The sequence below is a fragment of the Phyllobacterium sp. 22552 genome (genome assembly GCF_052044585.1).
Lineage (GTDB): Bacteria > Pseudomonadota > Alphaproteobacteria > Rhizobiales > Rhizobiaceae > Phyllobacterium > Phyllobacterium ifriqiyense.
Genome location: NZ_JBQENG010000002.1, coordinates 568,243 through 625,319 on the forward strand (window position 1 = coordinate 568,243; position 57,077 = coordinate 625,319).

General features: G+C 53.2%; 60 protein-coding genes (2 of these 60 only partly in view). 16 read left to right on the plus strand and 44 right to left on the minus strand.

The features are described 5' to 3' along the window. The 8 genes from ACTJI9_RS06925 to coxB form a co-directional block, all read right to left on the minus strand. Positions 1-347 carry the 5' portion of a DUF983 domain-containing protein gene (locus ACTJI9_RS06925; protein ID WP_115052104.1) on the minus strand. 52 nt of this gene lie to the left of the window's left edge, so 347 of the gene's 399 nt are visible here — the first part of the coding sequence; the start codon lies at positions 345-347; the stop codon falls past the left edge of the window. A 10-nt stretch (positions 348-357) separates the two neighbouring features. Further along, positions 358-861 carry a L,D-transpeptidase family protein gene (locus ACTJI9_RS06930; protein WP_115052211.1) on the minus strand — a complete coding sequence of 168 codons (504 nt, stop codon included), beginning with the start codon at positions 859-861 and terminating at the stop codon, positions 358-360. Between the two features lie 87 nt (positions 862-948). Beyond that, positions 949-1,830: a cytochrome c oxidase subunit 3 gene (locus tag ACTJI9_RS06935; protein WP_337353693.1), complete on the minus strand. Its 882-nt coding sequence runs from the start codon at positions 1,828-1,830 to the stop codon at positions 949-951. Positions 1,831-1,877: 47 nt separating this feature from the next. Beyond that, positions 1,878-2,498, minus strand: a complete 621-nt coding sequence (locus tag ACTJI9_RS06940) for a cytochrome c oxidase assembly protein (RefSeq protein ID WP_370878859.1) — start codon at positions 2,496-2,498, stop codon at positions 1,878-1,880. A 5-nt stretch (positions 2,499-2,503) separates the two neighbouring features. After that, positions 2,504-2,659: a hypothetical protein gene (locus ACTJI9_RS06945; RefSeq protein WP_307283337.1), complete on the minus strand. Its 156-nt coding sequence runs from the start codon at positions 2,657-2,659 to the stop codon at positions 2,504-2,506. Beyond that, on the minus strand, positions 2,660-3,604 hold the full coding sequence (locus tag ACTJI9_RS06950; protein WP_307283335.1) for a heme o synthase: 945 nt from the start codon (positions 3,602-3,604) through the stop codon (positions 2,660-2,662). A gap of 77 nt (positions 3,605-3,681) precedes the next feature. Continuing rightward, entirely contained in the window at positions 3,682-5,343 is a 1,662-nt protein-coding gene (gene ctaD, locus ACTJI9_RS06955) for a cytochrome c oxidase subunit I (RefSeq protein ID WP_115052112.1), read from the minus strand. Positions 5,344-5,382: 39 nt separating this feature from the next. Further along, the gene (gene coxB, locus ACTJI9_RS06960) at positions 5,383-6,252 is read right to left on the minus strand and encodes a cytochrome c oxidase subunit II (RefSeq protein ID WP_307283329.1); all 870 of its coding nucleotides are present in this window, start codon (positions 6,250-6,252) and stop codon (positions 5,383-5,385) included. 353 nt (positions 6,253-6,605) lie between these two features. On the opposite strand from coxB, the gene ACTJI9_RS06965 reads away from it, so the two are divergent. Together ACTJI9_RS06965 and tldD are read left to right on the plus strand one after the other, a co-directional pair. Then, positions 6,606-7,124, plus strand: coding sequence for an invasion associated locus B family protein (locus tag ACTJI9_RS06965; RefSeq protein ID WP_115052212.1), 519 nt, complete (start codon positions 6,606-6,608; stop codon positions 7,122-7,124). Positions 7,125-7,204: 80 nt separating this feature from the next. Continuing rightward, on the plus strand, positions 7,205-8,617 hold the full coding sequence (gene tldD, locus ACTJI9_RS06970) for a metalloprotease TldD (protein WP_440806835.1): 1,413 nt from the start codon (positions 7,205-7,207) through the stop codon (positions 8,615-8,617). 729 nt (positions 8,618-9,346) lie between these two features. Here tldD and ACTJI9_RS06975 read toward each other — a convergent pair. The 9 genes from ACTJI9_RS06975 to aroC form a co-directional block, all read right to left on the minus strand. Further along, entirely contained in the window at positions 9,347-10,576 is a 1,230-nt protein-coding gene (locus ACTJI9_RS06975) for a class I SAM-dependent RNA methyltransferase (RefSeq protein ID WP_440806836.1), read from the minus strand. 13 nt (positions 10,577-10,589) lie between these two features. After that, positions 10,590-11,324, minus strand: a complete 735-nt coding sequence (locus ACTJI9_RS06980; protein ID WP_440806839.1) for a TlyA family RNA methyltransferase — start codon at positions 11,322-11,324, stop codon at positions 10,590-10,592. Positions 11,325-11,333: 9 nt separating this feature from the next. Beyond that, entirely contained in the window at positions 11,334-13,253 is a 1,920-nt protein-coding gene (gene dxs, locus ACTJI9_RS06985; RefSeq protein WP_115052121.1) for a 1-deoxy-D-xylulose-5-phosphate synthase, read from the minus strand. 104 nt (positions 13,254-13,357) lie between these two features. Further along, a complete protein-coding gene (locus ACTJI9_RS06990) occupies positions 13,358-14,281 on the minus strand; it encodes a pirin family protein (protein ID WP_115052123.1) in 924 nt (307 codons plus the stop codon). 72 nt (positions 14,282-14,353) lie between these two features. Next, positions 14,354-14,608: an exodeoxyribonuclease VII small subunit gene (locus ACTJI9_RS06995; RefSeq protein WP_440806843.1), complete on the minus strand. Its 255-nt coding sequence runs from the start codon at positions 14,606-14,608 to the stop codon at positions 14,354-14,356. A gap of 3 nt (positions 14,609-14,611) precedes the next feature. Then, on the minus strand, positions 14,612-15,538 hold the full coding sequence (locus ACTJI9_RS07000; RefSeq protein WP_440806846.1) for a histone deacetylase family protein: 927 nt from the start codon (positions 15,536-15,538) through the stop codon (positions 14,612-14,614). An 84-nt stretch (positions 15,539-15,622) separates the two neighbouring features. Next, positions 15,623-16,906, minus strand: a complete 1,284-nt coding sequence (locus tag ACTJI9_RS07005; protein WP_115052126.1) for a cystathionine gamma-synthase family protein — start codon at positions 16,904-16,906, stop codon at positions 15,623-15,625. Positions 16,907-17,009: 103 nt separating this feature from the next. Beyond that, complete coding sequence (ribB, locus tag ACTJI9_RS07010; RefSeq protein WP_115052128.1) at positions 17,010-18,113, minus strand: 3,4-dihydroxy-2-butanone-4-phosphate synthase; 1,104 nt, start codon at positions 18,111-18,113, stop codon at positions 17,010-17,012. Positions 18,114-18,128: 15 nt separating this feature from the next. Further along, positions 18,129-19,223, minus strand: a complete 1,095-nt coding sequence (gene aroC / locus ACTJI9_RS07015; RefSeq protein WP_115052130.1) for a chorismate synthase — start codon at positions 19,221-19,223, stop codon at positions 18,129-18,131. 168 nt (positions 19,224-19,391) lie between these two features. On the opposite strand from aroC, the gene ACTJI9_RS07020 reads away from it, so the two are divergent. Next, positions 19,392-19,646, plus strand: a complete 255-nt coding sequence (locus ACTJI9_RS07020) for a DUF1344 domain-containing protein (protein WP_115052131.1) — start codon at positions 19,392-19,394, stop codon at positions 19,644-19,646. A gap of 11 nt (positions 19,647-19,657) precedes the next feature. On the opposite strand, the gene ACTJI9_RS07025 is transcribed toward ACTJI9_RS07020, so the two are convergent. The 4 genes from ACTJI9_RS07025 to ACTJI9_RS07040 form a co-directional block, all read right to left on the minus strand. Then, entirely contained in the window at positions 19,658-20,248 is a 591-nt protein-coding gene (locus ACTJI9_RS07025; RefSeq protein WP_307286424.1) for a histidine phosphatase family protein, read from the minus strand. 13 nt (positions 20,249-20,261) lie between these two features. Then, a complete protein-coding gene (fabI, locus tag ACTJI9_RS07030; protein ID WP_008125268.1) occupies positions 20,262-21,080 on the minus strand; it encodes an enoyl-ACP reductase FabI in 819 nt (272 codons plus the stop codon). A gap of 90 nt (positions 21,081-21,170) precedes the next feature. Further along, positions 21,171-22,079, minus strand: a complete 909-nt coding sequence (locus ACTJI9_RS07035; RefSeq protein ID WP_307283291.1) for a J domain-containing protein — start codon at positions 22,077-22,079, stop codon at positions 21,171-21,173. A gap of 126 nt (positions 22,080-22,205) precedes the next feature. Continuing rightward, positions 22,206-22,676 carry an RT0821/Lpp0805 family surface protein gene (locus ACTJI9_RS07040; protein WP_307283289.1) on the minus strand — a complete coding sequence of 157 codons (471 nt, stop codon included), beginning with the start codon at positions 22,674-22,676 and terminating at the stop codon, positions 22,206-22,208. A 50-nt stretch (positions 22,677-22,726) separates the two neighbouring features. Here ACTJI9_RS07040 and pdxH point away from each other — a divergent pair, with 50 nt between their 5' ends. Continuing rightward, on the plus strand, positions 22,727-23,338 hold the full coding sequence (pdxH, locus tag ACTJI9_RS07045) for a pyridoxamine 5'-phosphate oxidase (RefSeq protein WP_440806850.1): 612 nt from the start codon (positions 22,727-22,729) through the stop codon (positions 23,336-23,338). A gap of 5 nt (positions 23,339-23,343) precedes the next feature. On the opposite strand, the gene ACTJI9_RS07050 is transcribed toward pdxH, so the two are convergent. Both ACTJI9_RS07050 and ACTJI9_RS07055 read right to left on the minus strand, forming a co-directional pair. Continuing rightward, the gene (locus tag ACTJI9_RS07050; protein ID WP_307283287.1) at positions 23,344-24,096 is read right to left on the minus strand and encodes a crotonase/enoyl-CoA hydratase family protein; all 753 of its coding nucleotides are present in this window, start codon (positions 24,094-24,096) and stop codon (positions 23,344-23,346) included. Between the two features lie 10 nt (positions 24,097-24,106). Next, positions 24,107-25,882, minus strand: a complete 1,776-nt coding sequence (locus ACTJI9_RS07055; protein WP_440806852.1) for an acyl-CoA dehydrogenase family protein — start codon at positions 25,880-25,882, stop codon at positions 24,107-24,109. Between the two features lie 122 nt (positions 25,883-26,004). Between ACTJI9_RS07055 and ACTJI9_RS07060 the strand changes: the two genes are divergently transcribed. Further along, positions 26,005-27,258 carry a glycoside hydrolase family 25 protein gene (locus tag ACTJI9_RS07060; protein ID WP_440806855.1) on the plus strand — a complete coding sequence of 418 codons (1,254 nt, stop codon included), beginning with the start codon at positions 26,005-26,007 and terminating at the stop codon, positions 27,256-27,258. A 5-nt stretch (positions 27,259-27,263) separates the two neighbouring features. Here ACTJI9_RS07060 and purD read toward each other — a convergent pair whose 3' ends face one another. Beyond that, the gene (purD, locus tag ACTJI9_RS07065; protein ID WP_440806858.1) at positions 27,264-28,541 is read right to left on the minus strand and encodes a phosphoribosylamine--glycine ligase; all 1,278 of its coding nucleotides are present in this window, start codon (positions 28,539-28,541) and stop codon (positions 27,264-27,266) included. Between the two features lie 138 nt (positions 28,542-28,679). Here purD and ubiA point away from each other — a divergent pair, with 138 nt between their 5' ends. Further along, the gene (gene ubiA, locus ACTJI9_RS07070) at positions 28,680-29,675 is read left to right on the plus strand and encodes a 4-hydroxybenzoate octaprenyltransferase (protein WP_440806860.1); all 996 of its coding nucleotides are present in this window, start codon (positions 28,680-28,682) and stop codon (positions 29,673-29,675) included. Between the two features lie 11 nt (positions 29,676-29,686). On the opposite strand, the gene ACTJI9_RS07075 is transcribed toward ubiA, so the two are convergent. The 3 genes from ACTJI9_RS07075 to ACTJI9_RS07085 all read right to left on the minus strand — a co-directional run bounded on the left by ACTJI9_RS07075 (position 29,687) and on the right by ACTJI9_RS07085 (position 32,888). Further along, positions 29,687-30,259 carry a DUF6101 family protein gene (locus ACTJI9_RS07075; protein ID WP_115052139.1) on the minus strand — a complete coding sequence of 191 codons (573 nt, stop codon included), beginning with the start codon at positions 30,257-30,259 and terminating at the stop codon, positions 29,687-29,689. 224 nt (positions 30,260-30,483) lie between these two features. Continuing rightward, positions 30,484-31,899 carry an FAD-binding oxidoreductase gene (locus ACTJI9_RS07080; RefSeq protein ID WP_307283268.1) on the minus strand — a complete coding sequence of 472 codons (1,416 nt, stop codon included), beginning with the start codon at positions 31,897-31,899 and terminating at the stop codon, positions 30,484-30,486. Continuing rightward, positions 31,896-32,888: an L-threonylcarbamoyladenylate synthase gene (locus ACTJI9_RS07085; RefSeq protein ID WP_440806864.1), complete on the minus strand. Its 993-nt coding sequence runs from the start codon at positions 32,886-32,888 to the stop codon at positions 31,896-31,898. The genes ACTJI9_RS07080 and ACTJI9_RS07085 overlap by 4 nt, the downstream gene beginning before the upstream one ends. 183 nt (positions 32,889-33,071) lie before the next feature. On the opposite strand from ACTJI9_RS07085, the gene ACTJI9_RS07090 reads away from it, so the two are divergent. Continuing rightward, positions 33,072-33,443 (plus strand): hypothetical protein, encoded by a 372-nt coding sequence (locus ACTJI9_RS07090; RefSeq protein WP_440806867.1) that lies wholly within the window; start codon positions 33,072-33,074, stop codon positions 33,441-33,443. Between the two features lie 41 nt (positions 33,444-33,484). On the opposite strand, the gene glyS is transcribed toward ACTJI9_RS07090, so the two are convergent. The 4 genes from glyS to ACTJI9_RS07110 all read right to left on the minus strand — a co-directional run bounded on the left by glyS (position 33,485) and on the right by ACTJI9_RS07110 (position 39,830). After that, positions 33,485-35,779: a glycine--tRNA ligase subunit beta gene (gene glyS, locus ACTJI9_RS07095; RefSeq protein WP_440806870.1), complete on the minus strand. Its 2,295-nt coding sequence runs from the start codon at positions 35,777-35,779 to the stop codon at positions 33,485-33,487. Then, positions 35,779-36,714, minus strand: a complete 936-nt coding sequence (locus ACTJI9_RS07100; protein WP_370878858.1) for a glycine--tRNA ligase subunit alpha — start codon at positions 36,712-36,714, stop codon at positions 35,779-35,781. The genes glyS and ACTJI9_RS07100 overlap by 1 nt, the downstream gene beginning before the upstream one ends. Positions 36,715-36,875: 161 nt before the next feature. After that, positions 36,876-38,678 carry a tetratricopeptide repeat protein gene (locus ACTJI9_RS07105; RefSeq protein WP_440806873.1) on the minus strand — a complete coding sequence of 601 codons (1,803 nt, stop codon included), beginning with the start codon at positions 38,676-38,678 and terminating at the stop codon, positions 36,876-36,878. Positions 38,679-38,813: 135 nt separating this feature from the next. Continuing rightward, positions 38,814-39,830 carry a polyprenyl synthetase family protein gene (locus ACTJI9_RS07110; RefSeq protein WP_307283260.1) on the minus strand — a complete coding sequence of 339 codons (1,017 nt, stop codon included), beginning with the start codon at positions 39,828-39,830 and terminating at the stop codon, positions 38,814-38,816. A gap of 259 nt (positions 39,831-40,089) precedes the next feature. Here ACTJI9_RS07110 and ACTJI9_RS07115 point away from each other — a divergent pair, with 259 nt between their 5' ends. The 6 genes from ACTJI9_RS07115 (at position 40,090) to moaB (ending at position 43,727) form a co-directional block, all read left to right on the plus strand. After that, positions 40,090-40,311 carry a putative signal transducing protein gene (locus ACTJI9_RS07115; RefSeq protein ID WP_115052215.1) on the plus strand — a complete coding sequence of 74 codons (222 nt, stop codon included), beginning with the start codon at positions 40,090-40,092 and terminating at the stop codon, positions 40,309-40,311. 3 nt (positions 40,312-40,314) lie between these two features. Beyond that, the gene (locus tag ACTJI9_RS07120; RefSeq protein WP_115052147.1) at positions 40,315-41,088 is read left to right on the plus strand and encodes a methyltransferase; all 774 of its coding nucleotides are present in this window, start codon (positions 40,315-40,317) and stop codon (positions 41,086-41,088) included. A 71-nt stretch (positions 41,089-41,159) separates the two neighbouring features. Further along, positions 41,160-42,017, plus strand: coding sequence for a S49 family peptidase (locus tag ACTJI9_RS07125; RefSeq protein WP_440806878.1), 858 nt, complete (start codon positions 41,160-41,162; stop codon positions 42,015-42,017). Positions 42,018-42,100: 83 nt separating this feature from the next. Then, positions 42,101-42,286 carry a hypothetical protein gene (locus ACTJI9_RS07130; protein WP_115052149.1) on the plus strand — a complete coding sequence of 62 codons (186 nt, stop codon included), beginning with the start codon at positions 42,101-42,103 and terminating at the stop codon, positions 42,284-42,286. A 5-nt stretch (positions 42,287-42,291) separates the two neighbouring features. Next, complete coding sequence (locus tag ACTJI9_RS07135) at positions 42,292-43,176, plus strand: 4-(cytidine 5'-diphospho)-2-C-methyl-D-erythritol kinase (RefSeq protein WP_440806881.1); 885 nt, start codon at positions 42,292-42,294, stop codon at positions 43,174-43,176. Positions 43,177-43,178: 2 nt separating this feature from the next. Beyond that, a complete protein-coding gene (moaB, locus tag ACTJI9_RS07140; RefSeq protein WP_440806883.1) occupies positions 43,179-43,727 on the plus strand; it encodes a molybdenum cofactor biosynthesis protein B in 549 nt (182 codons plus the stop codon). Here the strand turns inward: moaB and ACTJI9_RS07145 are convergent. Continuing rightward, positions 43,724-44,260, minus strand: a complete 537-nt coding sequence (locus ACTJI9_RS07145; RefSeq protein ID WP_115052152.1) for a glycosyltransferase family 2 protein — start codon at positions 44,258-44,260, stop codon at positions 43,724-43,726. The genes moaB and ACTJI9_RS07145 overlap by 4 nt on opposite strands. Before the next feature lie 108 nt (positions 44,261-44,368). On the opposite strand from ACTJI9_RS07145, the gene ACTJI9_RS07150 reads away from it, so the two are divergent. Together ACTJI9_RS07150 and ACTJI9_RS07155 are read left to right on the plus strand one after the other, a co-directional pair. Beyond that, positions 44,369-45,520: a PA0069 family radical SAM protein gene (locus tag ACTJI9_RS07150; protein ID WP_162802436.1), complete on the plus strand. Its 1,152-nt coding sequence runs from the start codon at positions 44,369-44,371 to the stop codon at positions 45,518-45,520. A gap of 120 nt (positions 45,521-45,640) precedes the next feature. After that, positions 45,641-46,300 carry a ribonuclease HII gene (locus ACTJI9_RS07155; protein WP_440806887.1) on the plus strand — a complete coding sequence of 220 codons (660 nt, stop codon included), beginning with the start codon at positions 45,641-45,643 and terminating at the stop codon, positions 46,298-46,300. Between the two features lie 399 nt (positions 46,301-46,699). Here ACTJI9_RS07155 and ACTJI9_RS07160 read toward each other — a convergent pair whose 3' ends face one another. The 10 genes from ACTJI9_RS07160 to ACTJI9_RS07205 form a co-directional block, all read right to left on the minus strand. Further along, positions 46,700-47,185: a F0F1 ATP synthase subunit B gene (locus tag ACTJI9_RS07160; RefSeq protein ID WP_115052155.1), complete on the minus strand. Its 486-nt coding sequence runs from the start codon at positions 47,183-47,185 to the stop codon at positions 46,700-46,702. Between the two features lie 11 nt (positions 47,186-47,196). Next, positions 47,197-47,847, minus strand: a complete 651-nt coding sequence (locus ACTJI9_RS07165; RefSeq protein WP_115052156.1) for a F0F1 ATP synthase subunit B — start codon at positions 47,845-47,847, stop codon at positions 47,197-47,199. Between the two features lie 86 nt (positions 47,848-47,933). Beyond that, positions 47,934-48,161: a F0F1 ATP synthase subunit C gene (locus ACTJI9_RS07170; RefSeq protein WP_008125314.1), complete on the minus strand. Its 228-nt coding sequence runs from the start codon at positions 48,159-48,161 to the stop codon at positions 47,934-47,936. Between the two features lie 67 nt (positions 48,162-48,228). Next, on the minus strand, positions 48,229-48,981 hold the full coding sequence (locus ACTJI9_RS07175) for a F0F1 ATP synthase subunit A (RefSeq protein ID WP_115052157.1): 753 nt from the start codon (positions 48,979-48,981) through the stop codon (positions 48,229-48,231). Positions 48,982-49,029: 48 nt separating this feature from the next. Then, positions 49,030-49,440 carry an AtpZ/AtpI family protein gene (locus tag ACTJI9_RS07180; protein ID WP_307283218.1) on the minus strand — a complete coding sequence of 137 codons (411 nt, stop codon included), beginning with the start codon at positions 49,438-49,440 and terminating at the stop codon, positions 49,030-49,032. A gap of 406 nt (positions 49,441-49,846) precedes the next feature. Beyond that, positions 49,847-50,731, minus strand: coding sequence for a bifunctional helix-turn-helix transcriptional regulator/GNAT family N-acetyltransferase (locus ACTJI9_RS07185; RefSeq protein WP_440806892.1), 885 nt, complete (start codon positions 50,729-50,731; stop codon positions 49,847-49,849). Between the two features lie 514 nt (positions 50,732-51,245). After that, positions 51,246-52,445 carry a cell wall hydrolase gene (locus tag ACTJI9_RS07190; protein ID WP_370878808.1) on the minus strand — a complete coding sequence of 400 codons (1,200 nt, stop codon included), beginning with the start codon at positions 52,443-52,445 and terminating at the stop codon, positions 51,246-51,248. A 148-nt stretch (positions 52,446-52,593) separates the two neighbouring features. Further along, positions 52,594-54,069: a ribosome biogenesis GTPase Der gene (gene der, locus ACTJI9_RS07195; RefSeq protein WP_115052160.1), complete on the minus strand. Its 1,476-nt coding sequence runs from the start codon at positions 54,067-54,069 to the stop codon at positions 52,594-52,596. A 24-nt stretch (positions 54,070-54,093) separates the two neighbouring features. After that, a complete protein-coding gene (locus ACTJI9_RS07200; protein ID WP_354346868.1) occupies positions 54,094-54,774 on the minus strand; it encodes a tetratricopeptide repeat protein in 681 nt (226 codons plus the stop codon). 111 nt (positions 54,775-54,885) lie between these two features. Continuing rightward, positions 54,886-55,467: an NnrU family protein gene (locus ACTJI9_RS07205; protein WP_115052162.1), complete on the minus strand. Its 582-nt coding sequence runs from the start codon at positions 55,465-55,467 to the stop codon at positions 54,886-54,888. Positions 55,468-55,607: 140 nt separating this feature from the next. On the opposite strand from ACTJI9_RS07205, the gene ACTJI9_RS07210 reads away from it, so the two are divergent. Beyond that, complete coding sequence (locus tag ACTJI9_RS07210) at positions 55,608-56,645, plus strand: polysaccharide deacetylase family protein (RefSeq protein ID WP_336440748.1); 1,038 nt, start codon at positions 55,608-55,610, stop codon at positions 56,643-56,645. 12 nt (positions 56,646-56,657) lie between these two features. On the opposite strand, the gene ACTJI9_RS07215 is transcribed toward ACTJI9_RS07210, so the two are convergent. Beyond that, the gene (locus tag ACTJI9_RS07215; protein ID WP_440806898.1) at positions 56,658-56,840 is read right to left on the minus strand and encodes a hypothetical protein; all 183 of its coding nucleotides are present in this window, start codon (positions 56,838-56,840) and stop codon (positions 56,658-56,660) included. Between the two features lie 122 nt (positions 56,841-56,962). Continuing rightward, positions 56,963-57,077, minus strand: the 3' portion of a protein-coding gene (locus ACTJI9_RS07220) for a type II toxin-antitoxin system HicB family antitoxin (protein ID WP_440806900.1). It continues 14 nt past the right edge of the window; 115 of the gene's 129 nt are visible here — the last part of the coding sequence; the start codon falls outside the window, past its right edge — the gene reads right to left on this strand; its stop codon occupies positions 56,963-56,965.

Sequence of the window (57,077 nt, forward strand, 5' to 3'; positions counted from 1 at the left end):
TTGTACTGAAGGGCGATCAATACACCCTTCATCCAGCGGAGCGCCGTCAAGCACAATAAAAGTGCCAGCGGTATCCACAGCAGAAAGTGTACCCATAGCGGCGGATCGACATTGACTTCCATCCACAGCGCCAGCCCGACAACGATAAAGCCGATGATCAGCATAACAAGAACTGCAGGACCGTCTCCGGAATCAATAAACGAGTAATCCAAGCCGCAACTTGTGCAGCGCTTGGCTGGAGTAATGAAGCCGTCGAATAGCTTCCCCTGCCCGCAACGAGGGCATTTGGCCTTCACTCCTGCGGCGAATGGATCGACAGGCGGATAAAGCGCAGAATCTTCATTCATCAAGTATCACTCAAGGGTAAATTTCGATTGGCGTTCCATCTTGGACAAGTGCCCAGATTTCATCCATCTCCGGATTAGTGACGGCTATGCACCCGTCTGTCCAGTCGATAAGTTGAAGCACCCATCCCCACCATCCATAACCATTGACTGCACCGTGGATCATGATCGCACCACCCGGCGACACACCCATCGACTTGGCTGCCGCTTTATCTCGCGCATTCGGGTAAGAAATATGGATTGACTTGTGCGCCATACTTTTCGGATTTCGCCAATCGAGAACGTATCGGCCTTCAGGCGTACGTTCATCGCCCTCCCATTGCTTATGGCCGACCGGCCGAGCGCCAAGTGCAATCTTGTACTCTTTAATGACCGAGCTTCCTGACAAAAGTTGCATCTTTCGCTGGGATTTTTCGACCCGCACGAGATCAACTTTCTCAGCCGCATCGGCCAATGTTCCGCTCACCAAAATGAGGCCCACCAGCACAATCAGCAGCGACACGTGTTTAGCGATCATCGAAAATCCATGCCGCAGCAATGTGCTCAAATAATGAGAGCGGCCGCATTTCTGCGACCGCTCTTTTAGCATAAATACTGCCAGTTTTTAATGTCCAGCAGCGATCGGCGCACCCCACGATGCCCAGACATAGATCGTGAAAAACAGGAACAACCAAACCACGTCAACGAAATGCCAGTACCAAGCAGCAGCTTCAAAGCCGAAATGCTTGTCAGGCGTGAAATCGCCTCGGATAGACCGAAGTAGACAAATCGCCAGGAAGATCGTTCCGATGATGACGTGGAAACCATGGAAACCAGTCGCCATGAAGAAGGTGGCACCATAGATCGAATCTTTGAATGCAAATGGCGCATGAATGTATTCATATGCCTGAACAAACGAGAACAGAACGCCAAGGATAACGGTAAGAGCGAGACCCGTTATAAGACCCTTGCGATCATTGTGGATCAAAGCATGGTGTGCCCAGGTTACAGTCGTGCCGGACAGCAACAGAATAACCGTGTTGTAAAGTGGCAGATGCAGTGGATCGAGAACTTCAAGTCCCTTTGGCGGCCACACACCGCCCGTAAATGTCGTACGAGCCACCTGCTCAACTTCACCCGGATAAAGGCTGACATCAAAAAATGCCCAGAACCAAGCGGCAAAAAACATCACTTCTGAAGCGATGAACATGATCATGCCATAGCGCAAATGCAACGACACAACGCGGGTATGGTGTCCCTGTTTGCCTTCCTTGATCGTATCCGACCACCAGCCATACATTGTGTAGAGCACAATGACCAAGCCAATGGCGAAAAGCCAAGGTGTGGTCAGATTGGCTTTGAACAGGACAAACTCGCCGCCCTTATTGTATTGCATGAAACCAATACCGCCGAGGGCAAGGATGAATGCGCCTACCGAGGCAAGGAACGGCCAAGGACTTGGATCGATAATATGATAATCGTGGTTCTTTTGGTGCGCTTCGGCCATGTTAACCCCCGCAAGGTCTGTTTATTGCACTAGACATCAACATCTCCTCAGAGCTGTCCCGATGTCGTTGTCTTGTTCACCTCTGCACTGGCCGCAACGGGCGCAGGCATTGGTATCGGAAAGAAAGTGTAGGATAGCGTAATTGTGTTGACGCCTTTGAGCTCCGGCGCATTTACAATTTCAGGATCGATAAAAAATACGACCGGCATTTCAAGATCTTCGCCCTGCTTCAAGACGGTGTCCGTAAAGCAGAAACATTCAACCTTGTTGAAATATGCGCCGGCAGCCATGGGCGTCACATTGAACAGCGCACGTCCCGAGGTCGGCTGCGATGCGACATTCCTGGCTTCATATTTAATCAGCTTGGTTTCACCGATTTTCAGCGACACGTCCCGCTGCATAGGCTTGAAATCCCATGGCAACCCGCCTGATGTATTGGCATCAAAACGCACCGTGATTGTCTTGTCGAGGATGGTGTCCGACATTTGTTCAACACGTTGTGTCGTACCGCCATAACCAGTAACCTGGCAGAACATTGCATATAATGGCACGGCAGCAAAAGCCATGCCGACCATCCCAAAGAAAAACGCCAGACAAGAAATCGCGATCGTCCGGTCTGAAACCTTACGTTTTGCCACTAGAACTTCTTTATCAGAGCCCGTTTCCATGCTCATCACATAGGCCTGTTCAGGATATTGGCACCAAGCTTGGCCCACGTACCAACATAAACGATAAGGACGAAAGCTGCGAGCGCAAGCGCAAGTGCGAGCGAGCGGCTGCGTCGAGCGCGCTTCTGCTTGTCGCTTAATGTTATGCGGTCATCACTCATTTAAACACCCAGAACCAGAAGTGCTTTACGCACAAGTATCTCGCCGAGCAGGACGGCGTAGAGACTGAAGAGATAGAAGATGGAAAATGCGAACATTTTCTTTGCAGGCTTGATCATTGGCTCGCCGATTTCCGCGCGCCACACGGTCCATGCGTAAAACAAAAACGCAAAGCCCATCGCAATCGAAAACACGCCATAAACGGGTCCAGCGAAACCCATAATCCAAGGCAGAACCGCCACCGGCGCAACCAGAATTGTATATAGCCAAATCTGAAACTTCGTTGAAGCTTCGCCCATGACATTGGGCATCATCGGGATTTTAGCCTTCTCGTAATCATCGGACATGAACAGCGACAGCGCCCAGAAATGGGGTGGCGTCCATAGAAAGATAATCAGAAAAAGAACAATGCTTTCCATGCTGACCGAACCAGTCACAGCAGCCCAGCCAATCATTGGCGGGAAAGCCCCTGCCGCGCCACCAATAACGATGTTCTGCGGTGTAGAGCGTTTCAGCCACATCGTATAAACGACGGCGTAAAAGAAGATCGTGAAGGCCAGCAAGAACGCCGACAGCAAATTGACAAACAGACCGAGAGTCAAAACGGAGAAAATTGAAAGCAGCAGGCCAAAAGTCAGCGCTTCATCGCGGGAGAGCCGGCCAGCTGGTATTGGACGTTTGGCTGTGCGCTTCATCACCGCGTCAATATCAGCATCATACCACATATTGAGAGCGCCGGAGGCGCCAGCGCCAACAGCGATGCAAAGGATCGCAATGGCGGCAATTACCGGATTAATGTGGCCCGGCGCTGCCATCAAACCAACAAAACCCGTAAACACGACCAGCGACATGACGCGTGGTTTGAGAAGCGCAATATAGTCTGATGCACTGGCTTCAGAGAGGCCAATGTTTGCATCCAGTGTTGCGTGTTTCTCAATCAATGACATGCGCTCGATCTTACAAAAGTTCAGTTTCGTTCAGGAGATAACCGGACTGTATGAATCAGCCCGGTTATCATGATCATTTACTTAATACGTGGAAGCTGTTCCCACTGATGGAAAGGCGGAGGCGATGAAAGCTGCCATTCCAGAGTGGTTGCACCTACGCCCCATGGGTTCGCACCGGCTTCGCGCTTCTTGGCAAATGCTTCAAACACGCCAAAGAGGAAGATGAGAACGGCGACACCGGAAATGTATGAGCCGATGGACGATACTTCATTCCAACCCTGGAAAGCATCTGGATAGTCGATATAGCGACGTGGCATACCGGCAAGCCCAAGGAAATGCTGCGGGAAGAACACCAGATTCACACCAATGAAGGTGACCCAGAAATGCGTGTGGGCAATCGTGTGGTTATACATGTAGCCCGTCATCTTCGGGAACCAGTAGTACCAGCCAGCGAAGATACCAAACACAGCACCCAGTGACAGAACATAATGGAAGTGGGCAACAACGTAGTATGTGTCGTGCATCGCACGGTCCAAGCCCGCATTGGCCAGCTGCACGCCTGTCACACCGCCGACGGTGAACAGGAAGATAAAGCCGATTGCCCAAACCATTGGTGGCTTGAACTCGATTGAGCCGCCCCACATGGTCGCAATCCATGAGAAAATCTTAACGCCAGTTGGAACAGCAATAACCATCGTTGCGAAAACGAAATAGCGCTGCGTGTCGAGCGAAAGACCGACCGTATACATATGGTGCGCCCATACGATAAATCCGACGACGCCGATGGCGACCATGGCATAGGCCATGCCGAGATAGCCAAAAATAGGCTTTCTCGAGAAGGTCGATATGATGTGGCTGACGATGCCGAAGGCTGGCAAAATCATGATGTACACTTCCGGATGACCGAAGAACCAGAAAAGATGCTGGAACAGGATCGGGTCACCGCCGCCTTCAGGCGCGAAGAATGTCGTGCCAAAATTGCGGTCCGTCAGCAGCATGGTGATACCACCAGCAAGAACCGGCAAAGCGAGCAGCAGCAGGAAGGCAGTAATCAACACCGACCATGCGAACAGCGGCATCTTGTGCAGGGTCATGCCCGGAGCGCGCATATTGAAGATCGTGGTGATAAAGTTGATCGCACCGAGAATGGACGAGGCGCCAGCAATGTGGAGTGACAAGATTGCCAAATCCATCGCCGGACCGGGCTGACCCGTTGTCGAAAGCGGCGGATAGATCGTCCAGCCACCGCCTGTACCGTAACCACCGGCTGGACCGGGAACGAACAATGACAGAAGCAGAAGAATCAGAGCTGGCGGGAGCAGCCAGAACGAAATGTTGTTCATACGTGGAAATGCCATGTCTGGCGCACCGATCATGATCGGCACCATCCAGTTGGCAAAACCACCGATCAAGGCGGGCATAACCATGAAGAAAATCATGATAAGGCCGTGAGCTGTGGTGAACACAAGGTACATGTGCTTACCGGCATCGATTGCCGCATCACCCTCGTAGCCATAGACCATGGCAGCAAGACCATGGAAAATCTGAATACCGGGCTCCTGGAGCTCGGCACGCATGGCAATCGAAAGCGCGCCACCGATTATACCCGCGATGATCGCGAAAATCAGATAAAGCGTTCCGATATCCTTATGGTTGGTCGAATTGACCCAACGAGTCCAACCACTGGGTTTGTGGTCGTGATGATCGTCGTGGGCTTCGTGAGCAGCTGAACCTGCCATGAGATAGCTCCCGTTCCTCAAATGCAAAGCGCAGCTGACTTAGTTGCCAGCCACATTGATATTCTTGCCATCATCGATTGATGCAGCGAGTGTCTTATAGGCTCCCGGCAAATCACTGCCAGCGGCCGCGTACCATGCGTTGTACTGCTGCTCCGATACGACACGGATCGCGATAGGCATGAAAGCATGATCCTTGCCGCAGATTTCCGAGCACTGGCCGTAATAGAGGCCTTCTTTGTCAGCCTTGAACCAGGTCTCATTCAAGCGACCCGGTACAGCATCGATCTTCACGCCGAATGCAGGCATTGCGAAAGCATGAATGACGTCAGCGCCAGTCGCAAGGATGCGAACAGTCGTATTCACCGGAACGACCATTTCATTATCCACAGCCAAGAGCCGCGGATAGGCCTTGATGTCTGCCTTACCTGCAGTTGCGCGGTCGGCATCCTTGAGAATCAGCGAATCAAATGAAAGCGGCGCTTCATTGGCTTGGTATTCGTAGCCCCAGTACCACTGGTATCCCGTTGCCTTGATCGTTAGCTTGGGATCTTCAGGCGAATATTGCGCCGTCAGCAACTGGAATGATGGAATGGCAAGGAAAAGAAGAATAACGACAGGACCGACAGTCCAGACGATCTCAACTGCAGTATTGTGGCTCGTCTTTGACGGAACGGGATTGGCACTGGCGCGATAGCGGAACATCACCCAGGCCAGCAATATCATCACAAAAATCGTGATTGGAATGATAAACCACAGCGTATAGTGCTCAAACCAGACGATCTGCTCCATAATGCCGGATGCAGCTGGCTGGAATGTCATTTGCCATGGCTCTGGTTGCGCCGCGATGGCCGTACCGGCACTCAGGAAGCTACCCAGGACACCGGCCAGCTTGACAATATTCTTCTTCACCTAGAGATCTCCCGAATGAAGCATCAGTTCCATACGTTAATGCCGGACGTTCGAGGCCCGGTCGCATGTCGCGTTCAAACCACACATTAGCCTACATCGCAAGGAAGGCGAACGTGATCTCATGCGGCATTTTTGCGCGCAGCTTGTCATCGAAATGCGCCAACCTATGAAAGTTGCGATTTTTTAACGCTAGCTCACCATTTTCCGGGATAAGTATGAAGGAGGCCCACAATGCAGCCATTTTTGCATTACAACACAAGATTGGCTGTCATACCTTGGGGAGTGTTCGTGCAGCATTCTTTTCATCCGGTTCCCGGCGGTCTAACGTCTGGATGATTCGTTTTGGAGCCACCATGTCCATTTTAGCCCTTCGCAATATAGCTGCTGGTATTTTTGCCCTGTCCCTGACTGCCCTTTCCGGCAGCGCACTGGCAGCGCCGCAAAGCGGGACTGTCAAATCAACCCACGGTGCCTGGTCTATTCTTTGCGATACGCCGGCAGGCGCAAAATCAGAACAATGCGCGCTCATCCAGAACGTTGTCGCTGCAGATCGTCCCGAAATGGGTCTTTCCGTGGTGGTGCTGAAAACCGCCGACAACAAAGCAAAGATATTGCGCGTCCTTGCTCCGCTGGGCGTTCTCCTTCCCAATGGTCTTGGTCTTAATGTTGACGGCAAGGATATTGGCCGCGCTTATTTCGTGCGCTGCTTTGAAGATGGCTGTTACGCGGAAGTCATTTTGGAAGAACAGCTGGTTCAAACCCTTAAGACCGGCAAGGCTGCAACCTTCATCGTGTTCCAGACGCCTGAAGAGGGTATCGGCATTCCGGTGGAGCTCAATGGTTTCGGCGAAGGCTTCGACGCCCTCCCCTGATCTTTCCTTAAGATAGCGGTTGTCGCGCGCAGCCCGAAGGCTTACATCCGGTACACCCAAATGAAACCGGACCGGATATAATGAAAAGCCTGATCGATAGTTTCGATGCACCTCGCGAAAAAATTCTGGATACTGTCAAGCAGTCGCTGAAGGGCGCTGATGATGGCGAATTGTTCATCGAGTATCGCGAATCGGAAGGTCTCGTCTTCGACAATGGCCGGTTGAAGAACGGCTCTTTCAATCAGGATCAAGGTTTTGGGCTTCGCGCTGTGGCTGGTGACGCGGTGGGTTATGCTCATGCTGGCGAACTGTCGCTGGGCGCTCTAAAGCGCGCTGCCGATGCTGCCTCTGCGGTCACGACCGGCTATGCCGGCGCATATACGGCCGCGCCTCCCGGAACCAATAGCAGCCTGTACAGCGACGAAAATCCGCTTGGGTCACCCGGCTTTGAAGCCAAGGTGAAATTGCTGCAGGAAATCGACGCCTATCTGCGTGCCAAAGACCCCAAAGTTCGACAAGTCTCCGTGTCGCTGGCCGGATCATGGCAGCAAGTCGAGATTTTGCGGGCCGATGGCCATTTCGTTCGCGATGTTCGCCCGATGGTGCGCCTGAATGTTTCGGTTGTCGTGGGAAGTGGTGACCGGCAGGAAAGCGGCACTTATGGCGCTGGCGGACGCAAGGGGTTTGGCGAATTCATTGCCACCGATAAATGGCAATATGCTGCAGATGAAGCACTGCGTCAGGCGCTGGTCAACCTTGAAGCCATTCCAGCTCCAGCCGGTACGTTCGATATCGTTCTTTCAAGCGGATGGCCTGGCGTCATGCTGCACGAGGCCGTGGGTCACGGCCTCGAAGGTGATTTCAACCGAAAAAAGACATCTGCGTTTGCCGGTCTGCTTGGCCAGCAAGTGGCTTCCAAAGGCGTAACAGTGGTCGATGACGGTACGATTTCGGAACGCCGCGGCTCGCTTACCGTTGACGATGAAGGAATGCCGACAAACAAGACCGTGCTGATCGATGACGGTATTCTTGTCGGCTATATGCAGGATCGCCAGAATGCGCGGCTGATGGGCATGCAACCCACCGGCAATGGACGGCGCGAATCATATGCCCATGCGCCAATGCCCCGCATGACCAATACTTATATGCTTGGCGGGGATAAGACCCCGGACGAAATTATCGCATCCGTGAAAAAGGGCATCTACGCCGTGTCATTTGGCGGTGGCCAGGTGGATATTACCTCAGGCAAGTTCGTTTTCGGCTGTACCGAAGCCTATATGATCGAAAACGGAAAAATCGGCGCGCCTGTCAAAGGTGCAATGCTTATCGGTAATGGCCCTGACGCGATGCAGAGAATATCGATGGTCGGCAATGATTTGCAACTCGATACCGGTATCGGCAATTGTGGCAAAGGCGGTCAATGGGTGCCTGTTGGCGTAGGCCAGCCCCATTTGCGCATGGACCAGATGACCGTAGGCGGAACCACGGTTTAATCTTCCCAATCGATTTTCAAAGAACGCGGGTGTGGCGATCCCTTGCCACGCCCGCTTTTGCGTCTGGCTATTGAGATGGTGGGAAAGACGGGCGGTCATCGAAGCGCGTCTTTGTAGTAGGTTAAGCGATCCGAAGACCGCCCGTCCGGCGATTTTGCATTCTGTCCGTTCCGCTTGGGAGGCCTCGGCTACCCAAGGAGTGCCATTTGCGGCACGCCATGCGTTAGCCTTGTGCCCCTTAAAGTGCTCGTCCAGCACACGCCGTTCCTAGTAACGGCAGGGGAACCCTTGGACAGAACGTCCCCGGATGGCGGGTCCGTAACCCGCCATCGGAGGCGCCCATCCTTCCCCAAACTTCGAACGGCTCCGGAAGCTGTTCCCCGCGGGAAGGACAGGAACAGAATAATTCAGTGCCAGAGCTGTTGGATAAGTTTGTCGAGATTATTTTTGGAAAGTCTGATTTGCACAAGCTAAGTGCGCCCTTCGACAAGCTCAGGATGAGGGAGGTCGATTGATTGCAGGGCGCCAACTCTTGCAAGGCTAGCAAGTTGTCGCTGCGACCCACAAAACTTCCCTCATGGTGAGCTTGTCGAACCACGCACTATATCGAATGCCCCCCTTGCGCGCTCTTGAGCTTGCCTGAGGGGCGAACCACAATCAACTCAAGTGCAGTCAACAAACACTCTTATGGTCGGGCCGTAATCGAGGTTAGAGCGAGTAACTCGCAACCTATTTCTTGCTAAGCAAAGCCACGGCTTCCACATGTGACGACCAGAGGAATTGATCAACCGGCACAACGCGATCAATCTTATATCCCCCCTTGACGAGAATGCTCAGATCCCGTGCCAAAGTAACCGGGTTACAGGAAACCGCAGCCACCTTTGAAACCGATGATTTGGCGATTTCGATTGCCTGTGCTTCGGCACCGGCGCGGGGCGGATCAAAAACGAGACCATTAAATGGTGCAAGTTCTCGCGCCAGAAACGGGCGACGGAACAAATCACGTCGCTCGACACTAACCGGCTTCAATCCCTGTACGAAACGGACACTGCGATCAATTGCTGCAACAGCGCCCTGATCGCTCTCTACCGCATGGACGGAAGATTTTTCCGCCATTCTAAAAGCGAAAGTGCCGGAACCACAAAATAGATCCAATGTCTTTTTCGACTTGGCAAGATGCCCGGCTACCAGATTGCACATGGCTTCTTCTGCCTCAGCGGTAGCTTGCAAAAACCCGCCCGGCGGCAAGAACACTGGCACTTTACCAAAATGGACAAGCGGCTTTCGCGGCTCGACAATGATCTCACCTTCAAAAGAGAGGCGCGCAAAATCCTTTTTGATGACCAGTGCCGTTAGTACCTGCCGCTTTGCAGCATCGGGCGCGCCGCATCCGGAAGCGGTGATATCAAGGCCGGATGCTGTTGACGTCACAGTGAGCTTGAACGGCTTCATGCCCCCGCCCAAAACCGCAACGAGATCGCGCAGATCATCAAGGCGGGATACAATCTCTGGCACCGTGATCGGGCATTCAGCAATGTCGATCAATTCGTGGCTTTGATGTTTATTGAAGCCCAGCACGGCTCCCCGCTCACTGGTACGCACGGCAAATACCGTTCTGCGGCGCGTCTGTGGTGCGCAAGTGACAAGCGGTTCAAGTTTGAACAGCAGTCCCCTGCCGCCAAGTGCATCTTGGACCAGCGATCTTTTCCATTCCTGGTAAGCGCTATCCTGCCAGTGTTGCAATGTGCAGCCACCGCACTCTTCAAAATGCCGGCATGCGGGTGCAACCCGCTCCGGTGATGGTTCGATCAAGGCCATCATCGTGGCGCGACCGTTTTCCAAGGCTACGTTGGCAACCTCTCCCGGCAGGGAAAATGGCACATAGGCGCTGCCAGCGGCCGTGGCAGCAATGCCGTCGCCCCCGGCGCCCATCCGTTCGATTGTTACGCGCGTGCTCATTGATGTTGTCTTTTCAGTTTTTGCTTTTAATACCGGCCAGAAGAAATTCACGGTTGCCATCGCCACCCTCTATGGGTGAAGGGCAAAGCCCCAATGCTTTCCAGCCCGGCAATTGATCCAACCAGTCTCTTAGATCATTTGCGACGCGAATCCCATCCTCTGGATTGCGCAAAATGCCGCCCTTGCCAATTGCATCGCGGCCAGCCTCAAATTGCGGCTTCACCAGCAGCACACAATGAGCGCCATTTTCGGCCAGATCGAGCGCAGGGGGCAAAGCCAGCTTTAGGGAAATAAAGCTTACATCCGAGACAACCAGATCAATATTCCAGCCCTCAAGATGATCACGCGCAAGAGCACGCGCATTGAGATTTTCAAGGTTTGTAACACGCGGATCAGAGGCGATGCGAGAATGAAGCTGGGCTGTTCCAACATCAACCGCAATCACATGCTGCGCGCCGCGCTCCAACAGGACCTGTGTGAAACCACCGGTTGAGGCACCTATGTCCAGAGCAATTCCTGTTACAGCAATGGCGAAATGATCCAGTGCTGCAATAAGTTTCAATGCTGCACGGGAAACATAAGCACTTGCGGGATCATCGACTGCAATCACTACGGTTTCAGCCACCGCAGTGCCCGGTTTGGAAACGACAGAGCCATCAATCGTGACAGTACCGCGCATAATAGCGTCTCGTGCCCGCGACCGCGTGGTAAAGAGCCCGCGCTCCACCAGAAGTTGATCGAGGCGCATCAATTGAATTCAGGCACGGGCAGGCGCAACCATATGGTTACGTCCAAGTGCACCAAACACCGCTTCCACAATTCCAGCACTATCAAGACCGGCACGGGCATAAAGCACTTCGGGCTTGGCATGATCGAGGTAAATATCCGGAAGCGTCAATGTGCGAACGCGCAATCCCTGATCGAGAAGACCATCACGACTGAGGAAGTGGAGGACATGGGAGGCAAAACCGCCAATGGCACCCTCTTCAACTGTCACGAGCACTTCGTGTTCTCTGGCCAGACGACGGATCAGATCCTCATCCAGCGGTTTGGCAAACCGTGCATCGGCGACAGTCGTTGAAAGTCCCGCCGCATTGAGTTCATCGGCAGCCATCAAGCACTCGGCCAACCGCGTACCAAAGGATAGAAGCGCAACTTTGCTTCCTTCACGGACAATGCGTCCCTTGCCGATCTCGAGAATGCTCCCTCGCTCTGGCAGGTCGATACCGATACCATCACCGCGTGGATAGCGGAACGAAATCGGGCCTTCATTATACTCAGCAGCGGTACGCACCATATGACGCAGTTCCGCCTCATCCGAGGCGGCCATAACGACAAAGCCGGGAAGCGCAGCGAGAAAGCCAGTATCGAAGGAACCGGCATGCGTAGCGCCGTCGGCCCCAACCAGACCTGCCCTGTCGATGGGAAAGCGTACCGGCAGATTTTGCAATGACACATCATGCACAACCTGATCATAGCCGCGCTGCAGGAAGGTTGAGTAAATCGCCGCGAAAGGCTTCAAACCCTCACTCGCCAAACCTGCCGCAAAAGTAACCGCATGCTGTTCGGCAATGCCCACATCAAATGTACGATCGGGAAACACTTCGCCAAACAGATCAAGACCTGTCCCACCGGGCATGGCTGCCGTGACAGCGACGACCCTGTCATCGTGGCGGGCTTCCTCAATCAGGCTGGTGGCAAAAATCTTGGTGTAGCTTGGCGCATTTGCCGGGGGCTTTGCCTGTGCGCCAGTAATAACGTCGAACTTGTTCACGCCGTGATATTTGTCAGCAGAAGCTTCCGCCGGGGCATAGCCCTTACCCTTCTGCGTCACCACGTGAATAAGGACAGGTCCGTCCATCGTGTCGCGCACATTTTTCAGTACCGGCAGCAGATGATCCAGATTGTGACCATCAATGGGGCCGACATAATAAAAGCCCAGCTCTTCAAACATTGTTCCGCCCGTCCAGAAGGCACGGGCATATTCTTCCGAGCGCCGGGCTTTCTCCTGCAGGAATTTTGGCAGTTTCTTTGCAAGCTGCTTGGCCGTTTCGCGGAAAGAACGATAGGCGCGGCCCGAAACAAGACGGGCAAGATAGGCACTCATCGCACCGGTTGGCGGAGCAATCGACATATCATTATCATTAAGGATAACGATAAGCCGTGCATCCAGCGCACCGGCATTGTTCATCGCTTCATAAGCCATACCGGCGGACATGGCGCCATCACCAATGACAGAAATAACATTGCGCTTTATGCCCGCAAGGTCACTGGCCACAGCCATGCCAAGGCCGGCCGAAATCGACGTGGAGGAATGCGCCGCGCCAAACGGGTCGTATTCGCTTTCGCTGCGCTTGGTGAAGCCGGAAAGCCCGCCCTCCTGCCGCAGCGTGCGGATGCGATCGCGCCGCCCGGTCAAAATCTTGTGCGGATAGGCCTGATGACCGACATCCCAGATGATGCGGTCATGCGGGGTATCGAAAACATGATGCAAGGCGACAGTCAGTTCAACAACGCCAAGACCTGCACCAAGATGCCCGCCTGTCGTCGACACAGCGTCGATCAGTTCTGTGCGAAGCTCCTGTGCCAATTGCGGAAGGTCGGATTCCGGCAAAGCACGCAGCTGTGAAGGAATGGTCACGCGATCCAATAATGGCGTTTCAGGCTTGTTGTTCACTCTATAAATTCCAGTTTTAGCGTCAGAAATCGACCGGATGCGAGCTGTTGTCCTAGAGCAAATCCCCAGAACCGGCAAGCAGCCGGATTTAACGAAGGCTCACGTCAATTTTCAGGCAAAGGAATGAACTCTTCTTCGTCGCCCGGCACGATATCGAAGCGGCCAGTTCGCCATTCTTCTTTCGCCTGCTCAATACGCTCCTTCGACGAAGAGACAAAATTCCACCAGATATAGCGCTTGGAAGACAGGGTCGCACCGCCAAACAGCATGAAATGTGCGCCTTGCGGAGCAGAAATGATAATCTCGTCACCCGGACGGAACGCCAGAAGCCGGTCTGCCGGAAAGATTTGCCCCGCAATTTCGACGGGTCCATCCAGCGTGTATATGGCACGCTCCTCGGCCGCATTGGCGGGAATCTGGATATGGGCGCCCGGCTCTAGGCGAATATCGACATAAAGCGTTTCGGCATGCTGCTTAACGCCGGAACTTGCGCCATGAAACTGGCCCATGACGACGCGTGCGTCGAGCCCCGATTCTTGAAGCACGGGTAGTCGGCTCGCCTCGGTATTGGCAAAGGTGGGGTCAATTTCTTCCAGATGATCCGGGAGGGCGAGCCATGTCTGCAAACCCGATATGGGCAGCGGCTGCGTACGCAACTCTTCAGGGGACCGCTCGGAGTGGACAATGCCCCGGCCCGCGGTCATCAAATTGACGTCGCCGGGCTTGATGACCATTTCAGTGCCAAGACTATCGCGGTGGCGAATATTGCCATCGAAAAGATAGGTAACTGTTGAAAGACCAATATGGGGATGCGGGCGCACATCCAGCGGGTCAGTCGGGCGAAGGATTGCCGGGCCCATGCGATCAAAGAAGATGAAAGGGCCAACCAGCCGTCGCTTGGCCGTCGGCAATGCACGCCGAACTTCCAGGCCGCCAATGTCGCTCGTTCGGGGTATGATCAAGGTTTCAATTGAATCCACGGCGATGGCATCACCAGGTTCAGGATCGTTACCGGGGAAAAAGCTCATGGGAGGCAGCTCCAGACTGTTACAGTCCTAATCATAGCTGCTCATTTACAAGGTGAACAGCCTGCGCTGGTGTCACTCCGGATCGAGCGGCTCTGTACCCACCGGCTGACCGTCACGGCCAAGCTTGATCTTTTCCACCTTGTCTTCAGCGGATTTCAACTGGGCGTCGCAATGCTTCTTGAGCGCTTCACCGCGTTCGTAGATTCGAATTGACTGTTCCAACGGCACATCGCCGCGTTCCAGATCATCAACAATCTTTTCCAGCTGATCGAGCGCCTGCTCGAAACTCATGGCAGCGATATCGGAGTTGTTCGGTGTATCGGCCATTTATCATCCTTCCATCAAGCGTTTGATATGTGCGCCTGCGGAGAGCGACATACCCTTGAGGTCGTACCCGCCTTCCAGAAGACTGACAAGACGGTTTGATGCGTAGCTCCCAGCTCTTTCCATAAGCTTGCCGGTTGCCCAGTCAAAATCATCCTCATTCAGGTTTATTTCCGCAAGAGGATCGCGATGATGCGCATCAAACCCGGCGGAGACAATAATCAGCTCCGGCTGGAATGCGTCGAGCGACGGCAAAATACGTGTGTTGAACGCCTCGCGGAAATGTTCGCTGCCAGTGTCCGGATCAAGCGGCGCATTGACAATATTGCCGACGCCTGTTTCGCTTTTGGCTCCGGAGCCCGGATAAAGCGGCATCTGATGCGTTGAGCAATAAAGCACGGATGAGTCTTCCCAGAATATATCCTGTGTACCATTGCCATGATGCACGTCCCAGTCAACGATCGCAACGCGCGCAATACCATGGGCCTTTTGCGCATGCCGGGCAGCGATAGCGGCATTGTTGAAGAGGCAGAACCCCATCGCCCTGTCACGTTCGGCATGATGGCCCGGGGGCCGTGACGCCACGAATACATTATCCGCCTTGCCGGAAAACACATCATCAACCGCAGCATTGGCCGCACCAATCGCTGTCAGCGCTGCTTCCCAGCTCTTTGGACTAACAGTCGTATCAGAATCGACACGAGTGAGCCCCTGTTGCGGTATCGTCATGCGAACGCGTTCCAGATAAGTTTCTGGATGGGCATAAAGAATGGTCGCTTCGTCGCCCATGGGCGCCTGAACGCGGTCCAACCCATCAAATGCGTGATCGTCCAATACTTTGCCAAGCGCGCGCAAACGATCCGGCCGTTCTGGGTGGCCTGCAGGCGTCAAGTGCTCAAGATAAATCGGATGAGTGTAAAGACGTGTGACCATAGGGCTTCCGGGTAAAGAAAAGGGGGCCATGCAAATCTGCACAGCCCCTTGCAGTTACACAAGCCCTACCTGGGATTTTATGTTTTATGCCTCACTCAAGGCATGAGCCAGATCGGCAATCAGATCATCCGGATGCTCAATGCCGATGGATAGGCGAATGGTAGAATCCAGAACACCGATGCGCTGGCGCACATCAATTGGCACGCCGGAATGGGTCATCGTCGCAGGGTGACTGGCGAGCGATTCCGTACCGCCAAGGCTGACGGCAAGCTTCAGTATCTGCAATGCATTGAGGAATTTGAAGGCTGCAGGTTGCCCGCCAAGAATATCAAACGAGAAAGTCGAGCCTGCACCTGTACATTGCGCGGCGAATGTTTTGCCCAGCGGCGATGACGGAGCATGATAAGGCAAATAGTGGATCTTCTCGACCTTTGGGTGGTCGCGCAAAAAGTCAGCTATCGCCAACGCGTTGGTATTCGCTTTTTCCATGCGGATGCTGAGAGTTTCGAGCGAACGACCCAGCATCCAGCAGGAATGGGGATCAAGTTGCGTTCCAATAGCGCCACGCAGCGCCTTTACCTGCTTCATCACCGCTTTGGAGCCAAGGGCAGCGCCCGCAATGAGATCGGAGTGACCGCCGACATATTTGGTCAATGAGTAGAGCGAGATGTCTGCTCCGTGTTCGATTGGCCGTTGAAATACGGGACCAAGCAAAGTGTTGTCACAGGCGATGACAGGACGGTGGCCCTGCTTTTCGCCGATCGCTTCCGCAATACGGCGGATCATCGCGACATCAACCAGGCTGTTGGTTGGATTTGCAGGCGTCTCAATAAGAATGACCGAAACGCGGCCCTTTTTCATAGCCTCATCGGCAGCACTTTGAACAGATGCCTCATTAACACCATCGGCGAACCCTATGGCAGCGACGCCCATATTGAGAAATGTCTTGGCCAGCAGCGTTTCGGTTCCGCCATAGAGTGGCTGCGAATGCAAGATTGCATCGCCCGGTCGAACGAAAGCAAGCAATGTCGTGGCAATTGCTGACATACCCGACGAAAACAAGGCGCAGCTTTCGGTCCGTTCATAGACGGCAAGCCGATCCTCGACGATTTCGCTGTTTGGGTGATTGAAGCGGGAATAGACCAAACCAGCGCCGGTGCCCGCTGGCGGCTCGCGGCGACCGGAGACGAAATCGAAAAAATCGCGCCCCTCTTCTGCCGATTTAAAGACAAATGTGGAGGTGAGAAATACGGGCGGCTTAACCGCCCCTTCCGACAGTTCAGGATCGTAACCGTAATTCAGCATCAAGGTTTCCGGATGCAGTTCGTGGTTTCCAATATGCGTCTTTGAAGGATGGGGTGCAGTCATAATGCTTTCCTCGCTAAGCGTGGCGTTTCGCAGCGAGGTTACAGCAAAGCCGGCGACTATTCCTTGCAAATATGCCGCCGGCTTCGCAATTGTAGAAAAGCAATCAAATAATATCGGTTTTGGTAATCTGGATGCCAAAACCCTCAAGACCCACGTAATGACGCTCACGTGACGCCAAAAGCCGGATCGATGTAATGCCCAGATCTTTCAATATCTGCGCACCAAGTCCGATTTGCCGCCACTCTTCGTCGCGCACACGGGCTTCGGCATGCGCTTCACGTTCTTGTAGCAAAGCACGGTTGCGGTCATCGTCTCGGCCGACACCCACAGAGCCCTCGCGCAGATAAACGATGACGCCACGCTTTTCTTCGGCGATACGATTCATAATGCTATCAAGTGTGTTGCGGGCGCCGAAAACGTCACTCAGCACATCTTCACGCTGCAGGCGCACTGGAACATCTTCGCCGTCACGAATGTCGCCATAAACAATAGCAGCGTGGTGCATCGGCTCCCACGGCAACGCATAAGTAATAGCTTTTGCGGTTCCCGCGCAGGTATCGATCTCATATTCGCCGATACGCTCGATCAGCGTTTCCTTGCGCTGGCGGTATGCAATGAGATCCGCCACGGTTACCTGCTGCAGATTATGCGCTTCGGCAAAACCTGAAACCTGCGGGCCGCGCATGACCGTTCCATCATCATTCACCAGTTCGCAAATGACTCCAACAGGCGGCAAGCCCGCCAGCTTACACAAATCCACTGCTGCTTCCGTATGACCGGACCGCATAAGAACACCACCTTCACGCGCAACCAGCGGGAAGATATGTCCGGGGCGCACAAAATCCACTGCACCGGCATTGGGATTTGCCAGGTTGCGCGCTGTAAGCGTGCGATCTTCGGCCGAAATACCGGTGGTCGTACCGTGCTTATAGTCAACCGTAACTGTAAACGCAGTTGAATGGGGTGCATCGTTGTCTGCAACCATCGGCGCGAGGTTAAGCCGTTTTGCATGTTCCCGCGTCATCGGCGTGCATACAATGCCTGATGTGTGGCGCACGATGAATGCCATTTTCTCTGGCGTACAGTGAACCGCCGCTACGATCAGATCGCCTTCGTTTTCGCGCCCATCATCATCCATGACGACAACGATTTCGCCACGTTCGAAGGCACGAAGTGCATCGACGACCCGTTTCTGGTTATAGGCCATGGAGTAGTCCTTTGATTAGATGCGTCCGGTCTGGCCGCGATGTCTGAGATAGTGATCAGCGATAGCACAGGCAACCATTGCCTCGCCAATGGGAACTGCCCGGATGCCAACACAAGGATCATGTCTGCCCTTGGTCATGATATCCACCTGTTTTCCATCAGCATCAATGCTTTGACGAGGTGTCAAAATCGATGAAGTGGGTTTGACCGCAAAACGCGCCACAATGGGCGCACCACTGGAAATTCCGCCTAGAATGCCGCCCGCATGATTTGACAGAAAAATCGGGTTCCCATCATTGCCCATGCGCATTTCATCGGCATTTTCTTCGCCGGTCAGTGTCGCCGCGTGAAAGCCGTCGCCAATTTCAACGCCCTTAACCGCATTGATGGACATGAGATAGCTGGCAATGTCCTGATCCAGCTTGGCATAGATCGGAGCGCCAAGCCCTGCCGGTACATTCTCGGCAATCACTTCGATAACAGCCCCGATCGATGATCCGGCTTTGCGAATGCCGTCGAGATAATTGGCGAATGTATCCACCGATCCCGCATCGGGTGTGAAAAACGGATTGTTGTCGATTTCCGCCCAATCCCAGCGGCTGTGATCTATCGAATGCACACCCATTTTGACCAAGGCACCGCGAACGACAAGTCCGGGCACAACCTTGCGGGCAATTGCGCCGGCAGCAACACGAGCAGCCGTTTCGCGCGCAGATGAGCGCCCGCCACCGCGATAATCGCGGATGCCATATTTCACGTCATATGTATAATCGGCATGGCCGGGGCGGTATTGGCGGGCGATATCGCCATAATCCTTCGAACGCTGATCGGTATTTTCGATCATCATCGAGATCGGGGTTCCGGTCGAAACCAGAGTCACGCCGTCCTCTTGCAGCATAACACCGGAAAGCACGCGCACTTGATCGGGCTCTCGGCGCTGCGTAGTGTATTTTGATTGCCCAGGCTTACGTTTATCCAGATAGGACTGGATCTCGGCTTCGGTAAAAGAGATGCCGGGAGGGCATCCATCCACAACGCAACCAAGCGCAATGCCATGGCTTTCGCCCCAGGTGGTAACACGGAAAAGATGACCAAACGTATTATGCGACATGAGCCTACCCGTCATTTTATCAGGGGGTTTTATGGACGTTTACACCTGTGGTCAAACCCGTCCCTCAAATTCCTTCATTCATCACGAAAAAAGCAATTGTTTTGCCACAAATGGACGTTCTAACTTGACTGATTACTCGGTCGATATTGTTTATAAAGGAAATCTCAGATGCGGTTCTTCGTTGCAGCATTTATGTTTGTCGCGTCCCTCTTTCCCGTTGGTGCATTGGCTGATGATGCGCAAGGCACAATAACAAAAATCGACGAGGACAATTCCACGATAACGCTTGATGATGGCAAGGTTTACAAACTGCCTGGTGAATTCGATCTGAGCGTCATTGAACAAGGCATGAAGGTGACTGTGATGTTCGACGTTGTTAACAAGGAACGTTTCATCACCGATATCGAAGAAACCACCGAATAAGGACGGCAGTTCTACATCCAGGTAAGCTTGCCGTTTTCGAGCCGGAGAATGTGATCTTGCGTGATGGCAAGATTTGCAGCGTCATGGCCGTCAAGCCCTTCGATCATCTGAAATATCGTGCGCAGGCAGCCGCCATGGGTGACGCATACCGTCGGTCCCTTTACTTCAGATAGCCAGCTGGCAACACGCTTGCCAAGAATCGCATAACTTTCCGCGGTTTTTCCAGGTGGAACGAAGTTCCATTTGTCGCGGGCCCTTGCCGTTACGAGTTCCGGCGTCTTGGCAGCAATGTCTTCGATCATAAAGCCTTGCCAATCGCCGAAACTCACTTCCATAAGCCGTGGATCAGTGCGGTAATCATGCGGATCAATGCCCATCCGCGTTCGTATCCGCTCCATCGTCTCGCGCGTGCGCCGCAATGGGCTGGCAACAAAATCAAATCCCTCACCATCGCCGATGAGGGACTTCATCAAATCACCATTGCGGTCTGCCTGAGCCCGGCCGCGCGCATTGATATCGATGTTTTCCTGTCCCTGAATGCGTTCAGACACATTCCAGTCCGTCTCGCCGTGACGCGAGAAATAGATAATCGTGTCAGGCAAGTTCACTTTGAGATTAATCCTTGACGACTGATATGTCCGGGGCATCGACGGCCTTCATGCCTACGACATGATATCCGCTATCAGCATGATGTATCTCGCCTGTGACAGAGCGTGACAAATCCGAAAGGAAGTAAAGTCCAGCGTCACCGACTTCCTCAATCGTAACGGTACGGCGCAATGGCGCATTATACTCGTTCCATTTGAGAATGTAGCGGAAGTCGCCGATACCGGAAGCGGCAAGCGTCTTGATCGGGCCTGCAGAAATCGCATTAACGCGAATATTATCCGGGCCAAGATCAACAGCCAGATATTTTACGCTTGCCTCAAGGGCAGCTTTCGCAACGCCCATGACGTTGTAATTCGGCATAACTTTTTCAGCGCCGTAATAGGTCAGCGTGAGAATGGAACCGCCATCCGTCATCAACTTTTCTGCCCGCTTGGCGACTGCTGTCAGCGAATAGACAGAGATCAGCATGGTCTTGGTGAAGTTTGCTTCAGACGTGTCAACGTAACGGCCGGTCAACTCGTCCTTGTCAGAAAACCCAATTGCGTGAACAAGAAAATCTATCTTGCCCCAGTGCTTTTCGAGAGCTTCGAAACATGCGTCAATTGTTGAAGCATCCGAGACATCGCAATGGCCGCACAAAAAAGCATCCAGCTCCTGTGCGAGCGGCTCAACACGCTTTTTCAGCGCATCGCCCTGATAGGTGAACGCAAGTTCGGCGCCGGCATCATGCGCTGCCTTGGCGATGCCCCAGGCGATCGACCGATTATTGGCGACACCCATTATCAGGCCGCGTTTACCCTGCATCAAACCAGTTTTGGCGGTCATATACCAACCCTTCATGAGACTTATGATTGTGTGCGGTATCGCACAGCCCGCGCCGGGCTTCAAGCACACTGTCACCGTGGATTTGGTTTTTCAAACCTCCGATTGACGTAAAAATGCCTCTAACGCCGGATCGCCACCCTCGGGGAGCATGATCCGAACATGCGCGAAAAGATCGCCATGACCGTCAGGTTTTTTAGGCAACCCCTTGCCTTTCAGCCTTAAAACACGGTCAGAACTGGTCCAAGGAGCGATTTTCATTGCTACACGGCCACTTAAAGTCTCAACTTCCTGACGCGACCCAAGGGCAGCATCGCGCAAGCTTACAGGTAATTCCACATGCAAGTCGCGACCCTCAACTCGAAATTTTGCGTGCGGTTTAAAGCGGACTGTGACCAAAGCGTCACCAGATGTACCACCCGGAACGGCTTCGCCCTGCCCTTTGAGGCGAATCGTTTGTCCGTTTTCCACCTGTGCAGGCAGTTTGATCGCCAGTCGCTTACCATTCGGAAACACAGCCTCGACTTTCTCAGCACCGGCAGCCTGCTCCAAAGTAATGTCGATTGTCGCCTGCAAATCAGCCCCTTTACGGGGACCGGCACGGCGTGGGCCGCCCATGCCAGCTGTCTCGCCGAACAGGCTGCTTAAAATATCCTCGGCTCCGAAGCCGGATGTTCCACTGCGAAACTCGAAATTGCCGGGGCGTTGCCTGCCACCAAAGCCTGCAAACGGATCTCCGCCACCGCTTGAAAAGCCCTCGAAGCCTTGCGGAGCACGTTGTTTGCCTTCGCTATCAATTTCACCCCGATCAAACTGGCCGCGGCGCTCCTTGTCGCCGACAATTTCATAGGCCTGATTGATCTCCGAAAATTTTGCTTGCGCTTTGGGATCATCCTGATTTTGGTCAGGATGGTATTTCTTGGCGAGCTTGCGGAACGCCGATTTTATTTCGTCTGGTTTTGCCGTTTTGGCGACGCCCAGCACGGTATATGGATCGCGCATGTGAGTGCCCTTCCTCGCGACATGCGAACAGGTTGTCAGATTGCTTTTTGCCTATATGGGCTTAAATAGGAAGAAATTCCAGATTTTTAAACTCAAAAAAGAACATCAAAGTTCAAATTGCCCGCATTACATAGGGGCAAAGGACTTCAACGCCCACTGGCCGCCATTTTGCATGCAGGTCTCACCCTTGTAGAGCATTACGCCATCAAATGATTCGCGCGATGTCTGGAATTCGCGGCAAAGGCCGGTATCATCCTTTTTCTCGGCAATTGCCGTAATGGTGCCTTGGCTACCCGTTTCCGGGTTAGACCATGGCAAGGGTTTGCTGCCCCATTGGGTAAAATTGAGCGCCGAAACAATATTGCGTATCGTCGTCTGATCGGAAGAGCTCTTCGGGTCCACCTGCTGTGCAGAGGCGACAGAACCGGTTATGGTCGCCTTGTCGGGAACAGCTTTCTCGATACTGAAATCCTTCATGGCGCAACCGGAGAGCATGCAAACGAAAACACCGGCAGCGAACCCACTCAGGGCACCGAAACCTTGCTGTTTTTTTGCAACCAACTTCTTGCTATCAGATGATAGAAACGCCAAACACATACCTCTCTTTAACAAGGTCAATCCGAAATGACTATGGGACTATGGATTAAATGAAGTTAACAACCGATGACTTCACCGAAAAATCCGAACCATTCGCACTCTTCAATGAATGGCTTGGGGATGCGGTAAAAACCGAGCCAAACGATCCCAATGCCGTGGCGCTTGCAACAGTCGATAAGGATGGGTTGCCTAATGTCCGCATGGTTCTTCTCAAGGACTTCGACACCCAAGGCTTTGTTTTTTATACCAATTTCGAAAGCCAGAAAGGCGTTGAAATCCTTGGTTCCATGAAGGCAGCCATGTGTTTTCATTGGAAAACCTTGCGGCGGCAGGTTCGCATTCGGGGACCGGTTGAGATCGTGAACGACGAAGAAGCCGACGCATATTATGCAACACGCCCACGCGGCAGCCGCATCGGTGCATGGGCTTCAAAACAGTCCCGCCCGCTTGAAAGTCGGTTTGCTTTGGAAAAAGCTGTCACCGAATATACGGCTCGCCATGCGATTGGCGAAATTCCCCGTCCAAAATACTGGTCAGGCTTTCGTATTCGTCCAACTTCAATTGAGTTCTGGCACGACAGGCCCTTCCGGTTGCACGACCGCGTGGTGTTCAGCCGTGAAACACCGGAAGATGATTGGGGTAAAGAGAGGCTTTATCCCTAAGTTTCTCAAGGCTTCTTGCGCGAGAAGAAATTGACCATCGCATTGCGGGCCTCGTCGGCCTGCAATCGCTCGCTGAAGTGCTTTGCTTCAAGCTGCATGCGTTCCACTACCGATTCCCTGGGCATGCGCAGAAGATCGCGGGTTATTCGCATTGCTTCCGGTGGCTTGGCAGCGATATCGGTTGCGGCTTTCAAAACAGTCGCTTCCAGATCGGCAGCCTCAACGACCTTGTAGATCAGTCCGGCATCCTTTGCTTCAGCCGCACTCCATCCATCACCATTGGCAAGAAAAGCAAATGCCCGCTGAGACCCCATTAGTGCCGGACCAAGAAGGCTTGATGCTGCCTCGGGAACAAGACCCAGATCAACGAATGGCGTCTTGAACAAAGATTGCGGCGTCGCAAACGTCAAATCGCAATGGAAATGGATCGTTGATCCTATGCCTATCGCCAGTCCATCGACACCCGCCAATAGCGGCTTTGTTGCATTGGCCAAGGCAATGAGAAAATCAAACACCTCAGTGCCCATCTGCCCCGACATGGCAAAAGCCATAAAATCCTGCAAGTCATTACCCGCAGAAAATGCACCGGGAGTACCAAGAAACACATTTGCCCGAATATCTGCATCGCCATCACCTTCTACCAAGGCTGTTGTCATGGCAGCGTACATGGCGCGGGTGAGCGCGTTTTTCTTTTCCGGCCGGTTGAACCGGATGATCTGGACAGCACCTTGCCGTTCGACCTGAATATGTTCTGACATGAGGCTTTCCTTAAAGGCTGAGAGCGGAGCGCGCGCCGAGCATACTGGCTGCGCCATTGAGGACACGGTCTTTCAAAGCGACGGTTTCATTGAGAAGGTTTTCCGCAAAAAATCGCGCCAGTACCTTGTGACGATCATCGCCACCTGCCAGCGCACCTTTCGCCAGATAGGTCGCTCCTGCGGCCAAACCGAACAGGCGCAAATAGGGCGTTGCACCGGCAAGTGCCTCGCTGATCTGCTTATTTGCCAATGTCTCCTGCAACCATATGCTTGTAGCTTCCAAATCGTTCAATGCGGCCCGCAACCGGTCTGCCGTTTCTCCCAAAATGGGATTGTTTGAAGCCGCAACTGCATCGGCAATGGTGCGAAGCTCGTCTATATAGCCCTTGATATGTTGGCCACCGCCAAGCGCGAGCTTTCGCTGCACAAGATCAATGGCTTGAATTCCGTTTGTGCCTTCATAGATCGGCGCAATCCGCGCATCACGCAAAAACTGGGCCGCGCCAGTTTCTTCGATAAAGCCCATACCGCCATGAATCTGAATGCCGATCGACGCGACATCGACTCCGATATCAGTTGAGAAGGCCTTGGCTACTGGCGTGAGCAAATTTGCTCGGTCAGACCAATAGCGGGCTTCCTCAATGGTGCCCGTTTTTGCCATGTCCAAGGCAAAAGCGCAGGCGTAGGAGATAGAGCGGGCGGCGCCTGTGAGAGCCTTCATTGTCAGCAGATTGCGCTGCACGTCCGGATGCTCGATAATCGGACTCATGCCTTCACCGCTCCAGCCGGGCGCGCGCATCTGGCGGCGATCCTCAGCATAGGTCAGCGCTTTCTGATAGGCAGCTTCGGCAACGGCAACGCCCTGAATTCCCACCGCAAGGCGGGCATTGTTCATCATCGTGAACATACAGGCAAGGCCACGATTTTCCTCGCCGATGAGCCAGCCAATGGCGCCGGCCTCGCGATCTTTCACAAAGCCATCGCCATAAATCATCGTGCAAGTGGGCGAGCCATGGATGCCCATCTTATGCTCAATGCTGCTGCAAAACACATCATTGCGCGCTCCAAGCGAGCCATCCTCGTTGACAAGATATTTGGGCACCAGAAACAGCGAAATGCCTTTGGTTCCGGCGGGAGCGTCGGGCAAGCGCGCCAAGACCAGATGGATAATATTGTCGGTAAGATCATGCTCGCCATAGGTGATGAAAATCTTGCTTCCCAAGATCCTATAGGTGCCGTCATCGGCGCGTTCAGCACGCGTGCGCAATGCACCCACATCGGAGCCCGCCTGTGGCTCGGTCAAATTCATCGTGCCCATCCATTCGCCGGAAACAAGCTTGGGAAGATAGGTCTGCTGCAATTCTTCGGTGGCGTGCGCTTCCAGCGCCTCGATCGCCCCCAGGGTCAGTGTCGGCCCGATGCCAAATGCCATCGACCCCGAATTCCACATTTCGAATGTCGCAATGGCCAATATCATCGGCAAGGCTTGACCGCCGAACTCTTCTTTACCGGTCAGGGCGTTCCATCCACCGGAAACCCACTCCTGATAAACATCTTTCCAGCCTGGAGGCATGGTGACTTCAGCATCTTTGAGCGGGGTGCCGTGCTTGTCGCCGAGCTGAAGCAAAGGGGCCACGCGTGAGGTCGCAAATTTTCCTGCTTCCTCCAGAATAGCATCCACAAGATCAGCAGAGAGATCGCCGAAACGGCCCTGCTCCATTGCCGCGGCCAAGCCAGCGATGTCTTTTAAAGTGTGAGCGATATCCTCGACAGGCGCGCGGTACATATCACAGTCTCCTCATCGTGATGCGGGATGACATTGCAACTCCCAGGTACTGAAAGGCAAGAGGATTTTTACGTAAACGTAAGTATTTATCTCTGATGGACCGCTCTCCTATGGTTAACACCATGTTAACCCATTACGGCCACCATCTGACTGGTATCTTGGAAACTCCGTTACGAGGCAATATATTGGCGACCCGGCGATCCATATTTGCTCTTGCGGCTGCCCTTCTGGGAATGTGCTTCAACGGCAGTGCGAGCGCTACTTCCGAGTTCACGACACCTTGGTCAAATAAAGCGCGTGCAATCGTACTTGATGGCTACGAGCAAAATTCATTTAATCTTGCAGAAATCGTCAAAGACCCACGTATAGCAGCCTTCATCCATAAAGGTTCCGATGGCCTGCCTGCAAACTACCATTGCAAACGAATCGACGATGAGATGCAACAGGAGCTATGCAGGCGCATATGGCGCAACTATGCGGTTTCGCGCGAACTTTATCAGACACGTCGCATGCTCGCCAAAACTCTTGGGCTGAAATGGGGAGCATATCACCTTGGCCGTCCGGGCAATCCGATCGAACAAGCCAATCACTTTATTGATTATGCCGAACCAAGCGATGACGAGTTGATCGCAATCGACATTGAGGACAATGATCCCGAACGCTTCATGTCCTTGCGAGACGCGCAGATTTTCGCCGAGCAGATCAAGCTGCGGACTGGTCGTTATCCAGTCCTCTATACCAATGGTACAACGGCAAAATATATTGCAGACCGGCGACTGGAATTTCCCATCTTGTCGCGCCTGCAGCTATGGTATGCGCGCTATGAATCTGACATCGCTCCGCATTTTCCGAAAGGAAACTGGCAAGATTACGCTCTTTGGCAATTTACCTCCCAGAGTAATTGCACCGAGCAGCGTTGCCCCTATAGGCCAGCCGGAACCAATCGCGACATTGATGTAAACGTAGCTGACATGACTGTTGCCCAGCTAAAAAACGCCTGGCCTTTGGGCGAGTTGGTTCGTGCTCTTCCGCCGGACAATCTGCCGACACCGGGGAATCGCCCCTACCCTGAGGACGACATTCTTATGGCAGCGGCAGAAGTCCCGCTGGTTGACTACCGGGCTTTATGGGAATTGGCGCAATCCGCTATTACGACAGAAGGACTCATTGCCGGTGTTCATCAATTGCTCGCCCCTGCACCGGATACGGGAATTGATGAAACCTTGACTGCTTCTGTTACCAAGCCGCAGAAAAGCATGAATATCAATGAGGCGATAAACCTTGCAGCTATCGCTCGTGGATTGAAACAGCCAACCCACAGCGCGAACTGGACGCCTCTGACAGCACCCGGCAGACATTGTATCGCTGCACGATAGGAAGACTAGCTACGTTCCCGTTCAATTGCCCGCCATCCAATATCGCGACGATAAAAACCTTCAGGCCAATCGATCTTTGAAATGGCTTTGTAAGCTGCTTCTTGGGCGAGTTGCACAGTTTTACCGCTTGCCGTCACATTCAAGACGCGCCCGCCATTAGCTACCAGATCACCATCTTTCAAAGTGGTGCCTGCGTGGAAAACCTCAACCGCATCAGCCTCAGCCGCTGCCTCCACACCTTTGATGATGCTGCCCTTCTCCGGGGAGGTCGGGTAGCCCTTTGCTGCCATAACGACCGTCAACGCAGGGTCATCGCTCCAGCGTACGGACATCTGGTCCAGAGCACCATCGGCCGCCGCTTTAAGCAGCAACAGAAGATCATCTTTCAAGCGCAGCATCAGAACCTGCGTTTCCGGATCGCCAAAACGCGTATTATATTCAATCAGCTTCGGACCATCCTTGGTGATCATAAGCCCGGCAAAGAGAACGCCGCTGAACGGCGCGCCAATTTCAGCCATGCCGCGCATGGTCGGCTCGATTAGTTCGCGCATGGTGCGGTCAATGATTTCCTGGCTCATAACAGGTGCAGGCGAATAGGCTCCCATGCCACCGGTATTGACCCCCGTATCACCATCACCAACACGTTTGTGATCCTGTGCTGTCCCAAATGGCAGCGCGACTTTTCCGTCGCACAGGCAAAAGAAGCTGGCTTCTTCTCCATCGAGATATTCTTCGACGACGACCTCCGCACCGGCACCACCAAAGGCTCCCTCAAAACACGCGTCCACTGCATCCAACGCCTCCTGAATCTCGAAGGCTACGACGACGCCCTTGCCCGCTGCGAGCCCATCCGCCTTGACGACGATGGGAGCGCCCTGCTGTCTGACATATGCTTTTGCGGCATCGGCTTCAGAAAATCGCTGATAGGCACCTGTTGGAATATTGAAACGCGCACAGATATCCTTGGTAAATCCCTTCGATCCCTCAAGCCGTGCCGCAGCTTTCGACGGTCCGAACACGGAAAATCCTTCAGCGCGCAAATCGTCTGCAATACCCGCTACCAAAGGTGCTTCCGGGCCGACAACCACGAAATCGATTGATTTGTCTTTGCAAAAGGCAATGATCTGCGCGTGATCCGAGGGATCAAGCTCCACACATGTTGCAACATTCGCAATGCCGGGATTACCGGGTGCACAATAAAGCTTTGTAAGGGCGGGCGATGCAGCCATTTTCCATGCCAGCGCATGCTCGCGACCGCCGGAACCTATCAGCAAGACGTTCATCGAAATTCCGCTCCTATAAAGAATTATTGCGGTGTCGGTATGGCTTTGAGGCGCATGGGTCAAGCACGCAATAAGAATTTGCCCTGAAAATGCACATAGGGTGCTTGACTGTGCGGTTAACCGCTGCAAGGTCAAATCATGATTACAGAAAAAGATAATATTCAATCCCGGCACAGCCGTGGTCGCGTGTTCGATGCGCCATCGGGTCATTGGGTCTATCGCATTTTACCAAACTGGCTTTGGCCTTATGCACAACTTGCGCGCTGGGACCGACCAATCGGATGGTGGCTTCTCCTGTGGCCGTGCTGGTGGGCGACGGCACTTGCAGCAACAGCTGGCGCCAAGGTCGGCGAGCCATTATGGTCCGTTCTCCCCTCGCCCTACCACCTTATACTTTTTCTCATCGGGGCAATTGCCATGCGCGGGGCTGGCTGCACCTATAATGATCTTGCCGATGAGGATATCGACAACAAGGTGGCGCGGACACGTTCGCGTCCGCTGCCTTCCGGTCAGGTAACCAGAAAACAAGCCAAAATATTTCTGGTGCTACAGGCACTGGTTGGTTTTGCGGTGGTGGTTCAGCTAAACTTTTTTACCATCATTCTTGCAATCGGATCATTGGCGATTGTCGCCATCTATCCATTTATGAAACGCATAACCAACTGGCCGCAATTTGTGCTTGGATTGGCGTTTTCATGGGGCGCGCTGGTTGGTTGGTCAGCACATTTCGGCTCATTGGATTGGCCGGCAATCCTGCTTTATGCCGGATCGATCCTCTGGGTCATCGGCTATGATACGATCTACGCCCACCAGGACAAGGAAGATGATGCTCTGGTTGGCGTGCGCTCTACTGCGCGGCTGTTTGGCAGCCGCACGCGGGAAGCCCTCATGGTTCTTTATGCTGGGGCGCTAGCGCTTTTTCTCGGCGCTTTTGCAGTGGCTGAAGTTCCTATGCCCGCCGTCGCCGGTCTCCTGGCCGCAGGCGCGCATATGTACCGCCAGATCATGACACTCGACATTGACAATCCAGATGAATGCCTGCGGCTGTTTAAATCCAATACTATTGTCGGCTGGGTGATTTTTCTTGGTTTGGTCGCCGGTGGGCTGTGGACCGTGGTCAAACCAATGTTTTAAGAGCTGCAGGGTTATTTTGAACCCTGCGCAATAATCTCTTCGCCGCTTATAACCAGACGCAGGCCAAGATCGCCCATTTTGCGGCGGGCAAGAAAGCGCGGACGGCGGCGGCGCGGCTCACGGCCCTGCCGACGGGGTGTCGGAGCAGAAACAGCGACGGGGCCAATATTGTGGTCGAGCTGGCGAGCAACTCCATCTTCTTCCACCATCATCATCGGCAGCTTGAACATTGACGACCATGCGCGCCAATCGGCAGCAACATCGTTGAGGTCATGGGCGACAAGCAATGGAACTGAAAGATGCGGGTCCGTATGCATGAGTTCAAGCGTGACAGTGATATCGCCAAGCTCATCTTCCGTTGCGCGGGCCGTAACGCCGCGGAAGGCACATGGTGGAAGAGCAAGCGAAACGGGTAGATTGCTGGCTGGAAGAATCCGTTTCACCACAGCGCCCCGTTCATGCAGTGTGAAGGTGATGTCGCCGCGATCATCGCGTGTCGCATAAGTTACTGTCTGTGGCAGGTGGAATGGGTCAAGCCGGAATTCCCGACCTGCCCAAACCGGCTTTGCTCCGGCTTTGTTCATTTGACGCCTTCTGTCGATCCTGAGAGCCGGTTTTCCGGTCTTCTCTGATGTTTATTTCCCTGTAAGGACGGACCATTTTCTGGTCTCGTTAGGGACACAGTAGCGTCAACTTTCCCAATACCGCTTAACGAACTGGGTTAACTCTTTCTGATTAGATGGAATGGTTATCGAAACACGACCTGCCCCAAGACTTTGGTAAGGAGCGTGAATAAAGGGTTGCGATTTCAGATGACCTTGCCGGGATTCATAACGCCTGCAGGGTCAAACGATTTCTTGATGCGGCGCATGAGATCGAGCGCAATGGGTGACTTGGTTTCAGACAATTCCTGTCGCTTTAACTGGCCGATGCCATGTTCCGCCGAGATCGACCCGTTATAAGCGCGGACGATATCGTGAACGCGCTTCGTTACCTCAGCCCAGCGATCAAGAAAGGCTTGTTTATCGGCGCCGACGGGCTGCGAAATATTATAGTGCAGATTGCCATCGCCCATATGGCCGAATGAAACAATACGGGCGCCAGGAATGAGATCGAGAACCGCCTGATCAGCTTCTTTGATGAAGTCCGGAATTCTGGCGACGGGTACGGAAATATCATGTTTGATCGAACCGCCTTCGGGTTTCTGCGCATGAGACATGGCCTCGCGCATATGCCAGAACGATTTTTCCTGCGCAGTACTCTCAGCGATGGTTGCATCATCCACCAGACCGGCCTCGAATGCTTCGGTCAGGATTGCTTCAATGGTTTCCCGCGCGTCTTCGGCGGAACGCGATGAAGAAATATCAAGCAGAACGTACCAGTTATGCGGCTCCTGCAGTGGATCACGCACACCTTCCGTGTGGGCAACCGAGAACTCCACACCTATCCGCGGCATCAACTCAAAGCCCGTCAAGGATGCGCCTGCGTGGCTCTGGGCCATGTTCAACAATTGCAAGGCATTATCGGGACTGGATAGCCCAACATAGGCAACGCCTTTGCCTTTCGGCAACGGAAACAGTTTCATGACCGCAGCAGTGATAACGCCAAGCGTTCCTTCAGCCCCTATGAAGAGGTCTTTCAGATCGTAGCCGGTATTGTCCTTCTTGACGGTACGCAAATCATTCAGAATTTCGCCGGTTGGCAAAACAACTTCAACACCGAGGCAGAGTTCCCGCGTATTGCCATAGGCCAGAACTGCAGTACCACCAGCATTGGAAGAAAGATTTCCTCCAACCTGACAAGAGCCTTCAGACCCGAGGGATAGCGGAAACAGCTTGCCCGCCTGGGCAGCGGCCTCCTGAAGTTTCTGCAATACAACCCCGGCTTCCACAATGGCCAGATTTCCAGCAGGATCAATGCTGCGGATTTTGTTCAACCGCGAAAGCGACAGGACAATTTGAGTTCCACTACCATCTGGTATTTGCCCCCCCACAAGGCCAGTATTCCCGCCTTGTGGGACGATGGCGGTTTCCGTTTCGGTCGCCAATTTGAGAATGGCCGAAACTTCATCGACATTTGAGGGGCGCAATACCAGCGAGGTCTTGCCGCCAAATTTATCGCGCGGCTCGATAAGGTACGGCTCAATGTCATTGGCACTGCGTAAAGCATAAGCTTCACCTACTATTGCTACAAAACGTTCAATCAAATTCTGCGTCAGCGTCATTTTATCTGTTCCATTTCGGCTACCGACAACGAGCGGGGCGCTGCGGCGCGAACAAGGCGGTCATTAATAGCCTCACCGAGGCCGTTGAAAGGTATGGGTTCGACGGCAATCATTGTGCAATCAACGGCGTCGAGGCGCTTCATGAAGTCAAAGAGGTTGGTTGCAGCCTCGTGCAGGCTGCCCGTTTTGCTGAGATTGAGAATGGCAGCGGCTTTTGAGTATCCATTTGCACGGTGCGGTCCAAAAGCAAGCAAAGCCTCGCCTGCCATTACGTCATGGACGTTCAACCTCATTGCGGCAGAGGGAGCATAATGGGAAGCCATCATCCCCGGTGCCTGAATTGCTGCGCGCTGATCTATGCGGCCAAGCTTCCGGCCAATCACAGCCTCAATCTCTTCAGCCGGGAGGCCGCCCGGGCGTAGCATCAGGATTGTATCACCATCAACTTTGACAATCGTCGACTCGAGTCCGACTTCTGACGGGCCTGCATCAAGGATCATCGCAATCTTTGACCCCAAATCGCCTTCTACAGACAAAGCATTGGTGCCGCTTATCTTTCCGGAAGTATTGGCGCTCGGTGCTGCAAGCGGTCGATCCAATGCCGCGATGATTTTTCCTGCCACGCCACGGGGCATACGCAGAGCAATAGTGTCGAGTCCGGCCGCTACCAGGGGATGGATTCCGCAGTCCGGTTTCAATGGAAGGACGAGGGTAAGTGGCCCCGGCCAGAAAGCATTGATCAATTGACGGGAAACCGGATCGATCTCTGCATAACGTTCGGCCATGGCAACATCCGAGACATGGCAGATCAGCGGATTGAAGTGCGGGCGGCCTTTGGCCTCAAAGATACCGGCAACTGCGCTTCCGTTCGTCGCATCGGCTGCAAGGCCGTATACGGTCTCCGTTGGGATAGCCACAAGCTTCCCCTGAGCCAACGTATCGGCTGCAGCGAGGATCGCCTGTTCGTCCATACCCAAGATTGTAGCCAAGATAGCCTCCAGTGGTCGCCCTGCCTACACGAATGAGGTGGCGCGCTGCAAGTATTGGCTGATGAACAGCTCGAATGATGTCATGCCTAAAATTGAATCCATCGTGAGAAAGCTTTGGCAATGAATCCCAAATAGAGAAGGCTGGAGCGTTTGTTTATATAGAGAATCCAGGATTGATCAGCCATGCTTCTACGCCAGTTCATTGCAGCGTCAGCCATCGCCCTGATAAGCGCCTCCGCTTTAGCAGATTCAATCATTGTCAGCGGAGAAACGGCCAAACCGAATTCGGTATCCTATATTGGTTATGACAGCTTCGATGCCAACGGCAATCCAGTCTGCACATCATGCCTTGAACAGACTGCGGAGGAAGCAGCACGCTTGAAAGCTTATGCGGAAAGACGTGCTCGTTCCCGGGAGTATATGGCGCGCATGCAAGGTAATGCGGCGCCGGCAAATCCCTTGCTTGCCGCGCAGGCATCGGAACCTATAGCCGCTGGCAAATCAATGCCTGCCCCCGACTTAACAGAAGCACCGATGCGCGCAGGCGTGAATTAGGAAACGCCTAAGACAGTTGAGAACTGCTACCTATCTTCCTGTCATCCAACAATTTTCGAGAAATCAGCGACGGCATCCGTCGCCGCGCGGATACGCGAAAGCAATGCCAGACGATTTGCGCGAATATCGGCATTGTCGTCATTAACCAGCACTTTTTCAAAGAATGAATCAACTGGTTCACGCAAAGCACTAAGTGCGATCATCGCGCCGGAAAAGTCTTCCTTTTGAATCGCTTGCGCCGCTTGGCTCTCAGCTTGATTCACCGCGACGTATAGGTTCTTTTCCGCATCATCATTGAAAAGATCGGGGTTTACCATGTCTGAAATGGCTGTCCCCTTCTTCTCCTCGGCGCTCAAAATATTGGCGGCACGCTTGGTTCCGGCAACAAGATTTTTACCGTCTTCCGTGTTGAGGAAAACAACAAGCGCCTCGACACGCCGTGCGATCAGCAAGAGATTATCGGCGTCTGGTTTAAGCACAGAATCAATCAGATCATGACGCGCACCGAGGTCGCGCAGATGTACCTTGAGGCGGTCATGAAAGAACGCCAAGAGATCAAGAAGGATGGGTTGTGACCGCTCCGAAAGCTGGCCGCGTATCCGCTTTTCAAAACCGGATATCGCGTTGGTAACATCTTCCTCACCATCCACATCACCCGAATTCTGGGCTGCCTGCGCTTCCTCGAAATGCTCGATCCGCTGCTCGATTTTCTCTTCGCGCAATTGAATGAAGGCGTCTTGGAAAATGGGCAAAAGTTCAATCTTCCAATCGCTTGAAAGCAGAAGCCTGATCACGCCGAGCGCCGAGCGCCGTAATGCGAATGGATCTTTCGAACCGGTTGGCTTTTCATCAATAGCCCAGAAGCCGACCAGCGTATCCAATTTGTCCGCCAGTGCAACAGCGACCGAAACCAGATCGCTTGGTACAAAATCGGATGGTCCTTGCGGTTTGTAATGCTCCTCAATGGCGGCAGCCACTGATGGGTGCTCATTCTGCAGGAGTGCATATTTCCGGCCCATGCCACCTTGCAACTCAGGAAATTCGCCAACGATTTCGGTTGTAAGATCGGCTTTAGCCAAAACCGATGCGCGGCTTGCCAAAACTGGATCGGCGCCTATCCGAATCGCAAGTGCGCGTGCAAGATTTTTAATCCGCGTGACGCGCTCGCCTTGTGTACCAAGCTTTGCGTGGAAAGTAACATTCAGCGCATCCAAACGTGCCATGCGTTGGTCCAATGGCTTGCTCAGATCAAGGTCAAACTTGATGGCAGCTGGCGCCAGCGTGTGCATATCTGGCAAATCATGCTGGTCGGTATTCCAGAAGTATAGCGCATCCGAGAGGCGTGCCCGCACGACCTTGCCGTTGCCATGGGCAATCTCGCGACCGCCATCAGTCGCCTCGATATTGGAAACGAGGATGAACTTATTGGAAAGCTTGTCCGCTTCGCCCTGTTTACGTGTAACAAAGCATTTCTGATTGGTCTTGATGGTAAGGCGGATAACCTCAGGCGGAATTGCAAGAAACTCCTCCTCAAATTCGCCCATCAACACCACCGGCCATTCGACGAGGCCAGACACTTCTTCAAGAAGCGCCTCATCTTCAACAAGCTCAAGTCCCGATGCAAAAGCGATGTTCTGGGCGTCGGAGAGGATAATTTCCTTACGGCGATCCGCATCGAGCACGACCTTCGCCTTTTCAAGCTTGGCAACATAGTCGTCAAAGCGGCGGACGGTGATCGGCTTGCCATCGCTCAGGAAGCGATGACCATAGGTTACATTGCCAGCTTTCAGACCATCGATCTCAAAATCGACGACAACCGGCTCCTCGGTTTCAGGTCCGAACGTGCAAACAATAGACTGTAGCGGACGAACCCAGCGCAAGCTTCCGGATTTGGAAGACGCCGCGCCCCATCGCATGGATTTTGGCCATGGGAATTCGCGGATAATCTTTGGCATCAGCTCCGCAATGATCTCTTCAGCGCCGCGCCCGGGTTTCGTCAGATGGGCGACATAAAAATCACCCTTCTTAGGATCGGTGTGGACATGCGCTTCAGAAATATCATTCAAGCCTGCTGAACGCAGAAAGCCTGCAATAGCCTGCTCAGGCGCATTGACACTTGGGCCTTTGCGGTCTTCGTGCACATCCTTGGAACGTGCTGTAAGGCCACGTATATCGAGCGTAAGACGGCGCGGCGTCCAATAGTCTCCCGCTGCCTCATAGGTCAGCCCGGCTTCGACCAAAGCGTCGGTAACCAGCTTCTTCAAATCGCCAGCAGCCTTGCGCTGCATACGTGCCGGAATTTCTTCCGAGCGGAGTTCGAGCAAAAGATCAGGCATTATACGGACTCACTCTTGAAATTCACGCCACCTGCTTCCGTGAGAAGGAAGGCCTCGCCGCATTGCCGGGCAAGATTGCGTACCCGCAATATATAGCTCTGACGTTCCGTTACCGAAATCACGCCACGCGCATCAAGAAGATTGAATGCGTGGGATGCCTTGATGCACTGATCATAGGCAGGCAGGACCATTTTATGCTGAGGGCTGTTATCGCCGTTTTTTGGAGCGCCTGCGCGCAATAGCGCTTCACATTCCGCTTCCGCATCTTCGAAATGACGGAGCAAGGTGCTTGTATTTGCATGTTCAAAATTATGCCGTGAATATTCCTGTTCGGCCTGTAGGAATACGTCGCCATAGGTGACTTTCTCGTCACCCTCAAGACCATTGAAATTGAGGTCGTAAACATTGTCCACGCCCTGCACATACATGGCAAGACGTTCCAGACCATAGGTCAATTCACCCGACACCGGCGAGCATTCAATTCCGCAAACCTGCTGAAAATAGGTAAATTGCGACACTTCCATGCCGTCACACCAGCACTCCCAACCGAGACCCCAGGCACCCAATGTCGGACTTTCCCAGTCATCCTCGACGAAACGGATATCGTGCATCAAAGGATCAAGGCCGATAGCCCGCAGCGAGCCAAGATAAAGCTCCTGCAGATTGGGCGGCGATGGCTTCATGATCACCTGATACTGATAATAATGCTGCAACCGGTTTGGATTTTCGCCGTAACGACCATCTTTCGGGCGGCGTGACGGCTGCACATAGGCAGCCTTCCACGGCTTTGGTCCAAGCGAACGCAAAGTCGTTGCGGGGTGGAATGTGCCAGCACCAACTTCCATGTCATAGGGCTGCAGGATTACACAGCCATGCTGCGCCCAATAATTGTGGAGCGTCAGGATAAGCCCCTGAAACGAGCGGGTCGGGTGCATATGATCTGGCAAGGGAGAAGTCACCGTGCGGCCTTTTCATTACTGGAAATAACAGAGAATGCGTGTTTCGTTTGGAGCATGATCTTGTCCGTAAAGTCATGCGACTTTTCGGGATCATGCTCTAAGACGTGCATACAGACCGGTCAAGTGGAACGAAGAAATCAGCCCTTCTTGTCGGGTGCTGGAGCCGGAGCTGGCGGCGTTGGTGGCTCAGGTACCTGAACGCCGTTCTTTGCCACACCGGGATTCTTTTCTTCTGGAAGTCCGTTTTTCAGCTTTTCCTCGATCTTGACCAGATCTTCAGGCTCAGGCTTGGAATCGCGCGCATGCGCCCATTGGAAAGTCGCCTCAAGCTTGCGGCCCGCACGCCAGTAAGCATCACCAAGGTGATCATTGATTGTAGCATCTTCGGCGCGCAGTTTTACTGCCTGCTCAAGCTGAGTGACGGCTTCATCGTACCGGCCCAAACGATAATAGGCCCAGCCCAATGAATCGACGATATAGCCGTCCTGTGGCCTTGCTGCTACGGCTTTCTTGATCAAATCCAGCCCCTGTTCGAGCTTGATATTCATATCAATCCACGAATATCCAAGATAGTTCAGGACCTGTGGCTGATCGGGGTAGAGTTCCAGCGCTTTCAGGAAATTCGGCTCCGCCTTGTCCCATTCCTTCAGGCGCTCATAGGAAATTCCACGCTGATAGAAGATCGTCCAGTCATTTCGGGTAGGCTGCTTTAAAACGGCAACGGCCTTGTCGTAGGTTTCAGCTGCCTGCTTGAAATTTTTATCCTGGGCATAAATGCTGCCAATAGCCAGATATGTACGCATGTCTTCCGGATTGCTTTCAAGCAAAACACCAAGATGCTTGATAGCTTCGTCATTTCGTTTCAGAACGGCGAGATTAATCGCAAGCTGCATTTCGGCATCGCGCCTATAGGCGGAATCCTTGGCAATTTTGCCAAAATACTCGATTGCTTTCTCCGGCTGTTCAAGCTTCGCACTCAGATCACCCAATTGATAAAGGGTAGCATCATGGTCCGGGCGAAGTGGCAGGGACATTTGCAGATATAATTTCGAAAAGGCTTCCGCGCCACCATTATCAATTGCTGTCGCAACGACATATAATACCTCGGATGCCCCCTGTTGCGGGGTCTCAATCAGAGGTTTGATCGTTTTTGCGCTCGCTATCTGCTTGGCAAATTCGACAAGAACCATGCGTCCCGACAGAACATCAATTGCTTCCTTGACCAGTGCTTCAGCGCCTGGCTTGTCACCATTGCGAATTTTGAACGAAGCATATGCCTCGACCAAGCGCTCATACGTGTCAGGAGCAGCAGCTATATTGGCCTTGTTGTCCAGGGCGCTTTGATAAAACTCTGCCGCCTTTTTCTTCTGACCCGCCATGTCCGCAATCAGCGCCGAACTATAGGCCTTGAAAAGCGTGAAGCCTTCCGGCCCCTTCAACTTGTCAATCATTGCCAAAGCCTCGTTGGGCTTGCCGGCACCGGCTTTGGCAAAAGCTGCAATCAGTCCAGTCACCATACGATCCAGATCAGACTGGAGCGACAGCATCATCAATGTTTCGACCTGGCGGTATTGTTTCTTGTTGAGAGCATCAATTCCAAGCGCCAAACGCGAGAAACGCTCTATTTCAGGCACAGCCTTCAACTCGGCAGCCAGCGGCAATGCTTCTTTGAACTGGCCGTTCGTCAAAAGAACAAGCAGGAGGCTTTGACGCAGCTCCGTATTTTTGGGATCATAGGTCAGTGCCTGCCGATAAAACGCTATGGCGCTATCAAAATCATTGTCGCGCTCTGCAGTCCGAGCTGAAAGAAAAGCGCCCGACAGGTTTCCGGTATTTATGACTGGCGTCTGTGTCGTGGTCGCTGCTGCCGGGATCGCACCGCCTATCATGGCAGCCAGTGTAGCTCCTACAATCGAGCCGAGCATTTTACTGCGCTGCATGACAAATCCCTCTTTACTGCCTAATTTGAAACGATACTGCGAATCCTCAAGGGAACCATGGCCTTTTTACGGTTTTCGCTCAAGTTTTCCTAAAGACTAGCACGGGGTTAGCTTGCACCCCTCATCTGACGGGCTTCAATTTACCCGGCTGATGCAGAAATCGATTACCTCCAGCAAGGCATCCTTCTGCGGCGAGTGGTCCAGCGGAGCCAACGCGTCACGTGCTATTCCGCCAAAGTGCCTTGCTCGCTGGATCGTGTCGCTCAATGCACCATAGCGGGTCATCAAGCCCTTTGCTTTTTCCAAGCCCTTGTCGTCATTAACGCCGTTTTCAAGCGCTTCCTTCCAGAATTGCCGCTCTTCCGAGCTGCCCCGACGATAGGTAAGGACGACTGGAAGCGTGATCTTGCCCTCACGGAAATCATCGCCGGTATTCTTGCCTAGATCTTTGGCATTGCCACCATAATCCAACGCGTCGTCGACAAGCTGAAAGGCAAGTCCGAGATTGAGGCCATATGAACGTAGCGCCTGCCGATCGGTCTTCGACGCAGCGGCAATTATCGGCCCCACTTCCGCAGCAGCAGAGAAGAGCGCCGCAGTCTTCGCTTTGATGACGGCAAGATATTCGTCTTCAGTCGTTTCAAGGTTTTTTGCCGCCGAAAGCTGCATCACTTCGCCTTCAGCAATGACCGATGCAGAGGTAGCGAGCACATCCAGTGCTTCCAGCGAACCAACTTCCACCATCATTTTAAAGGCTTGACCAAGCAGGAAGTCGCCAACGAGAACGCTTGCCTGATTGCCCCAGATCATTCGCGCAGTACTTTTTCCACGGCGCAGATCGCTCTCATCCACCACGTCGTCGTGAAGCAGCGTAGCGGTATGCATGAATTCAACGCTGGTCGCCAGCTTCACATGGCCATCGCCCTCATAGCCGAACATACGTGCGGCAGCCAGTGTGATCATTGGGCGCAAACGCTTGCCACCTGAGGAAATCAGGTGATTGGCAACTTCCGGGATCATTTCAACATCAGATCCTGCTTTAGACAAAATCAGTTCATTGACCCGCCCCATATCCGCCTTGGTCAAATCGACCAGGGGCTGAACCGACCCAGAACTGCTTTTCTTCTCTTCAAGACTGACAACAACGCCCAAAATGAAACTCCTACTGTCTTGGCCTTGCGCCTGATTCCGAGGACCAGATTTGATCTTCAGAAAGGATTGCGAGCCAAATCAAAATATCACTACGCCCGGTAAAATCTTGCAAGATGCGCGGCGCTGCAATGCGGCGACACCTTATTTTGACTGCCTATAACCCGCAAGCGGCGAATTGGCGCGCAGAATTGGTACAGGCCACAAATTCGTGATAAAGCCAGTGGCCCTTCTCCCCATCCCTTTCGAAACGGTAGTTCAGATGATCGAAATAATGCGCCTCAACGACCCTGTTCTGATTTCATTCGTCGAATCATTATTGAAAGATGCACAGATCAAATATTTTATCGCTGATGCCAATATGAGCGTACTTGAAGGGTCGCTTGGTGTTCTCGCCCGGCGCGTGATGGTCGATTCAGAATTTGAAAAAGAGGCGCGCCAGTTGCTGACAGACGCGGGAATCGAGCAGGAGCTTCGCGGCTAGTTCATGTCTGTTCTGGATATTCCTCATACGATCGACGCTTTCCATCGCGGTCGTTTCCGCCTCATTCAACCCTCTGCCAAAGGTCATCGCTCCGGCGTAGATGCCATGGTGTTGGCGAGCGTAGTGCCCAATGAATTCAGCGGTCGTATCGCAGATCTGGGTGCCGGGGCTGGGGCTGCTGGTCTTGCGGTTCTTTCCCGCTGCGGCAAAGCCAGTGCAACTCTTATCGAGCGATCCGAACTCATGGCGCAGTGCGCCCGCTTGTCTCTGGCTTTACCAGAGAACCACCTGTTCTCAGGCCGGTGCGATATTGTTCAGGCTGATGTAACAGCTATGGGCAAAACGCGCATGGCTGCCGGAATCCATGACAACTTTTTCGATTTTGCCATCATGAATCCGCCTTTCAACGAGGCAAAGGACCGCGCAACGCCGGATGCTTTGAAAGCGGAAGCTCATGTCATGACAGATGGTATGCTGGAAAAATGGATTAAAACCGCCGCTTCCATCGTCAAACCCGGCGGATCAATCGCCATTATCGCGCGGCCAGCGTCCATGCTTGACCTGCTGACAGCTTTGCAAAGGCGCTTTGGCGGGCTCATTATCGTTCCTGTCCAGCCCAGACCTCAAGAGGCCGCGATCAGGATCATCATCAAAGGGGTAAAGGGCAGCCGCGCGGGGCTTACCTTTCATCCTCCCTTGGTGATGCACCATGAAACCGGCAATGATTTCACCGAGCGCGCAATAGCGATCAATAACGGAGTCGCTTCGCTGTTTTAGACTTTGGGACCATTGTGATTTTCTCTGCACCGCTTACATGGTCTTGAGATGAGCACGTAAAGGAGACCCGCTTGGCTCGATTTATCCGCAAGTTATTGCCCCGCCGTTGGCGCCCAGACCATATCGAAATCCCAGTGGTACGCTTGCATGGCGCGATCATGGCGGGAAGCAGCCGCTTTCGTAATGACCTGTCGCTCAGTTCTACAGCCGGCATGCTTGAAGAAGCCTTTAGCGATAAAGATGCTCCAGCCGTTGCGATTTCGATCAATTCTCCCGGCGGCTCGCCTGTTCAGTCGCGACTGATCTATCGGCGTATTCGTGATCTGGCGGCGGAAAAGAACAAGAAGGTTCATGTTTTCGTTGAGGATGTCGCAGCCTCCGGCGGTTACATGATTGCAGTTGCGGGCGACGAGATCATCGCTGACCCCTCATCCATCGTCGGCTCGATCGGCGTTGTTTCGGCAAGTTTTGGCTTTACCGAATTGATCAAGAAAATTGGCGTCGAGCGGCGTGTTCATACCGCCGGTTCGAACAAGTCAACCCTCGACCCGTTCAAGCCGGAAAACAAGCAGGATATTGAGCATCTCAAAGCGCTGCAATTAGAGATTCACGAGACCTTTATCAATCTGGTAAGGGAACGGCGCGGTGAAAAGCTCAGTGACAATCCAGACCTGTTTACAGGGCTGTTCTGGACAGGGATACGCGGATTGGAACTTGGCCTGATTGACGGGTTGGGCGATATGCGATCACATTTGCAATCTCAATATGGCCCTAAGACCAAACTCAAACTTATAGCCCCGCCACGGGGATTGTTTGGTCGCAAACTCCCTTCTGCTGAAATCGGATTTGGTGGAATAGGGGCGGGTTTTGCCGAAGGCATTGTCAATGCTGCAGAAGAACGGGCGCTTTGGTCACGTTTTGGCCTTTAACCTTGTGTGTATTTTGGCAAGAGCGACGCACCGTGTTATGATTACGAAAATATCGGTGCCTGTCATTTTCGGGGTCTAGGACGATGCCACAACTCATCTTTTTTCTGCTTATCGGTATTGCCGCCTATTACGGCTATCGTTCGTTCAAACGCGAAGCCCAGCGTGTATCAAAGCGTGTTCGCGAAGCGGAAAAAGAAGTCCAGAACCGCTCTCAAGGCACTTTGGTTCAGGATCCGGAAACTGGTGAATACCGCTTGCGTAAAGACTGACCGAGATGCTCGACAGTCTTGATCAAGCGATCAGCCTGATTGCGCCTGCCAAGATCAATCTGGCACTGCATATTACCGGCCAACGGGACGATGGATATCATCTCCTGGATACATTGGTGGTTTTTGCAGGTTATGGTGACCGAATAAGCATCGCACGCAGCAGCGCGGATTCATTTCGCATAACAGGACCTTATGGACATTCCTTACCTGCCGACGCTTCCAATCTTGTTTTAAAAGCCCGGGACAGGCTGCGTGCAGAATTTCCGGACCGGGCTTTTCCTGTTTCAATCGAACTGGAAAAACACTTGCCCATCGCCTCTGGTGTTGGCGGTGGCTCAAGCGATGCTGCTTCAACCTTGAAAGCGCTGGTCTCGCTCTGGAACATCAATATTGATCCTGTCGATCTCAATAATATTGGGTTGGCAATGGGCGCAGACCTGCCCATGTGCCTGCATGGAAGGCCCTTGATTGCCCGCGGTATCGGCGAAGAACTGGAGGCGGTCACAGCTATCCCGCGCCTGCCAATGGTTCTGGTCAACAATGGCGCCGCCGTGTCGACGCCACAGGTCTTTGGCGCCTTGAAAAAGCGAAACAATCCGGGATTGCCCAACTTGCCAAGGTTCGGCAGCGTGAACGATGTCTGCGCCTATCTTGAACAGACGGACAATCATTTGTATGCTGCCACGGTCGAACTGCTCCCCATTATTGGCGACACCATGGACGCGCTATATTCTACATCGCCGCGTCTGGCCCGAATGTCAGGTTCGGGCGCTACCTGCTTTGCGATTTATGACACCGATGAGGCCGCATCTGCTGCCGCATCTCTGATAAGCAATGCCTATCCATTGTGGTTTGTGGTCAAGACAGATAGCGGCGAAGGAGAAAACTGACCTTGGCCGACAATTCATCCCGCACTTTCGTTTCGGTCAAAATCGCTGTCCTTACGGTGTCAGACACACGCTCACTTGATGATGATAAATCGGGCAAAATGCTTGCCGAGCGCATCACAGCGGCAGGCCATATATTGGCGGCCAGAGACATTGTGACAGACGATGTTACAAAAATTCGTGAGCGTGTCATTTCCTGGTCAAAGGATGACGAGATTGACGTCATCATCACCACAGGAGGCACGGGTTTCACTGGCCGCGACGTGACACCGGAAGCACTCGAGCCCATATTCGAAAAGCGGATGGACGGATTTTCTACCATTTTTCACAGGGTTTCCTATGACAAAATCGGCACGTCCACGATTCAGTCACGAGCAACGGGTGGAGTGTTAAACGCCACTTTCGTCTTTGTGCTGCCGGGATCTCCCGGCGCATGCAAGGATGCCTGGGATAATATTCTGCAATACCAGCTCGATTATCGTCACATGCCCTGTAATTTTGTCGAGATCATGCCTCGGCTCGATGAACATTTGAAACGCGGTGGTAAGAGCTAAGCTGCTGGAATGATTTCCGCGCGTAAACGTTTCATCGCCAAACCACGGGCCAGATCAGCCGCCTTCTTTTCCGGCTTCAATAAGGCCATTGCCTGCCGCTTGGAGATCAACAGGCCATCGGCAATGGGGCTGCGTTTTGAAAATAGCCTGTTAAACAGCGGCTTACGGTGAACATGGGAGCAAGAGAAGCAGGCCGGGCCTTGTGAGCGCTCGACGTGAACAGCGACCGGCTCAATCCATCCATCGAGCAATCTTGCTCCGGGTTCCACCAGCAAAAACCATTCACTGCGTGCCCGCCGGAACCCATCAATCAATGTCTGGTCCTGCAGAAAGATACAGCCAGCGGCATCAGCCACGCGGTGGGTCTGATCCGACGATCCGTAATCGACAATAATCACGTCGCTGAGAAGCCCTTCGACGGCTCCACCGACCAGCCCGGCAAGGGTTCTGGCTAACAATTCGTCTGAATTATGGGTTTCAATCAGGACGGAAATCATACCTAGCCAATATATCAATGTGACTAGAATTTCCATCCATCCTTTTACCTAAATTGTTCTTGATTTGTTCTCATTATTTGATAGGAATAGATTCACGCTCGAAGGTGCCACCGAATCGGTACCACCCTGGCAGGGAGAACGCAGATGAACATTGTAGTGCAGGCGGATAAGGCTGCTTTCGGAAGCGGCCGAGCACAACATGCCAACGCATTGATTGAAGATGCTGGTTTGCGCATAGACAGCGAACGCAGACGCGGCCGGGGCGCGGGTATGAATCCCACTGGCCGTTTCGAGGCGGAAAGCCGCCATGTCTATGATGATGGTTGGGAAACAATTGAAGATCTACCACCATTCAAGACTGAGGTACAACTCGAAAAGCCCCGGACAATCATCACACGCAATGACTCGCCTGATATAAGTTTCGACAGGTCAATCAACCCTTATCGCGGTTGCGAACATGGTTGCATCTATTGCTTTGCCCGCCCGACACATAGCTATATGGGATTGTCCGCCGGACTTGATTTTGAATCAAAACTCTTTGCCAAGCCTGATGCAGCAAAGATGCTGGACAGGGAATTGTCCAAGCCAGGTTATACTGCAAAGACAATCGCCATCGGCACAAATACCGATCCCTATCAGCCCATCGAGAAGAAATGGCGCATTATGCGCGATATTCTTCAGGTTCTGGAGGCGCATCAACATCCCGTTGGAATCGTTACAAAATCCGCGTTGGTTATGCGGGATCAGGACATTCTGGCGCGCATGGCTGAGAAGGGCCTCGCCAAGGTTTGTCTTTCAGTGACGACCCTTGATGGAAAGCTGGCGCGCACGATGGAGCCCCGGGCTTCAACGCCTACGCGCAGACTGCAAGCCCTGCGCAGTCTTTCCGATGCAGGCGTGCCTGTTGGTGTCATGGTGGCTCCCGTCATTCCCGGGTTGAACGATCATGAGATCGAACGGATTCTCGATAGTGCCCGTGCCATGGGTGCGCTGGAAGCTGGATATGTTCTGCTTCGTTTGCCGCTTGAGGTCAGCCCGCTTTTCAAGGAGTGGCTGCTTCGAAATTATCCCGATCGCTACCGGCATGTGCTTTCGCTTGTTCGTTCCATGCGCGATGGCAAGGATTATGATGCCGAATGGGGCAAGCGCATGCGGGGTGATGGCCCCTATGCCTGGCAGATCGGGCGGCGTTTTGAAATTGCTGCAAAGCGGCTCGGAATCAACATTAACAAGAGACGCCTGCGCACCGACCTGTTCGAGCCAACGCCCGGAAACGAGCAGTTATCCTTGTTTTAGACACGCTCTTCCATCAGGTGCGATCCCCATCCCCGCCTGATGGTTACCCTGGGTAGCTTTGCCCCATCTGCTACCCGGGGACTTGCAGAGAATCAGGACGGATGCGAGAGTCGCCGCAAGATGTCTCGATTACGTTCTGATTCTCTGCTGCTTTCCTTGCCCGCTGACAAGCCCGACTTTGCCAGTGAAAAGAAGCTCATGCGCTCCGGTGTCCAGTTTGTGGCCGGTATTGACGAGGCAGGCAGAGGGCCTCTGGCAGGGCCAGTCGTTGCGGCTGCGGTCATTCTTGATCCAAAGAAAATTCCTGATGGTCTTGATGATTCAAAGCGTCTGACGGCAAAACGCCGTGAAGAACTGTTTGATATCATTACCAAAACTGCCTTAGCGTGCTCTATTTCCAGCATTTCGGCGCCAGCAATTGATGCGACTAATATCCTGAAGGCTTCGCTTGAAGCCATGCGCCGTGCGACACGCGGTCTTACGATTATTCCTCACCATGCGCTGATTGATGGCCGGGATGTCGCTCCCGGGCTGCCCTGCCCTGCAACGGCGATGATCAAAGGAGATCAACGCTCCGTTTCCATTGCCGCGGCATCCATACTTGCCAAGGTAACGCGAGACAGAATGATGAGCCAGACTGGCAAATATTATCCTCTCTATGGATTGGAATCCCATGCGGGTTACGGAACTGAAATCCATCGCAACGCGATGGAGGCACACGGTCCTGTCGTCGGCTTGCACCGCTTCAGTTTCTCGCCTTTGAAAGAACGGCAAGCCTAGAGCAAGCTCTGTTTCCCTGCCGGAGGGATTCGCGGACAAGGTCGAGGGGTTCAGCGAGGCCGATGTTTATCCATGGGACGAGGGTGAGGCCCGATGGATAAAGCACGTTTCGCTCACACCAGAGCAGCAGAAATGCTCTAACTCCATCCCCCCACAATTCCCGATATAGATCGGGTTTTTACATGCCGGGAATCGCTTAGTTCAACCGCATGCTACTAAACTGCAATTTGCACTTGCAATTTTTCGGCAAAAATCCGTGTTTTTTGGGAATTATTCTGATTTTTTCTCGATATTTCGCTCATCGTAACGAAATTTGGTTTGCATATCGAGCATTATGCTTCGCACAAAAAAAGCCGCTCAAAGGCGGCTTTACTAAAATTCGTTTGTATAATCTGCTTTTTAGTTCAACCGGGATTTGACTTCCGAAAGCGATGTTTTGAAGAGATCGGCAGATGTTTTGGCATCCACCTTTTCCGACAAAATCTTGCTGGCGGCAGCAATTGCGATATCTACAGCCGAAGCGCGAACCTCGTTGACAGCCTCAACCTCTGCCTGAGCGATTTTCTGCTCGGCAAGCTTGTTGCGACGGGCAACATAATCCTCAGTCTTCTTCTTGGCTTCCTCAAGGAGACCATGTGCTTCACGCTGCGCTATGGCAACGATCTCACCAGCTTCCTTTTCGGCTTCCTTACGCTTGCGCTGATACTCAGCCAGCAGCGATTGCGCTTCTTCGCGCAGGCGGCGGGCTTCTTCAAGCTCGTCGCGAATCTTGTCTGCACGGGCGTCAAGGGATTTACCAACGACACCTGGAACCTTCAAGTAGACGATAAGCGCCAGGAAGATGATAAGGCCAACGAGGGCATAAAAGGTTGCATCCAATTCCATGACGTTTCTCCTTAGCCTCGCACTGCTTTGACAGCAGCGGAGATTGCGGGCTTGTCGACGGCACCGCCAAACAGCTTCTTGACGATTTCAGCGGCTGTATCTTCAGCGATGGAGCCGACTTCCTGCATAGCCTTGTTCTTGATCGTGGCAATGCTGGCTTCAGCGTCACTCAGCTTCTTTTCGAGAGCTGCGGAAATTTCGGCCTGTTCGGCGTCGGCTTTCGCCTTTGCCTGATCACGGGCTTCCTGCGCAATTGCGCCGGCTTTGTTCTTTGCGTCGGCGAGTTCCTGGGTATAGGCAGCCAGAGCCTCATCAGACTCCTGTTTCATCCGTGCCGCCTGATCTAGATCAGTAGCGATACGGTCACGCCTCGTTTCGATGATACCACCGATACGCGGGAGAACCACGCGGGACAGGAAAACATAGAAAACTGCAAATGTGATTGCCAACCAAAGAAGCTGTGAAGCGAAATGGTTGGAATCAAAGGGAGGGAACACGGCTTTGGCATGACCGGTTTCCGAATGCGTTCCCGCTGTCGGATCTGCCGGAGCATGTGCATCAGGCGTTGTTCCGGGCGCAACCGTTTCGGTATGGGCCGGTGCTTCGCTCTGAGCGACTATTGTATCTGTTGTGGATGCGGCATTAGCCGAAGACACGAACATGCGTTGTCCCCTTGATTGAACTTCAAATCATACTGGCTGCGTTGGTCCGAATAACGACCGGACGCAGCCAATATCGTAAGCTGTTATTATACAGCGAAGAGAAGCAGAAGAGCGATGAGCAACGAGAAGATGCCCAGAGCTTCAGTAACGGCGAAGCCGAATACCAGACGGCCGAACTGGCCATCAGCTGCTGATGGGTTGCGCAATGCACCGGAAAGATAGCTGCCGAAAATGTTGCCAAGGCCAAGAGCCGTACCGGCCATACCAAAACAAGCCAGACCTGCACCGATGTACTTTGCTGCTACGGGATCCATATTAAACTCCTTGAGGGTAGATCGTTAGAATAGATTTGCGTTAGGCGGACATCCGCCGGTGAACTTTTTAGTGACCGCCGGGATGAACTGCGTCGTTCAAATACATGCAGGTAAGCACGGTGAAGACGTAGGCCTGAAGGAAAGCCACCAGGAATTCCAGACCCGTCAATGCCACAGTCATGGCCAGCGGCAGAATTGCGCCGCCAATTCCCACTGCGCCGAATGCGCTGAGCGAAGCCACGAAGCCGGCAAACACCTTCAGCGTGATGTGGCCAGCAAGCATGTTGGCGAACAAACGAACCGAAAGGCTGATCGGACGGGAAAGGAAAGAGATAATTTCGATTGGAACAACGAGCAGCAAGAGCGGCCCGGGCACACCCGAGGGCACAAAGACCCCGAGGAACTTGAAACCGTGTTTGGCAAAGCCATAAACAAGGACTGTTCCGATGACCAGAACCGCAAGCGCAAAGGTCACGATGATCTGGCTGGTGATGGTGAAGAAGTATGGGAACATGCCAAGCATATTGGCAACGAGCACGAACATGAAGAGCGAGAACACGAAGGGAAAGAACTTCATTCCCGCGCTGCCTGCCGATTCTCGCAATGTTGATGCGACGAACTCATAGGCCATCTCTGAAACCGACTGAAGACGGGTCGGGATAAGGCCACGGTTTGACGATGTAAGGTAAAGAAATGCCGAGGCAACGCCAACTGTGGCAACCATAAAGGCAGAGGAATTGGTGAAGGACAGATCAACGCCGCCCACATGCAAGGGAACCCATTGCGAAATGTGGAATTGATGAATCGGATCGTTGGACACTATTACCTCGTCTCTAATTCTGTTCTCACGAACGGTGCTCGATGAGCCCTATTCCGGTTTTTCATGGTCGGATTTCTTGGTGAAATCCAGCCCACTGTTTTCCGCCACACGTCCTGCAGAGCGCAGGATATTCAGCGTTCCAGCACAAAAGCCCAGCAGGAGCAGTATGATGAGCCCCCATGGCGATGTACCCAAAAATCGGTCAGCTAACCAGCCCAACCCCGCACCAACCAGAACGCCGGCGATAAATTCGCTCGACAATTTCATGGCCTGCGCGACACCGGAGGCGGTTTCCGTCCCCTTGTCTTGCGAACCGGCTTTACGGGCTGCACCCTTGGAAACAAGTTTTGCTTCCAGATTGCGGCGCCGAAGCTCCAGCTCTTCCGAAGTTAGTCCCCCGCCAGCACCCGGCGTGTCACCGACAGAACCTGACTTATCGGGATCGTTACCCGTTGCCAATGGCATGTCCTTTACACACTGAATGCGAGGCTTCATCCCCGCTTCGAAGTCGCGCGCAACATATTGTCCTGATCCTCGCTAGTCAAGGCGAAGAGTCACGACTCTCCAAGGTAATTTTTTTACTAGAATTCAATGCCTTAGGTAAATATGACTTTCCTGCTCATCACTGAGTGACAATTTTGCATGCGAATCTGGCGTTTGGCTGTGGATACAGATTGCGCAATTCAGCTAGTTAGGAGGTTCCATGGTTATAGTTTTTGAAGGGCTTCGAAGGCAATAACAGGGGGAACTCCCCATTAACCGGAACCAGAAGCGTCGTATCAAATACCTGACCAGTTTTGCGCGTCGCCTTCGGGCCCATCGGTGCAAACTATCGCTGCTCCAATGGTTCGGGGCCGCCAATTGCCTACGCCCCTACGATTTTGCGTACAAACCGCTGCTCGAGCACTTCTTTACCCCACTGCCCACCGGCCTCCTCTTCTACAAGAACAAAACCGTGCGCCTCGTATAGGCGCCGTGCGGCATCCAATCCCTTGAACGTCCAAAGCTGTATTTCGGAAAACCGTTGCTCGATGCAAAACGAGATCGCTTTATTCAGCAATTGCCTGCCAATGCCGGCGCCGCGATAACCATCCTCCATAATGAACCAGCGCAGATGAGCCACATTATTTCCGAGATCTTCGCCGTCAATCGCCACCGTACCGACGATTTTTTCCACATCTACCGCCGCCCAAATCTGATTGACAGGCCGCTCCAATCGCCCGGAAAATTCTGCGATGCCAGTGGCAACCTTGCCTTCGAAAAAATGACCGAAACTATTTGTTCGAGCATAGTAGCAGCCATGCATCTCGGCACACCGTCCAATAATACCCGGCTGATATCCACTTTGGATGGAGATTGCCGGCGACGATTGCGGTACCTTGCCTGCGCGCCGCTGTTCCAGCGCATCAGCATAGGCTGCAAGTCCATCCCGCACCTTTTCCTGCACAGCAGCGGAGTGACTACCCAGCGCAGAGGACACCACATCATCGGCAAAGGCATTGATCGCGGCGAGCGTATTATGCCCCTTGCTGGTCAAGGAAAGCACCTTGGACCTGGCGTCCTGCCCATTAGGCTGTTCAATCAGTTCGCCCGACAAAACAAGCTTGCGCACCATTCGGCTAACACTGGATTTTTCAAGGTCGAGTACAGCGCATAATTCGGCAGCGGTCAGCGTATCATTTCTGCCAATCTCGATGAGTGCATGAACGGAGGATGGAGCGAGATTCGTTCCCGCAAGGGTTGGGCGCATAAAACCTAACTCTCGAACAATGCGCCTTGAAGAATTACGTATTTGAGCAGTGTCCAGGAGGATACTCATTGTGTGGCTCGCAAATATAGTTGCATCATACAACTATATGCCTAACCTGCGAGTTTGTAAATGATATTGAAAGTGCAAAATGCGGCACGGGGATATTGATCCACGCAGTTTCAACCCTGCATTTCTTGCGGGTTGCACGATTTCAAAGAATAGATCGAGACGGGTCAAACACAGGAATTTGGGAGCAAAAGCGGAAGCACCGAACCAGCCAGTGCATCGGAGAAGATTGGCCTCTCCGACCTTGGCAAGGGCCTTGCTCTCAAAACTGGAGGTGAATCTATGTGGTACAAGCCATTTAGCTTCACGCTCATCATGAAAAGAACCCGGACAGGCTGGACGCTAACGTTCCGGGTTCATTTTCATAAATGAGAAACGGAGGATGAGCGAAAGCTCATTCTCCACTCCAGAAACATTTATATCATTGTTTTGGCGATTTCCAAGCGGTCTAAATCCAGCCGCCGCCATAAGTGCGGTAGAAAATATGCTGCCCGATTTTATCGATGCGCTTCATTGTATGGGCCCAATTTGCCCGCACGTAGGTCGCATGATAATGCGTGGCCGAACCAATTTCGGGTAGGAATATACGGCCCGAAGTAACAGCCATGGCGATTTCCTGCGCGACTTTCCACTGCTTGGGTTCGGTTACATGCAGCTTGCGGCCTTCACAGGCAAACGAGAACTGGCAGCGATTGATCCAGTCATCATTCTGATAAACGACGTTACAGATTGTTTTCGGATAGGCAGGATTTCGCACGCGGTTGAGAATAACCTGCGCCACCGCAGCCTGGCCTTTTACACTCTCGCTTCTTGCCTCAAAATAAATGCCCGTTGCCAGGCATTTTTGCTCCGCAGCAGTGAAGACAATCGGAGGCAAAGGAGTAGCCAGCCAATCATGATCGCCTTTTCCAAGTTGCGGAATGAAGCGGCCTGCCTGCTTTGGTTCGGCAAGAATGGAATCAAACGGTGATGTTTTCGAATAATCGGGAGCAGCCGGAGCATAACCAAGGGCCAGCACATCGGGCTTGTCATTATTGATCAGGCTTGCCAGCATCGGAGCGTCCGGCTCGATTTTCTCAGGCGAGCGATTGTGAAACGCAAGAGCGATCTCGATTTCCTTGCCCGCGATTTTTGGCTTAGCAAAAGCCATATCGACTTCAATGCCGTGCGTTGGCCGGATTATCATGCTTTGACGTTGCAATATCGATCCGGCGCTGAAAGCTTTTGGTGGCGCTTTCTTGCTGATCGAAACAATACGCCCCTGCTTTTCCGCCCGGTTGATCCGTGCCTCGTCAGGAGTGGCGCCCAATGCCTTGCTCGAGCCATTGATGGCCACTGAGCCTATTCCTGGTGCATTGGCGCCGCTGGCGGGAATTGATCCGGTGGCTATCCTGTCCACAAAGGACATATTTGCCTTTTGTACGGAGCCTGCCGGAGATTTTTCCAAGTAAGACGACCAGCGCCCCTGCCCTGATTCGGACCCGGAAAGCAGGCTTGCCATATCCTGATAGGCAACCACTGTCGGAGACAACAAATATATCGCTGCACCAATAAGGACTGGACCTAGATATTTGCGATTTGCCTGTTTTGAAAATGGCTGGCCTTTGCGGCGGGCACTGGAATCCCGCAAAACCTTATAGAAACGCACGCCGATACCCCACACTCACGACCGAACACTATGGTCATAAAAATGAAGCATTAACCTTGATGGAGAGTTAACGAAGGCCGCTGAAACGATGTGTTGTTAAAGTTTCCGTGGCTTGAGCAACTCCTCTTGCCACGGAAAACTACCAGCCTTAGCGCTTTTTCTTCGCCCGCCCCGCAAAGGGATTGTCCGATGTGCGCAATACAAGCCGGATAGGCACGCCATGAATATCAAAGGTTTCACGGATACCATTGGCAAGGTAGCGGACATAGGAGGTGGGGAACGCGTCGGGACGGGAGCATGAAATGACAAAACCCGGCGGGCGTGTCTTGACCTGCGTTATATATTTGATCTTCAGGCGGCGACCCGCCACGGCGGGAGGCGGATGATGGGCAAGTACCCCTTCCAGCCAGCGATTGAGGCGACCGGTGGAAATACGGCGATTCCAGATTTCGTCAGTCGAGGCTACCGCGGCCATGAGCTTGTCGATACCCTGATTGCGCTCACCCGAGATCGGCACGGCGCGAATACCGCGAACCTGCGGCAAAAGTCGTTCGGTCTTCTCACGCAGATCGGCCAGAACCATCTGGCGATTTTCGACGAGATCCCACTTGTTGAAAGCGATGATCGGCGCGCGGCCCTCACGAATGATCAGATCGGCAATCTGCAAATCCTGCTTTTCAAAAGGAATGGTCGCGTCGAGGACGATAATGACGACCTCGGCGAAGCGAATGGCGCGCAGCGCATCGCCCACGGAAAGCTTTTCCAGCTTGCCCTGAACGCGCGACTTGCGGCGCAGACCTGCCGTGTCAAAAAGCTTGATCTTGCGGCCATTCCACTCCCAATCGACCGAGATGGAATCGCGCGTAATGCCAGCTTCCGGACCTGTCAGCAGACGGTCCTCGCCAAGCATCGTATTGACCAGCGTCGACTTGCCGGCATTTGGACGCCCGACAATGGCGATGCGCAGCGGCTTTGACGAATCATAGCTCGGAATGTCTTCGGCGTCCGGATCGTCAATATCATCGCCGATCAGATCATCCATACCGCGCGGCGTAGCCGGGATGGTTACAGCGACGGAATCATCTGCATTGGCATCGACAGGCAGATACTCGTCCGGGAAGACCCGCTCTTCACCCATGGTCTCGACAATGGCGTCGCGCAGATCCGGAAAGCCCTGACCATGCTCGGCAGAAATCGGGCATGGTTCGCCAAGTCCGAGCTGATAACTGTCATACATGCCGGATTCGGCGCCGCGTGCTTCGGCTTTGTTGGCAACGAGAATAACCGGCTTGCCTGAACGGCGGACAAGATCGGCAAAGGTAACGTCTGTTGGCGTCACACCCGCTTTGGCATCGACAAGGAAAAGAATGAGATCGGCTTCACCAATGGCAAGCTCCGTCTGGGCGCGCATGCGGCCTTCGAGCGAATCGGATGCGACCTCTTCAAGACCCGCCGTATCGATGACATCGAATCTCAAATCGTAGAGCTTGGCCGCATTGACGCGGCGATCGCGGGTAACACCGGGGAGATCGTCGACGAGCGCGATTTTCCTGCCGACCAGACGGTTGAACAGAGTGGACTTTCCGACATTCGGACGGCCGATAATTGCAAGGGTAAAGCTCATCGGCTTAATATTCCTAATTCTTAATTAGCCAGCGGCCGCAGCGGGCGTGGCGCCAGTGCTTTTAAGCATGTCCAGCATTGTATCAGCAAACTGACGTATATTGGCGGGAGCCGCCTGATCATCGGAAATCTGCTTGAAGAGTTTGGTTGCATCAGCACCGCGACCGGCTTTCCAGGCAGCAAGACCAAGGGCTTCGCGCGCGGAGTGGCGCATCGGGTTGCTATCCGACGACAGCGCTTCAACACGGCTTGCCACATCATCATAAGAACCCGTATCCACCAGAATGAGGGCGGCACGCAGCTTTGCCAGATCACGAATGGCCTGCGGCACGGATGTGTCAGCAGAAACCTTGTCGAATGCAGCAACCGCACCGGCAAAATCGCCCTTTTGCGCAATCACACCGGCGGCGCGCATGCGAGCCAACACCGGATAAGCGCCATAACCATCTTTTTCAAGCTGATCGAGCGTCTTCAGGGCTTCGTCATTCTTGCCATCACGGACAAGGTTAAGCGCTGCCAGGAATTGATCGCCGGACTTTGAAGCTTCTCTTTCAGTCCAGTATTCGTAAAAGGCAAAACCAGCGGTACCGATGACGATCGCGACAACGCCGCCTATTAGCAAAGTGCTATAGCGCGCCCAGAACGCCCGCATCTTATCGGAGCGCAGTTCCTCATTTACTTCACGGAAAAAGCCGTCGTCAGTCATGGTGCCTCATGAATAGTTATCGCGCGACGGCCATGGGCAGTCACGCAAGGAGTTCAGGGGGCTTTTAGTCGGAAACTGCGCGCGATGTAAGGGGCTTGCTTAAATTAGCCGTCACATTGGTGAAACACCGATCAAAAGAACGTGCAATTTCCAGATAAACAGGACGTAAAGCACAAGGCCAATGACAATGGCGATGACATCATTGGTCACGGGTCCGGGCGTAATGACTGCAGGGGCAAGCCCAGCGCGCGCCTGACGCTTGAGCGCGATACGATCAAACACCGCCCAGGCAAGAAAGGACAAAAACAGGATAAGCGAAGCAAGATCGCCATTGGCCAGAAGATGCGCGAGCGCCCAGGTCTTGATGGATATCAACATGGGGTGCTTCAGCGCGGGCTTGATACGGCCGGGCTTTGCAATGAAAACGCCAAGAAAGACGAAGGCAAACAGCATCAGCAGCAAGGTGATGTGTTTCATCCAGACCGGAGGTTCGTAGAGTATCGGTGCCTCCAGCCGGGCCATGCCAAAGCCCCAAACCAACAGGGCAAGGCCGACGACAGACACCAGAGAATAAAGGCCTTTCCATTTGCCTTCTCCCCACTGCTCCATCTTGGCAAGCCGCCAGCGCGGCGCGACAATGCGCACTGAATGTATTCCCAGAAAAATGATGATTCCGATAATCATGACCAGCATGGCTTGTCCCCTTTTGTAACGGCACTCTACAGGGTGATTAGAATGGTTCCAACGTAAAGCATTGCGGTGGATCGCCGCGTCCGATCATCGCCACAATTGACCTGTAGCGACAGTGCTCCCTGTGGAGCTGACCTGACATCATGCAAATTTTTACCCGGATCGTTGCCGCATCGGCAGCTTTTGCAATGGCTTCGCCTGCCTATGCTGATGGTGCGACCGGACTGCGCGGCTCTATTGGTGTAAAACCACAATATGTGCTGATCTCATTTGACAATGCCGGTAGCAATGCACTTTGGGACCGTGCATTTAATCTTGCGCAGCGTTCCAACGCCAAATTTACCTATTTTCTCTCCTGCGTCTTTCTGATCGATCATTCCGACCGCAAGAGCTATCAGGCACCGGGCAAAGCTTCTGGCCGTTCCAATATTGGCTTTGCCTCTTCAAAAGAAGATATTGCAAAGCGTCTCGATAATATCTGGCGGGCGCGCAATGAAGGCCATGAGATTGGCAGCCATGCCTGCGGCCATTTCGATGGCAAGAACTGGACCAAGGCCGAATGGGAAAGTGAGCTTGTCACCTATCGACAAGTGTTGAGCGATGCCTGGACAAAATATGGCACCGGCCCGGAACCGGAAGGATGGAAGAATTTCGTTGCAAAGGAGATTCGCGGCTTTCGCGCTCCCTATCTTTCAGAAAGCCCGGCCCTGATTGCCGCTTTGAAAGATCAGGGCTTCACCTTTGATGGCAGCGGCGTTTCAAAAGGCCCCGCTTTGCCGTTGCATGCGGGTGGACTTTACCAGTTTGGCCTACCGACAATCGCCGAAGGACCGCAGAACCGGCCCGTGATCGCCATGGATTATAATATGTTTGTGCGTCATTCCGGCGGCTTCGAGCGTACAGACCACATGGGCGAGTTTGAGAATCGGGCCTATGAGGCATTCAAGGGCGCATTTGAGCGGCAATATCAGGGCAAACGCATTCCTTTCCAGATCGGACTACATTTCACACTGATGAATGGCGATGCCTATTGGCGCGCGCTGGAGCGCTTTACTGCCGAGGTGTGTACGAAAGCCGACGTACGCTGCACGACCTATAGCGATTATCTGAAAGAAACCGGCGGCGTGGAAGCTGCCTCCACGCCCGATCTGACACAGCCGCAAACCGGCGGCGGAATTTAACCGCCGGCCTTTCTAGGCAGCATCGAGAATCGTAATCAGTATTTTCTTGCCGAGCACAGCCAAGGCAGCCTCAAGCAAATATAATTTGGTTGGATGATCGGGATCAAGGATACGTCGCGCTTCGGTTTCAGCTTTGCCCAACGGCCGCGCAAGCTCGGACTTGGGCAGCCCTTCTGATTTGAATGCGATTATCACGGCTAGCTTCAAAGCGTCATGGACTTCAAAGGGAATATCGACAAGACCTTTCCGGCCTTTGTTGATGGCATTGGAATATCTCTATCATCAGCAAGATAGCCACGAAGCGCCAATCCGAGCGCTTACACCGCATTGGCCTTTGCTTCGACCATAGTTTCCCCATGCGTTATTGTCTCAGGGACATCGGTAAATGTCACCAGAAAACCACCATTGGGATCTTGCTCGAAATGAGCACAG

Coding starts and splice junctions, on each gene's coding strand:
- ACTJI9_RS07185 (WP_440806892.1), bottom strand. CDS start 50,731: ATGCGCCCAACCCTTGCGGGAACGAATCTCGCTCCATCCTCCGTTCAT.
- ACTJI9_RS07075 (WP_115052139.1), bottom strand. CDS start 30,259: ATGAACAAAGCCGGAGCAAAGCCGGTTTGGGCAGGTCGGGAATTCCGG.
- ubiA (WP_440806860.1), top strand. CDS start 28,680: ATGATTACAGAAAAAGATAATATTCAATCCCGGCACAGCCGTGGTCGC.
- ACTJI9_RS07210 (WP_336440748.1), top strand. CDS start 55,608: ATGCAAATTTTTACCCGGATCGTTGCCGCATCGGCAGCTTTTGCAATG.
- aroC (WP_115052130.1), bottom strand. CDS start 19,223: ATGTCGCATAATACGTTTGGTCATCTTTTCCGTGTTACCACCTGGGGC.
- ACTJI9_RS07005 (WP_115052126.1), bottom strand. CDS start 16,906: ATGACTGCACCCCATCCTTCAAAGACGCATATTGGAAACCACGAACTG.
- ACTJI9_RS07165 (WP_115052156.1), bottom strand. CDS start 47,847: ATGTTCGTGTCTTCGGCTAATGCCGCATCCACAACAGATACAATAGTC.
- ACTJI9_RS06935 (WP_337353693.1), bottom strand. CDS start 1,830: ATGGCCGAAGCGCACCAAAAGAACCACGATTATCATATTATCGATCCA.
- ACTJI9_RS07105 (WP_440806873.1), bottom strand. CDS start 38,678: ATGCAGCGCAGTAAAATGCTCGGCTCGATTGTAGGAGCTACACTGGCT.
- ACTJI9_RS07115 (WP_115052215.1), top strand. CDS start 40,090: ATGATCGAAATAATGCGCCTCAACGACCCTGTTCTGATTTCATTCGTC.
- ACTJI9_RS07130 (WP_115052149.1), top strand. CDS start 42,101: ATGCCACAACTCATCTTTTTTCTGCTTATCGGTATTGCCGCCTATTAC.
- ACTJI9_RS07035 (WP_307283291.1), bottom strand. CDS start 22,079: ATGCGCGATCCATATACCGTGCTGGGCGTCGCCAAAACGGCAAAACCA.
- ribB (WP_115052128.1), bottom strand. CDS start 18,113: ATGGCCTATAACCAGAAACGGGTCGTCGATGCACTTCGTGCCTTCGAA.
- der (WP_115052160.1), bottom strand. CDS start 54,069: ATGAGCTTTACCCTTGCAATTATCGGCCGTCCGAATGTCGGAAAGTCC.
- ACTJI9_RS06995 (WP_440806843.1), bottom strand. CDS start 14,608: ATGGCCGATACACCGAACAACTCCGATATCGCTGCCATGAGTTTCGAG.
- ACTJI9_RS06990 (WP_115052123.1), bottom strand. CDS start 14,281: ATGAGCTTTTTCCCCGGTAACGATCCTGAACCTGGTGATGCCATCGCC.
- ctaD (WP_115052112.1), bottom strand. CDS start 5,343: ATGGCAGGTTCAGCTGCTCACGAAGCCCACGACGATCATCACGACCAC.
- pdxH (WP_440806850.1), top strand. CDS start 22,727: ATGAAGTTAACAACCGATGACTTCACCGAAAAATCCGAACCATTCGCA.
- ACTJI9_RS07100 (WP_370878858.1), bottom strand. CDS start 36,714: ATGCACCCGACCCGCTCGTTTCAGGGGCTTATCCTGACGCTCCACAAT.
- ACTJI9_RS07145 (WP_115052152.1), bottom strand. CDS start 44,260: ATGGAAATTCTAGTCACATTGATATATTGGCTAGGTATGATTTCCGTC.
- ACTJI9_RS07055 (WP_440806852.1), bottom strand. CDS start 25,882: ATGTACCGCGCGCCTGTCGAGGATATCGCTCACACTTTAAAAGACATC.
- ACTJI9_RS06945 (WP_307283337.1), bottom strand. CDS start 2,659: ATGAGTGATGACCGCATAACATTAAGCGACAAGCAGAAGCGCGCTCGA.
- ACTJI9_RS06980 (WP_440806839.1), bottom strand. CDS start 11,324: ATGCGCCTCGATCAACTTCTGGTGGAGCGCGGGCTCTTTACCACGCGG.
- ACTJI9_RS07205 (WP_115052162.1), bottom strand. CDS start 55,467: ATGCTGGTCATGATTATCGGAATCATCATTTTTCTGGGAATACATTCA.
- fabI (WP_008125268.1), bottom strand. CDS start 21,080: ATGACCGCCAAAACTGGTTTGATGCAGGGTAAACGCGGCCTGATAATG.
- ACTJI9_RS07090 (WP_440806867.1), top strand. CDS start 33,072: ATGCTTCTACGCCAGTTCATTGCAGCGTCAGCCATCGCCCTGATAAGC.
- ACTJI9_RS07200 (WP_354346868.1), bottom strand. CDS start 54,774: ATGACTGACGACGGCTTTTTCCGTGAAGTAAATGAGGAACTGCGCTCC.
- ACTJI9_RS07040 (WP_307283289.1), bottom strand. CDS start 22,676: ATGTGTTTGGCGTTTCTATCATCTGATAGCAAGAAGTTGGTTGCAAAA.
- ACTJI9_RS07135 (WP_440806881.1), top strand. CDS start 42,292: ATGCTCGACAGTCTTGATCAAGCGATCAGCCTGATTGCGCCTGCCAAG.
- ACTJI9_RS07000 (WP_440806846.1), bottom strand. CDS start 15,538: ATGGTCACACGTCTTTACACTCATCCGATTTATCTTGAGCACTTGACG.
- ACTJI9_RS07155 (WP_440806887.1), top strand. CDS start 45,641: ATGTCTCGATTACGTTCTGATTCTCTGCTGCTTTCCTTGCCCGCTGAC.
- ACTJI9_RS06950 (WP_307283335.1), bottom strand. CDS start 3,604: ATGTCATTGATTGAGAAACACGCAACACTGGATGCAAACATTGGCCTC.
- ACTJI9_RS07160 (WP_115052155.1), bottom strand. CDS start 47,185: ATGGAATTGGATGCAACCTTTTATGCCCTCGTTGGCCTTATCATCTTC.
- glyS (WP_440806870.1), bottom strand. CDS start 35,779: ATGCCTGATCTTTTGCTCGAACTCCGCTCGGAAGAAATTCCGGCACGT.
- ACTJI9_RS06965 (WP_115052212.1), top strand. CDS start 6,606: ATGTCCATTTTAGCCCTTCGCAATATAGCTGCTGGTATTTTTGCCCTG.
- tldD (WP_440806835.1), top strand. CDS start 7,205: ATGAAAAGCCTGATCGATAGTTTCGATGCACCTCGCGAAAAAATTCTG.
- ACTJI9_RS06975 (WP_440806836.1), bottom strand. CDS start 10,576: ATGAGCACGCGCGTAACAATCGAACGGATGGGCGCCGGGGGCGACGGC.
- ACTJI9_RS07120 (WP_115052147.1), top strand. CDS start 40,315: ATGTCTGTTCTGGATATTCCTCATACGATCGACGCTTTCCATCGCGGT.
- ACTJI9_RS06930 (WP_115052211.1), bottom strand. CDS start 861: ATGATCGCTAAACACGTGTCGCTGCTGATTGTGCTGGTGGGCCTCATT.
- ACTJI9_RS07170 (WP_008125314.1), bottom strand. CDS start 48,161: ATGGATCCCGTAGCAGCAAAGTACATCGGTGCAGGTCTGGCTTGTTTT.
- ACTJI9_RS07060 (WP_440806855.1), top strand. CDS start 26,005: ATGTTAACCCATTACGGCCACCATCTGACTGGTATCTTGGAAACTCCG.
- ACTJI9_RS07020 (WP_115052131.1), top strand. CDS start 19,392: ATGCGGTTCTTCGTTGCAGCATTTATGTTTGTCGCGTCCCTCTTTCCC.
- ACTJI9_RS07050 (WP_307283287.1), bottom strand. CDS start 24,096: ATGTCAGAACATATTCAGGTCGAACGGCAAGGTGCTGTCCAGATCATC.
- ACTJI9_RS07150 (WP_162802436.1), top strand. CDS start 44,369: ATGAACATTGTAGTGCAGGCGGATAAGGCTGCTTTCGGAAGCGGCCGA.
- ACTJI9_RS06940 (WP_370878859.1), bottom strand. CDS start 2,498: ATGGAAACGGGCTCTGATAAAGAAGTTCTAGTGGCAAAACGTAAGGTT.
- purD (WP_440806858.1), bottom strand. CDS start 28,541: ATGAACGTCTTGCTGATAGGTTCCGGCGGTCGCGAGCATGCGCTGGCA.
- ACTJI9_RS07080 (WP_307283268.1), bottom strand. CDS start 31,899: ATGACGCTGACGCAGAATTTGATTGAACGTTTTGTAGCAATAGTAGGT.